General features: G+C 73.6%; 49 protein-coding genes (2 of these 49 running past the window's edge). 32 read left to right on the top strand and 17 right to left on the bottom strand.

Annotated features, from left to right (window positions below):
• Positions 1-27 carry the end of a hypothetical protein gene (locus tag AB0C22_RS04690; protein ID WP_357533495.1) on the top strand. Its footprint begins 1098 nt before the window's first position, so 27 of the gene's 1125 nt are visible here — the last part of the coding sequence; the start codon falls outside the window, past its left edge; its stop codon occupies positions 25-27.
• 48 nt (positions 28-75) lie between these two features.
• Entirely contained in the window at positions 76-3294 is a 3219-nt protein-coding gene (locus tag AB0C22_RS04685) for a BTAD domain-containing putative transcriptional regulator (RefSeq protein ID WP_357533493.1), read from the top strand.
• Here AB0C22_RS04685 and AB0C22_RS04680 read toward each other — a convergent pair.
• The 3 genes from AB0C22_RS04680 to AB0C22_RS04670 all read right to left on the bottom strand — a co-directional run bounded on the left by AB0C22_RS04680 (position 3254) and on the right by AB0C22_RS04670 (position 6838).
• Positions 3254-4081 (bottom strand): ABC transporter permease, encoded by an 828-nt coding sequence (locus tag AB0C22_RS04680; RefSeq protein WP_357533491.1) that lies wholly within the window; start codon positions 4079-4081, stop codon positions 3254-3256. The two genes, AB0C22_RS04685 and AB0C22_RS04680, sit on opposite strands and share 41 nt — an antisense overlap.
• Positions 4078-5055, bottom strand: coding sequence for an ATP-binding cassette domain-containing protein (locus AB0C22_RS04675; RefSeq protein WP_219461907.1), 978 nt, complete (start codon positions 5053-5055; stop codon positions 4078-4080). Before AB0C22_RS04675 ends, AB0C22_RS04680 begins: the two co-directional genes overlap by 4 nt.
• Before the next feature lie 172 nt (positions 5056-5227).
• Positions 5228-6838 carry an RICIN domain-containing protein gene (locus AB0C22_RS04670; RefSeq protein ID WP_357533488.1) on the bottom strand — a complete coding sequence of 537 codons (1611 nt, stop codon included), beginning with the start codon at positions 6836-6838 and terminating at the stop codon, positions 5228-5230.
• Positions 6839-7097: 259 nt separating this feature from the next.
• Here AB0C22_RS04670 and AB0C22_RS04665 point away from each other — a divergent pair, with 259 nt between their 5' ends.
• The gene (locus AB0C22_RS04665) at positions 7098-7745 is read left to right on the top strand and encodes a DUF2238 domain-containing protein (protein WP_219461912.1); all 648 of its coding nucleotides are present in this window, start codon (positions 7098-7100) and stop codon (positions 7743-7745) included.
• Between the two features lie 16 nt (positions 7746-7761).
• Here the strand turns inward: AB0C22_RS04665 and AB0C22_RS04660 are convergent, their stop codons facing one another.
• A complete protein-coding gene (locus AB0C22_RS04660; RefSeq protein ID WP_357533486.1) occupies positions 7762-8901 on the bottom strand; it encodes a CaiB/BaiF CoA-transferase family protein in 1140 nt (379 codons plus the stop codon).
• Positions 8891-10057 (bottom strand): acyl-CoA dehydrogenase family protein, encoded by a 1167-nt coding sequence (locus AB0C22_RS04655; RefSeq protein WP_357018595.1) that lies wholly within the window; start codon positions 10055-10057, stop codon positions 8891-8893. The genes AB0C22_RS04660 and AB0C22_RS04655 overlap by 11 nt, the downstream gene beginning before the upstream one ends.
• Before the next feature lie 191 nt (positions 10058-10248).
• Between AB0C22_RS04655 and AB0C22_RS04650 the strand changes: the two genes are divergently transcribed.
• Positions 10249-10947, top strand: coding sequence for a TetR/AcrR family transcriptional regulator (locus AB0C22_RS04650; protein ID WP_357533484.1), 699 nt, complete (start codon positions 10249-10251; stop codon positions 10945-10947).
• On the opposite strand, the gene AB0C22_RS04645 is transcribed toward AB0C22_RS04650, so the two are convergent.
• Positions 10878-11696: an IclR family transcriptional regulator C-terminal domain-containing protein gene (locus AB0C22_RS04645; protein WP_208565991.1), complete on the bottom strand. Its 819-nt coding sequence runs from the start codon at positions 11694-11696 to the stop codon at positions 10878-10880. The genes AB0C22_RS04650 and AB0C22_RS04645 overlap by 70 nt on opposite strands.
• Positions 11697-11757: 61 nt before the next feature.
• Positions 11758-13218 (bottom strand): amidohydrolase family protein, encoded by a 1461-nt coding sequence (locus AB0C22_RS04640; protein WP_219461925.1) that lies wholly within the window; start codon positions 13216-13218, stop codon positions 11758-11760.
• Between the two features lie 249 nt (positions 13219-13467).
• Between AB0C22_RS04640 and AB0C22_RS04635 the strand changes: the two genes are divergently transcribed.
• The 10 genes from AB0C22_RS04635 (at position 13468) to AB0C22_RS04590 (ending at position 26117) form a co-directional block, all read left to right on the top strand.
• Entirely contained in the window at positions 13468-14628 is a 1161-nt protein-coding gene (locus AB0C22_RS04635) for a CoA transferase (protein WP_219461928.1), read from the top strand.
• Entirely contained in the window at positions 14610-15407 is a 798-nt protein-coding gene (locus AB0C22_RS04630; protein ID WP_219461930.1) for a citryl-CoA lyase, read from the top strand. The genes AB0C22_RS04635 and AB0C22_RS04630 overlap by 19 nt, the downstream gene beginning before the upstream one ends.
• Before the next feature lie 32 nt (positions 15408-15439).
• Positions 15440-16303: an extradiol ring-cleavage dioxygenase gene (locus AB0C22_RS04625; protein WP_145920058.1), complete on the top strand. Its 864-nt coding sequence runs from the start codon at positions 15440-15442 to the stop codon at positions 16301-16303.
• Entirely contained in the window at positions 16300-16662 is a 363-nt protein-coding gene (locus AB0C22_RS04620; protein WP_208565987.1) for a hypothetical protein, read from the top strand. The genes AB0C22_RS04625 and AB0C22_RS04620 overlap by 4 nt, the downstream gene beginning before the upstream one ends.
• Positions 16662-17654 carry a zinc-binding dehydrogenase gene (locus AB0C22_RS04615; protein WP_357533481.1) on the top strand — a complete coding sequence of 331 codons (993 nt, stop codon included), beginning with the start codon at positions 16662-16664 and terminating at the stop codon, positions 17652-17654. The genes AB0C22_RS04620 and AB0C22_RS04615 overlap by 1 nt, the downstream gene beginning before the upstream one ends.
• A 136-nt stretch (positions 17655-17790) precedes the next feature.
• The gene (locus AB0C22_RS04610; protein ID WP_357533479.1) at positions 17791-18372 is read left to right on the top strand and encodes a hypothetical protein; all 582 of its coding nucleotides are present in this window, start codon (positions 17791-17793) and stop codon (positions 18370-18372) included.
• Positions 18369-21395: a M56 family metallopeptidase gene (locus tag AB0C22_RS04605; protein WP_357533477.1), complete on the top strand. Its 3027-nt coding sequence runs from the start codon at positions 18369-18371 to the stop codon at positions 21393-21395. The genes AB0C22_RS04610 and AB0C22_RS04605 overlap by 4 nt, the downstream gene beginning before the upstream one ends.
• 187 nt (positions 21396-21582) lie before the next feature.
• Positions 21583-22350, top strand: a complete 768-nt coding sequence (locus AB0C22_RS04600; RefSeq protein ID WP_357533475.1) for a lytic polysaccharide monooxygenase — start codon at positions 21583-21585, stop codon at positions 22348-22350.
• A gap of 36 nt (positions 22351-22386) precedes the next feature.
• Positions 22387-23040 carry a DUF305 domain-containing protein gene (locus AB0C22_RS04595; protein ID WP_357533473.1) on the top strand — a complete coding sequence of 218 codons (654 nt, stop codon included), beginning with the start codon at positions 22387-22389 and terminating at the stop codon, positions 23038-23040.
• A 197-nt stretch (positions 23041-23237) separates the two neighbouring features.
• On the top strand, positions 23238-26117 hold the full coding sequence (locus AB0C22_RS04590; RefSeq protein ID WP_357533471.1) for an AAA family ATPase: 2880 nt from the start codon (positions 23238-23240) through the stop codon (positions 26115-26117).
• Positions 26118-26163: 46 nt separating this feature from the next.
• On the opposite strand, the gene AB0C22_RS04585 is transcribed toward AB0C22_RS04590, so the two are convergent.
• The 3 genes from AB0C22_RS04585 to AB0C22_RS04575 form a co-directional block, all read right to left on the bottom strand.
• A complete protein-coding gene (locus AB0C22_RS04585) occupies positions 26164-26901 on the bottom strand; it encodes a MerR family transcriptional regulator (protein ID WP_219461946.1) in 738 nt (245 codons plus the stop codon).
• Between the two features lie 231 nt (positions 26902-27132).
• Positions 27133-28569: an ATP-binding protein gene (locus AB0C22_RS04580; protein WP_357018565.1), complete on the bottom strand. Its 1437-nt coding sequence runs from the start codon at positions 28567-28569 to the stop codon at positions 27133-27135.
• Complete coding sequence (locus AB0C22_RS04575; protein ID WP_219461950.1) at positions 28566-30224, bottom strand: FAD-dependent oxidoreductase; 1659 nt, start codon at positions 30222-30224, stop codon at positions 28566-28568. Before AB0C22_RS04575 ends, AB0C22_RS04580 begins: the two co-directional genes overlap by 4 nt.
• 412 nt (positions 30225-30636) lie before the next feature.
• Here AB0C22_RS04575 and AB0C22_RS04570 point away from each other — a divergent pair, with 412 nt between their 5' ends.
• Both AB0C22_RS04570 and AB0C22_RS04565 read left to right on the top strand, forming a co-directional pair.
• Positions 30637-30960: a TraR/DksA C4-type zinc finger protein gene (locus AB0C22_RS04570; RefSeq protein ID WP_091240169.1), complete on the top strand. Its 324-nt coding sequence runs from the start codon at positions 30637-30639 to the stop codon at positions 30958-30960.
• 401 nt (positions 30961-31361) lie between these two features.
• Positions 31362-32288 carry a diacylglycerol kinase family protein gene (locus AB0C22_RS04565; protein ID WP_091240171.1) on the top strand — a complete coding sequence of 309 codons (927 nt, stop codon included), beginning with the start codon at positions 31362-31364 and terminating at the stop codon, positions 32286-32288.
• Positions 32289-32350: 62 nt separating this feature from the next.
• On the opposite strand, the gene AB0C22_RS04560 is transcribed toward AB0C22_RS04565, so the two are convergent.
• Together AB0C22_RS04560 and AB0C22_RS04555 are read right to left on the bottom strand one after the other, a co-directional pair.
• Positions 32351-33220: an EamA family transporter gene (locus AB0C22_RS04560; protein ID WP_219461953.1), complete on the bottom strand. Its 870-nt coding sequence runs from the start codon at positions 33218-33220 to the stop codon at positions 32351-32353.
• Positions 33217-33906 carry an HAD-IA family hydrolase gene (locus tag AB0C22_RS04555; protein ID WP_219469974.1) on the bottom strand — a complete coding sequence of 230 codons (690 nt, stop codon included), beginning with the start codon at positions 33904-33906 and terminating at the stop codon, positions 33217-33219. Before AB0C22_RS04555 ends, AB0C22_RS04560 begins: the two co-directional genes overlap by 4 nt.
• A gap of 164 nt (positions 33907-34070) precedes the next feature.
• Between AB0C22_RS04555 and AB0C22_RS04550 the strand changes: the two genes are divergently transcribed.
• Together AB0C22_RS04550 and AB0C22_RS04545 are read left to right on the top strand one after the other, a co-directional pair.
• Positions 34071-36875, top strand: a complete 2805-nt coding sequence (locus AB0C22_RS04550) for a DEAD/DEAH box helicase (RefSeq protein ID WP_208565974.1) — start codon at positions 34071-34073, stop codon at positions 36873-36875.
• A gap of 167 nt (positions 36876-37042) precedes the next feature.
• Entirely contained in the window at positions 37043-37930 is an 888-nt protein-coding gene (locus AB0C22_RS04545; protein WP_219461955.1) for an MHYT domain-containing protein, read from the top strand.
• Positions 37931-38045: 115 nt separating this feature from the next.
• Here the strand turns inward: AB0C22_RS04545 and AB0C22_RS04540 are convergent, their stop codons facing one another.
• On the bottom strand, positions 38046-38966 hold the full coding sequence (locus AB0C22_RS04540) for a 5'-3' exonuclease (protein WP_308290738.1): 921 nt from the start codon (positions 38964-38966) through the stop codon (positions 38046-38048).
• A gap of 239 nt (positions 38967-39205) precedes the next feature.
• Here AB0C22_RS04540 and AB0C22_RS04535 point away from each other — a divergent pair, with 239 nt between their 5' ends.
• Positions 39206-40273 (top strand): DUF4037 domain-containing protein, encoded by a 1068-nt coding sequence (locus tag AB0C22_RS04535; protein WP_219461959.1) that lies wholly within the window; start codon positions 39206-39208, stop codon positions 40271-40273.
• A gap of 117 nt (positions 40274-40390) precedes the next feature.
• Here AB0C22_RS04535 and AB0C22_RS04530 read toward each other — a convergent pair whose 3' ends face one another.
• Positions 40391-41524, bottom strand: coding sequence for a glycoside hydrolase family 5 protein (locus AB0C22_RS04530; RefSeq protein WP_357533467.1), 1134 nt, complete (start codon positions 41522-41524; stop codon positions 40391-40393).
• 192 nt (positions 41525-41716) lie between these two features.
• Here AB0C22_RS04530 and AB0C22_RS04525 point away from each other — a divergent pair, with 192 nt between their 5' ends.
• The 3 genes from AB0C22_RS04525 to AB0C22_RS04515 are packed head-to-tail and all read left to right on the top strand — an operon-like array spanning position 41717 to position 43635.
• The gene (locus AB0C22_RS04525) at positions 41717-42859 is read left to right on the top strand and encodes an acyl-CoA dehydrogenase family protein (RefSeq protein ID WP_219461965.1); all 1143 of its coding nucleotides are present in this window, start codon (positions 41717-41719) and stop codon (positions 42857-42859) included.
• Between the two features lie 9 nt (positions 42860-42868).
• Entirely contained in the window at positions 42869-43084 is a 216-nt protein-coding gene (locus tag AB0C22_RS04520; RefSeq protein WP_208565968.1) for a DUF433 domain-containing protein, read from the top strand.
• A gap of 59 nt (positions 43085-43143) precedes the next feature.
• Positions 43144-43635, top strand: coding sequence for an Lrp/AsnC family transcriptional regulator (locus AB0C22_RS04515; protein WP_208565967.1), 492 nt, complete (start codon positions 43144-43146; stop codon positions 43633-43635).
• A 49-nt stretch (positions 43636-43684) separates the two neighbouring features.
• Here AB0C22_RS04515 and AB0C22_RS04510 read toward each other — a convergent pair whose 3' ends face one another.
• Positions 43685-44251 (bottom strand): histidine phosphatase family protein, encoded by a 567-nt coding sequence (locus AB0C22_RS04510; protein WP_357533466.1) that lies wholly within the window; start codon positions 44249-44251, stop codon positions 43685-43687.
• A 180-nt stretch (positions 44252-44431) separates the two neighbouring features.
• Entirely contained in the window at positions 44432-45124 is a 693-nt protein-coding gene (locus tag AB0C22_RS04505; RefSeq protein ID WP_219461968.1) for a TetR/AcrR family transcriptional regulator C-terminal domain-containing protein, read from the bottom strand.
• Positions 45125-45177: 53 nt separating this feature from the next.
• On the opposite strand from AB0C22_RS04505, the gene AB0C22_RS04500 reads away from it, so the two are divergent.
• The 3 genes from AB0C22_RS04500 (at position 45178) to AB0C22_RS04490 (ending at position 47066) form a co-directional block, all read left to right on the top strand.
• Positions 45178-46296: an NAD(P)/FAD-dependent oxidoreductase gene (locus tag AB0C22_RS04500; RefSeq protein ID WP_219461969.1), complete on the top strand. Its 1119-nt coding sequence runs from the start codon at positions 45178-45180 to the stop codon at positions 46294-46296.
• Positions 46297-46474: 178 nt separating this feature from the next.
• The gene (locus AB0C22_RS04495; protein WP_219461971.1) at positions 46475-46666 is read left to right on the top strand and encodes a CsbD family protein; all 192 of its coding nucleotides are present in this window, start codon (positions 46475-46477) and stop codon (positions 46664-46666) included.
• Between the two features lie 64 nt (positions 46667-46730).
• Positions 46731-47066: a YnfA family protein gene (locus AB0C22_RS04490; RefSeq protein ID WP_219461973.1), complete on the top strand. Its 336-nt coding sequence runs from the start codon at positions 46731-46733 to the stop codon at positions 47064-47066.
• Positions 47067-47127: 61 nt separating this feature from the next.
• Here AB0C22_RS04490 and AB0C22_RS04485 read toward each other — a convergent pair whose 3' ends face one another.
• Positions 47128-48516: a lysine 2,3-aminomutase gene (locus tag AB0C22_RS04485; protein ID WP_219469975.1), complete on the bottom strand. Its 1389-nt coding sequence runs from the start codon at positions 48514-48516 to the stop codon at positions 47128-47130.
• Positions 48517-48729: 213 nt separating this feature from the next.
• Between AB0C22_RS04485 and AB0C22_RS04480 the strand changes: the two genes are divergently transcribed.
• The 7 genes from AB0C22_RS04480 to lnt form a co-directional block, all read left to right on the top strand.
• A complete protein-coding gene (locus AB0C22_RS04480) occupies positions 48730-49779 on the top strand; it encodes a zinc-binding alcohol dehydrogenase (RefSeq protein ID WP_357534017.1) in 1050 nt (349 codons plus the stop codon).
• Positions 49780-49784: 5 nt separating this feature from the next.
• On the top strand, positions 49785-51350 hold the full coding sequence (locus AB0C22_RS04475) for an amidohydrolase family protein (RefSeq protein WP_357533465.1): 1566 nt from the start codon (positions 49785-49787) through the stop codon (positions 51348-51350).
• The gene (locus AB0C22_RS04470; RefSeq protein WP_307799036.1) at positions 51347-52942 is read left to right on the top strand and encodes a lysine 5,6-aminomutase subunit alpha; all 1596 of its coding nucleotides are present in this window, start codon (positions 51347-51349) and stop codon (positions 52940-52942) included. The genes AB0C22_RS04475 and AB0C22_RS04470 overlap by 4 nt, the downstream gene beginning before the upstream one ends.
• A gap of 92 nt (positions 52943-53034) precedes the next feature.
• Entirely contained in the window at positions 53035-53829 is a 795-nt protein-coding gene (locus tag AB0C22_RS04465; RefSeq protein WP_208566444.1) for an OAM dimerization domain-containing protein, read from the top strand.
• A complete protein-coding gene (locus AB0C22_RS04460) occupies positions 53826-54218 on the top strand; it encodes a hotdog domain-containing protein (protein WP_208565960.1) in 393 nt (130 codons plus the stop codon). The genes AB0C22_RS04465 and AB0C22_RS04460 overlap by 4 nt, the downstream gene beginning before the upstream one ends.
• Complete coding sequence (locus tag AB0C22_RS04455) at positions 54215-55561, top strand: glutamate mutase L (protein WP_219461977.1); 1347 nt, start codon at positions 54215-54217, stop codon at positions 55559-55561. Before AB0C22_RS04460 ends, AB0C22_RS04455 begins: the two co-directional genes overlap by 4 nt.
• Positions 55562-56167: 606 nt before the next feature.
• Positions 56168-57671, top strand: the 5' portion of a protein-coding gene (gene lnt / locus AB0C22_RS04450; RefSeq protein ID WP_308291095.1) for an apolipoprotein N-acyltransferase. It continues 56 nt past the right edge of the window; 1504 of the gene's 1560 nt are visible here — the first part of the coding sequence; its start codon is at positions 56168-56170; its stop codon lies beyond the right edge, outside the window.

The following is a 57671-nucleotide window of genomic DNA, read 5'->3' as shown; positions in this document are numbered from 1 at the left end:
GTCCGGGCGCGGCGGACCCGCCACTGAAGCGGGGGACGGCGACGGCCGGGTGTCCCGGTGAGGGATGCTGGACCCGTGCAGATCAGCATCCTCGGCCCGCTCGCCGTCGACGGCCGGCCGGTCCGGGGCGAACGGCTCGCCGCCGTGATCCGCACGCTGGTCGACGCGCGGGGCCGGGCGGTCTCCACCCCGTTGCTGGTGGACGCGGTGTGGGACGGCACGCCCCCGGACGACGCGACCGGCGCGGTACAGGCCCTGGTCTCCCGGGTACGCCGGCTCGGGCTGCCGGTGCTCGCGGTGCCGGGTGGCTACCGGTTGCCCGCCGAACAGGTCACCGTCGACGCGGTCCGGGCCCGGTCGCTGCTGGAGCGGGGCCGGGCCGCCCTGCGTGACGGTGCCGGGCCGGCCGCCCGGGACGCCGCCGACGCGGCCCGGGTGCTGTTCCCCGAGGTCCCGGCCTGGGACACCGAGGAGACCAGCCGGCTGTTCGCCGACGTCGTCGCGTTGCGCGCCGAGGCGGCGTTGACCGGCCCCGGCCCGTATGACGACAGTGACCTGCGGCGGCTCGTCGCGCGGACCCCGCCGGACGAGCCGTCGGCCGCCCTGCTGGTCCGGATGCTCGCCGCCCAGGGGCGCGACGCCGAGGCCCTGGAGGTGGTCGCGCGGTTGCGCACCGAACTGGCCGACCGCTACGGCACCGACCCGTCGCCGGTGATTAGCCAGGTCCACCTGGCGTTGCTGCGGGGTGAACTGACCGCCCCGACCGGCCCGGCGTCGCCGGTCACGTCGACCCGGACCGCCCTGCCGGCCGCGTGGCGGCGGCCGGCGACGGCGCTCGTCGGCCGGGAGCACGACGTCGAGGCGGTGGAGGTGGCGCTGACCGAGGCGGCGCTGGTGACCGTCGTGGCCACCGGTGGCGCGGGCAAGACCCGGCTCGCCGCCGAGGTGGTACGCCGGGCGGTGGCGGCCGGACGACCGGCCCGGGTGATCGAACTCGCCGGCCTGCGGGCCCCCGAGGAGGTGCTGCCCACCGTCCTGGCTGCTCTCGGCGGGGCGGACACCACGACGGCCGGCGGCCCCCTGGGTCTCGACCGGCGGGTGCTCACCCCGCAGGAGCGGCTGCGTGCCCTCGCGCCGGATCTCGACGGCCTGGTGGTGCTGGACAACTGTGAACATCTCCTGGATCCGGTGGCGGCCGTCGTCGCGGACCTGGTCGCGGTGTGCCCACCGGAGGTGACCGTGCTGGCGACCAGCCGGGCGCCGCTGGGTCTGGCCGGTGAACGGGTGCACCGCTTGGCCGTGCTGCCCGACGCCGATGCGGTGGCCCTGGTCGAGTCCCGGGCCCGCGCCGGTGGTGCGGTGCCCACCGGGGACACCGACCGCACGTTGGCGCTGTGTCACCGGCTGGACAACCTGCCGCTGGCCCTCGAACTGGCCGCGGCCCGGCTGCGGCACATGCCGATCGACGACGTGCTCGCCGGGCTGACCGACCGGTTCGCCCTGCTCGACGCCGCGCTGCGTGGCCTGCCGGAGCGGCACGCGAGCCTGTGGGCGATGGTCGACTGGAGCCGGGAACTCCTCGCCCCCGCCGACCGGGACCTGCTCCAGCGGGTCGCGGTGGTCCCCGCCCCGTTCACCGCCGACCTCGCCGCCGCCGTCGCCGGTGTCCCCGACGTCCGGCGTGGGCTGGCGCGGCTGGTCGAACAGTCCCTGCTGACCCTCGTCGAGGGCGACGGCCCACCCCGCTACCGGATGCTGGAGACCGTCCGCGAGTACGGCGAGGCCCGGCTCGACGCCGCCGGTGACCGCGCCACCGCCATGGCCGGCCTGGTCGGCTGGGCCCGGCGGCAGGCGACCGGGCTGCTCGACCGGTTCATCGGCCCCGACCAGCTCGACGCGTTCGCCAGGTGCGCCGCCGAGCAGGACAACCTCGTCGCCGGCCTGCGGTGGGCGCTCGGGCACGACGACGAACCGGCCGTGGTGGACATCGCCACCCCGCTGTTTCACCTGTGGGCGGTACGGGGCCTGCACCTGGAGGTCTCCGGCTGGTCCCGGGGCCTGCTGCACCTCGACGCCCCCGGGCGGCGACACGGCTCGGCGATCGTCTCCGGCCGCAGCGGCGGTCGGCCGTTGCCCGACGCCGACCGGCTGGCCTGGATGTGCCTGCTGGTGGTGGTCAACGCCGGCATCACCGGCCCGCTCCGGCTCGCCGTGCTCGCCCGCCGGGCCCTGCGCCGGCTGTTGACCGAGCGCCCCCGGGAGGTCTCCTCCCGGCACGCGGTGCTCGCCTCGGTGCTGCCGGCGTTCGACCATCTCGACCCGGAGTTGGCGCTGCCGGGCACCTTCACCCTGATCGAGCATCCCGACCCGTACGTGCAGGGCTTCGGCCTGTTCGCCCGCGCGGCGATCGGGGACAGCGGGGGTCTGCCGGCGGCCTCGGTGGCCGACGCCGAGCAGGCGTACCGTCGGTTCGAGACGGCCGGCGACCACTGGGGGATGGCGATGGCGGCGCAGGTCGTCGGGCACGGCCTGACTCCCACCGACGGCAGGTCCACCGAGTGGCTGGCGCGCGGCGTGCACCACATGGAGCTGATCGGCGCCACCCAGGACGTCCGCGCCGCCCAGGTGGTGCTGGACGTGCAGCTCGCGCTGCGCGGTGACCCGGCGGCCGAGCGGCGGTTGGTCGAGACGGCGACCCCCGGTCAGGGCGAGGAGGTGGAGACCGCGCAGGCGGGCCTGGGGTTGGCCCGCCTCGCCTGGCAGCGCGGGCGGCATGCCGAGGCGCTCGACCACGCCGACGCGGTGGTCCGCGCGCTGGCCGGCTGGACCGGCCCGCCACCGCAGCCCCGGGTCGTGCTGCGGGTCGCGGTGGCGGTGCTGCGCCTGCGGATCGCCGAGGTCTGGCCGGCCGCCCGGCGCGACGTCGACGCCCGCGCCACCGACCTGCTGGCCGCCGCCGGTGCGGAGGCGCTGTCGTCGCGGGACCTGCCGGTGATCGGGACCTGGGCGTTGGGTGGCGCCGAACTCGCCGCCTGGCGCGACGACGTCGGGACCGCCCGGGAGTTGTTCGCGCTCGGCACCCGGCTGGGCAGCAACTCGGCGGCGTTCTTCCCGTCGGGCATCGGGGAACGGCTCACCGCCGCCCTCGGTGACGAGGCGCGGCGGGAGCCGTTGCTGGCCGGGTGGCGGGCGCGGCCGGCCGCCGCGGCCGCCACCCGCATCGGCGAGCTGATGGACGACCTGCTCGGCCGGATCACACCCGCCGACGGTACGCCCGCAGCGCCAGTGGCATGAACACCGCCACGAAGCCGGCGCACCACAGCAGCGTCCACCACACGTGGTTGCCGACCGGGGTGCCGAGGAACAGTCCGCGCATCGCCGTCACCAGGTGGGTCAGCGGGTTCACCGTCACCACCGCCTGCATCCAGCCCGGCAGGGTGCCGGCGGCGACGAACACGTTGGACGCGAAGCTCAACGGCATGATCAGCGCGAACATCACCCCCTGCACCGCGCCCGGCGTGCGGACCTTCATCCCGACGTAGACCGGCAGCCAGCTCAGGCAGAGCGCGAACAGCACCGCGAGCAGGCACCCGGCGAGGGCCTGCACCGGGCCGGACTCGATCCGGAAGCCGAGCAGGTAGCCGATCGCCAGCGTCGACACGGTCACGATCACGTACCGCACCACGTCGCCGAACACCGCCCCGACCAGCGGTGCGGACCGGGGGACGGGCAGCGAACGGAACCGGTCGAAGATGCCCTTGGCGATGTCGGTGTTGAGGTTGACACCGATCGCGATGCACCCGGTGGCGATGGTCTGCGCCAGGATGCCCGGCAGCAGGTACTGGAGGTAGTCGTGGGTGGAGCCGGCGACCGCGCCACCGAAGACGTACACGAAGATGACCAGGAACAGCACCGGTTGCAGGGTGACGTCGATCAACGCCTCCGGGGTCCGCCAGGTCTTGATCAGGCTGCGTTTGGCCAGCGCCAGCGAGTGCCGCAGCAGGCGCAACGGCCGGGGCTGCGCCACGACCGTGGACAGCGTCGGCCCGGTGCGGGGCGGGGTGCCGGTCAGGGTGCTCATGCGGCGACCTCCGTACGGGTGGTGTCGTCGTCGGCCGCGGTGCGGCCGGTGAGGGTGAAGAAGACCTCGTCGAGGCTCGGCAGGTGCAGCGAGAGTTCGGTGACCGCGATGCCGGCGGCGGCCAGCCGGGCGACGCTCTCGGTCAGCGCGGAGTCGTCGGAGACCGGTACCGCGAGCACACCCCGGCGGATCTCGTCGGCGGGTGCGCCGGAGCCCACCCGGGACAGGATCGCCGCCGTCGGGGCCAGCTGTGCCGGGTCGGTCGGGCGTACCTCCAGGGTCTGTCCGCCGACGATCCGCTTGAGCCCGTCCGGGGTGTCGTGGGCGATGACGCGGCCGTGGTCGATCACCGTGATGGCGTCGGCCAGCGCGTCGGCCTCCTCCAGGTACTGCGTGGTGAGCAGCACGGTCGCCCCGTTGGTCACCAGCGACCGGACCACGTCCCACATGTCCTCGCGCTTGGCCGGGTCGAGGCCCGTCGTCGGCTCGTCCAGGAAGATCACGTCCGGTGAGCCGACCAGGCTGGCGGCCAGGTCCAGCCGGCGGCGCATCCCACCGGAGTAGGTCTTGGCCGGCCGGTTCGCGGCGGCGGTCAGGTCGAACCAGTCGAGCAGTTCGGCTGCCCGCCGTCGCGCGCCGGCCCGGCCGAGTTCCAGCAGCGTCCCGAACAGTTCCAGGTTCTGCCGCCCGGTCAGGTCCTCGTCGACCGAGGCGTACTGGCCGGTGAGGCCGATGGACTGCCGGACCCGCTCGGCCTGGCGTACCACGTCGAGGCCGTTGATCCGGGCGGTGCCGGCGTCCGGGGTCAGCAGCGTGGACAGGATGCGCACGGCGGTGGTCTTGCCGGCCCCGTTGGGGCCGAGCACCCCGAGCACGGTGCCCCGGGGCACGGCGAGGTCCACCCCCTGCAACGCCCGGGTGCGGCCGAAGGACTTGACCAGGCCCTCGGCCTCGATCATCAGTTCAGCTGTCATGCCGTGCAGCGTGCGCCGGTCGGCTGACACCGCGCCGACACGCCGCCGACACCGGCTGACATCCGCAGGCAGGGGGTGCTGCGGTGGCCCGGGGGATGCTGCGGTGGCCCGGGGGGATGGTGCGGTGGCCCCACCGCCGGCGGTGGGGCCGCGCGGTCGTCGGCGGGTCGGGTCAGCAGCGGACGATGGTCGAGTTGGTCAGGGTGATGTTGCTGATGGTCAGGTTGTCGGCGCAGGGGTTCTCCACGATCCGGTTGTTGACCAGGGTGAAGTTGCGCAGGGTGAGGTCCCGGTTGCCGGGGAACTCGGTGCGTTCGGCCAGCCGCACCTCGCCGCCGCCGCTGATGGTTCCGCCGTTGGTGGCCAGGCTCACCCCGTAGCAGTTCTCGATCAGCACGGCGTTGTTGCCGGTGTTGGCGATGTCGACCCGGTCGATCGTCGCCCCGCCGGACTCGGAGACGCAGAAGACGCCCCGGCCGCCGCCCCGGGCCCGGACGGTGCCGACCCGGATGTTGGTCGGGTAGCTGTCGCCGATGCGGCCGTTGCGGTTGGCCATCCGGAACGCGGCGTACCCGGTGCCGGTGCCGGCGTTCTCGGCGTCCACGGTGGACACGGTGGCGTTGATGGTCTGGTTGAGCAGCAGGCCGGACTCGCCGACGTTGCGGGCGGTGACGGTGCCCACGGTCAGCCCGTCCACCCCGTACGTCTCCACGGCGTGCGAGCTGGCGCCCGAGACGTACACGTTGTCGATGCGCACGTTGCGGGTCCACTGGCTGGTGTCGCCCCGGTTGTCGACGCGGACGCCGAGGCCGGCGGAGAGCCGCATGTCGAGCTGCCCCAGCACGACGTTGGTGACGTTGCGCAGGAAGACCCCGTAGAGCGGGGTGCCGGTGAGGGTGAGGTGCTGCACCTCGACCTGGGTGGTGCCCCGGGAGTAGACGGGGGCCTGGTCCCCCGAGCCGGTGCCGGTGACGTTGATCGTCCCGCACACGTCGAGGGTGGTGTAGCTGGGCAGCGAGATGCGGGAGTTGGCGCTCATCGTGCCCGAGCCGCGCACCACCACCCGCTGCTTGCTGGTCCGCCCGGCGGTGAGGCTGTTCACCGCGGCCTGCACGGCGGCCCGCAGGTCGGTGCCGGTGTGCACGGTCGTGCCACCGTTGCGGGCGGTCCAGGTGCCGCCGGCCAGCACCGCCTCGGCCTGGAACGCGCCGCTGCCGCAGTCGGCCGTGCCGCCCGGCCGGACGAGCTGCCACTGCTGGTTGGCCCCGTCGAGGTCCTGGTACTGGGAGATGGTCGCCCCGTCGGCGGTGGACCGTTCCCAAACGTCGAGGGCCTTGCCGGAGTGCCGGTTGAGCAGCCGGACGTAACCGCCCGTGGAGTCGACGAGCCGGAAGTGCTGCCGGGTGTTGCCGCTGGCGGCCGGGTTCTGCACCAGGGCGGTGCCGTCGAGGGCGTTGGGCAGTTCGAGGACCTTGCCGCTGTGCGCCGAGCGGATCTGGTGGTAGCCGCTGCCGACGTCGACGAAGCGCCACCGCTGCACGGCGAGGTCGTTGCGGGTGTACTGCTTGACCGGTGCGCCGTCGGCGGTGGCCCAGTCGTACAGGTCCATCGCCTTGCCACTGTTGCGGTTGACGAGCACGTAGTCCGCGCCGGGGTCGACGGTGGCCGCCGAGGCGGCCGGTGGGGCGACGGTGGTGGCGGTGGCGACCAGGGCGAGGACGGTGACGGCCAGCAGGCCGGGTCGCCGGGGGCGGGATCTCCGGGTGGGGGTGACGGGTGGCATGGGGCTCCTTCTGCGGGGGTGCGGTGCCGGGACGGGCGGCCTCCGGCTGTACCGTATCGACAGAGGTGGATTCGGGCAATTGCCCGCCGATCAGTGCCGATCCGGGCAGGCCAGGACACCGTCCCGTCGGCCGAACGGGGGCACCCGTGCGGCCGACGTGCCGACCGGCCCACCGGTGCCGGTGCGGTGCGGGGCGCTGTTATCGTCAGCGGCCGGGCGGCGACCGGGCCGCCCGCTCGTCTCCGGACAGGTGGTCGCCGTGACCCGGGCCCGTACGCTCGTCCCGCCCGTGCTGCTGGGCCTCGTCGTCGTGGCGCTGCTGCTGTCCGGCCTGCACCCTTACGACCGGCTCACCTGGCTGCTGGAGACGGTCTGGGTGATCGTCGGGGTGCCGGTGGTGCTACTGGTGTGGCGGCGGTTCCCGTTGACCACCCTGCTGTGCTGCCTGCTGGCGGCGCACGCGCTGATCCTCATCGTGGGCGGGCACTGGACCTACGCACGGGTCCCGTTGGGCGACTGGGTACGCGACGCGCTCGACCTCTCCCGCAACCCGTACGACCGGCTCGGGCACTTCGTGCAGGGCTTCGTCCCGGCGATCCTGGTCCGCGAGATCCTCGTCCGCCGGTCCCCGTTGCGGGGCAGCCGCTGGCTCGCCCCGCTGGTGGTCTGTGCCTGCCTGGCCTTCAGCGCCTTCTTCGAGATGATCGAGTGGTGGTCCTCGGTGGCCGGTGGCTCCGCCGCCGCCGACTTCCTCGGCACCCAGGGCGACGTCTGGGACACCCAGTGGGACATGTTCCTCGCGCTGGTCGGGGCGGTCACCTCGCTGACCCTGCTCAGCCGGTGGCACGACCGTCAGCTGCCGGCCGCGACGCCCGCCCGCCCGGCTCCTGCCGTCGCGGTGGGCTGACCGGCCGGGCGGCAGGTCACGGCCGGTCGGCCCAGTCGTCGAGGACGGTGGCGACGTCCAGCGGGTCCGCCGGGTCCGGTGCCGGTCGCGGCGCAGCGGCGGGCGTCCGGGCGAACCGGGGTGCCGGTGCCGGCTGCACCTCGCCGCCCACCGCGACGAAGGTGCCCCGGGCGGCGTTGTGCGGATGGCGGTGCGCCTCGGTGGGGGCGAGCACCGGCGCGACACAGGCGTCGAGGTCGGCGAAGACCGCCGTCCACTCGTCGCGGGTGCGTTCGGCGAACCGGGCGGTGAACCGGCGGCGCAGCTCCGGCCAGCCGTCCGGGTCGTGCTGGGCGGGCAGCGTCGGGTCGTCGGCCAGGCCCAGCCCGGTCAGCAGCGCGGCGTAGAACGCCGGCTCCAACGCGCCCACCGCCACGAACCGGTCGTCGGCGGTGCGGTAGGTGTCGTAGAACGGGGCGCCGCCGTCGAGCAGGTTGGCACCGCGGGGCGCGGACCACCGACCGTCGCCGAGCATCCCGTGCAGGAACGCGGTGAGCAGCGCCGACCCGTCGACCATCGCGGCGTCGACCACCTGCCCGAGGCCGGAGCGTTCCCGTTCCAGCAGCGCGGCCAGCACGCCGGTGGCGAGCAGCATCCCGCCCCCGGCGAAGTCGCCCAGCAGGTTCAGCGGGGCGTGCGGGCGTTCACCGGGACGGCCCAGCGGTTCCAGCGCGCCGGACAGCGCGATGTAGTCGATGTCGTGCCCGGCGCGGGCGGCCAGCGGACCGTCCTGACCCCAGCCGGTCAACCGGGCGTACACCAGGCGGGGGTTGCGGTCCCGGCAGGTCCGGGGCCCGAAACCGAGCCGCTCGGCCACCCCCGGCCGGTACGCCTCGACCAGCACGTCGGCCCGTTCGACCAGGCGCAGCAGGTCGGCCACCCCGGCGGGGGTCTTCAGGTCCAGGGTGGTGACCCGGCGGCCCCGGTGCAGCGGCCCGGTCGTCGGGGCGGCCAGTCGTCCCGGGGCGGGGCCGCCGGGCCGGTCGACGCGCACCACGTCCGCGCCGAGGTCGGCCAGCACCATGCAGCCGAACGGGGCCGGGGCCAGGCTCGCCAGCTCCACCACCCGCACCCCGGCCAGCGGCCCGGTGGCGTCGGGCCGGCGGTCAGAGGGCACGGGCGATCAGCTCCTTCATGATCTCGTTGGTGCCGCCGTAGATCTTCTGCACCCGGGCGTCGGCGTACATCCGGGCGATCGGGTACTCGGTGGTGTAGCCGTAGCCGCCGAACAGCTGCAGGCAACGGTCGACGACCTCGCACTGCCCCTCGGTGAGCCAGGCCTTCGCCATCGCCGCGGTGGCCACGTCCAGCTCGCCCCGGTCGTGCCGGGCGATGCAGTCGTCGAGGAAGACCCGGCTGACCCGGGTGCGGGTGGCGCACTCGGCCAGCACCATCCGGGTGTTCTGGTGGCCGATCAGCGGTTTGCCGAAGGCGGTGCGTTCCTTGACGTACGCGGTGGTCAGCTCCACCGCCCGCTGCATCGCCGCGACCGCCCCGATGCCGATGACCAGGCGTTCCTGGGGCAGTTGCCGCATCATCTGGCCGAAGCCGAGCCCTTCGGCCCCGCCGAGCAGGTGCGTCGTCGGCACCCGCAGGTCGTCGAAGAACAGCTCGGCGGTGTCGTTGCCGTGCAGCCCGATCTTGGACAGCAGCCGGCCCCGCCGGAACCCGGCCCGGTCGTCGGCGACCTCGCAGACCAGCAGGGAGATGCCGGCGGCCCGTTGCGTCGGGTCGGTCTTGACGGCCAGGATGAGCAGGTCCGCGAGGCCGCCGTTGCTGATGAACGTCTTGGCCCCGGTGACCAGGTAGTCGTCGCCGTCGCGGACGGCCCGGGTCCGCATCGCCTGCAGGTCGGAGCCGCCGTCGGGTTCGGTCATCGCGATCGCCCCGACCAGTTCGCCGCGGCACAGGCCGGGCAGCCAGCGGCGCTTCTGTTCGGCACTGCCGTAGGCGACCAGGTAACCGGTGACGATGCCGCTGTGCACGCCGAGGCCGAGGGTGCTCTCCCCGACGTGCGCCTGCTCGTGCAGCAGGACCGCCTCGTGGGTGAAACCGCCGCCTCCGCCGCCGTACTCCTCGGGCACGGACAGGCCGAGCAGGCCCAGCTCGCCGGCACGCCGGTAGTGGTCGCGGTCCGGGTGGCCCTGCGCCAGCAGCCGTTCGGTGTGCGGCAGCACCTCCCGGGTGAAGAAGTCACGGGCCAGGTCGGCGAGGTCGTCGTGCTCGGGCGCGCGCCACGGTGGGGAGTAGTCGTGGAGTCCAGGCGTCGGCATGGATACACCCTCACGCCCTGTTGGCGGCGTGTCAACAATTCCTGATCATCGTCCGGTGGCCCGCCCGGTCTGCCCGAGCGGACCGGTGCCGCACCGGGTCGGGGAGACCGGCGCAGCCGCCGCCGCCCGGCTGACGGGACCCGTCGTCGGCCCGGGGTGTGTCGCGCCGACCTGCCGATAGGGTGCGGCGGGTGAGCGTTGACACGGAATCACGGCGACGGCGGCTGGAGCCCGACGCCCGGCGCGGGCAGATCCTCGCCTGCGCGGTGAGGCTGTTCGGCGCGCGCCCCTACGCCGACGTGTCCACCACCGACGTCGCCCGCGAGGCCGGGGTGGCCCGGGGCCTGATCAACCACTACTTCGGCACCAAGAAGCAGCTCTACCTGGAGGTCGTCCGGGTGATGGTGACCGTGCCCGGGGTGGCCGTCGAGCGACTACCCGCCGGTGACCTGCGCACCCGGGTCGACGCCAGCGTCACCTGGTTCCTCGACGTGGTGTCCCGGCACCGCGATTCCTGGCTGGCCGCGGTGACCGCCGGGGGGATGGGCCACGACGCCGACGTCGCCCGGGTGCTCACCGAGGCCGAGGAGGTCGCGGCGGACAGCGTCCTGGTGGCGGTGGGGCTGGCCGACGTGACCGTCCGCCGGGCCGAACTGCGCGCCATGATCCGGGCGTACGGCGGGCTGGCCACCGCGACCGCCCGGGAGTGGCTCCAGCGGGGCGCGTTGGACCGTGACCAGGTGCACCTGCTGCTGACCGCCACCCTGCTGACCATCGTGGAGCAGGTCTATCCGGCGGTCGTCGGCCCGGCCGGGGCCTCTCAGGCGGGTGGAGCCGGATCGGGCCGTTGCACCGCCATCGGCACGGTGTCGAGCCGGGCCCAGTCCTGACTGATCCCGGCGGCGGTGCGCAGCAGGCGGGGCAGGTGCTCGTCGGTGAGCCGTTCCAGTGAGGTCTCGGCGGCGTGCACCGTGACGTTGAGCGCGGCCACCACCCGGCCGTCGCCGTCGCGTACCCCGGTGGCGATCGACCGGATGCCGGCGGCCAGGTCCTGGTCGGCCAGGGCCCAGCCGCGTGCCCGCACCTCACGCAGCTCCCGGTCCAGCTCGTCGCGGTCCGGCCGCCAGCGGGCGGTGATGCCGGAACGGCCGGGCACGGCCAGTACGGCGGTGAGTTCCGCCGGGGTGAGGGCGGCCAGCAGCACCTTGCCCATCGAGGTGGCCACGGCCGGGAACCGGGTGCCGATGGTCACCGCGAGCGTGACGATCTTGGGCACCGCGACCCGGGACACGTAGACGATGTCGCTGCCGTCGAGCTGGGCCAGCGACGTCGACTCGTCGGTCTCGGTCACCAGCTGTCGCATGTGCGGGCGGGCCACGTCCCAGATGCTCAACGAGTTGACGTATGCCACGCCCAGCTCCAGCACCCGGGGGGTGAGCGCGAAGCCCCGGTCGGCGGTGCGGACGTAGCCCAACTCCTCCAGGGTGAGCAGGATGCGCCGCACGGTGGGGCGGGCCAGCCCGGTCACCGCCGCGATCTCGCTGAGGGTCATCGTCGGCTGGCCCGGACGGAAGCAGCGCAGCACGTCGAGGCCGCGCGCCAGCGCCTCGATGAAGTCGGTTCCGGCCTCGCGCCCCATGGAGTCCCTTCGCTGGCTGCCCCGCGCCCGGCGGGTGGTCACCGCCGGGCGCGTCGGATGGCTATTGTTTCCACTGCGCCGAGCCGGCGTCCCACTGGGTGTAGGTGTACGGGTTGTCCAGCACCGCGGTCTCGGGGACGTCCGGGTTCATCCCCTTCTCCCACGCGTCGGCGCCCATGGTGTCGGTGAGGTGTTCGACGGTGCGTCCGACGGCGGCGCGGGCGGCGGCGAGGTCGACGCCGACCAGCCGGTGCTCGTGCTTGACCAGCCGGCCGTCGATCAGCACGGTGTGCACGTCGCCGCGCTGGGCCTGGAACACCACGTGGCCGTAGGGGTGCAGGATCGGGAACATCACCGGGGAGTTGTCGTTCTTGATCAGCACCACGTCCGCCTTGCGGCCCGGGGTGAGGGCGCCGACGAGGTGGTCGAGGCCCAGGGCCCGGGCACCGCCCCGGGTGGCCCACTCCACCACCTGCTCGGCGCGCAGGTGGCAGTGGGTGACGGTCTCCTGTCGACCGTGCGCCTCGAGGTGTTCCCGGGACCGGTCGGCGCTCAGCGTGGCGCGCATCGCGGAGAACAGGTCCCCGCTCCACCAGACGCTCGTGTCCATGGACAGCGAGACCGGGATGTCGTGGTGCCGTAGCTGCCAGGTGGGCGGGTAGCCCTGGCCTGCGCTCTGCTCGCTCTCGGTGGACACCGAGACCGAGCCGCCGGTTGCCGCGATCCGGTGGTACGAGTCGCGGTTGAGGGTGGCGGCGTGCACGTAGACCGTCGAGTCGGTCATGAACCCGTGCTCGTGCATCAGCCGGATGCCGTCGTCGTTGGTGGCCCCCCACACCCCGGCGTGGGTGGTGACCGGCACCCCGAGGTCCCGGGCCACCTCGAAGGCGGCCCGCTCGGGGAAGGCCGGGTCGCCGGTGACGTCGAAGGCCATCTGGAAGCCGAGCCGGTCGCCGCGGCCGTGGATGCGGCGGGTGACGAAGTCGCGGAACTCGGGGGTGGTGGCCCACTCCCACGGACCCTGTTGCAGGTTGCCGTAGGCGAGCACGAACCGGCCCGGCACCGCCTCCAGGGCGTCGACGGCGGCATCGGCGTGCTGCGGGGTCTGCAGGCCGTGTGACCAGTCCACGGTGGTGGTGACGCCGGCGTCGACCGCTTCGATGGCGGCGAGCAGGTTGCCGGCGTAGACGTCCTCGGGGCGGAACAGCTTGCCGGACTCCAGGTAGTACCAGACGAAATACTGGGTCAGCGTCCAGTCGGCACCGTAGCCGCGCATCGCGGTCTGCCACATGTGCCGGTGGGTGTCGATCATGCCGGGCATGACGATGCCGCCGGCCGCGTCGATCTCCCAGGTGCCCTCCGGCACGGCCAGTTCCGCGCCGACGGCGGCGATCCGGTCGTCGATCACCAGCACGTCGGCGCGGGGGAGCACCGTGTGGGTGTCGTCCATGGTCAGCACCAGGCCGTTGCGGAAGACCACCGGCTGGCCTGCCGCCGGTGTCCGCCCCTCGTTCGCACTCATCGCCGCCACTTCCGTTCCGGGGTGCCTGCGGACGCTTGTCCGCTCTACGGTCAGATCAGGGTTTCGCCAGTGTGTTCCCGGTCGCCGACCATGTCAAGAGCACGTTACCGTCGTGTCTCCGGTTGCTTTCTAACGCGTGGACCTGGGAGTTTCCCGAGAATTTAGTCGAGGTGTTGACGTCTCATGGAGTCATCGGGAAACTGATCGAGCGGACACTCGTCCGTCTAGCGGTCAACGAGAGGGTGGATCATGGCGGAGGAGACACCGGGCCGGACCGGCCCGCTGCACGGCGTCGTGGTGGCCGACTTCTCCCGCATCCTCGCCGGGCCGTACGCCACCATGCTGCTGGCCGACCTCGGCGCCGAAGTGATCAAGGTGGAGGGGCCCGGCGGCGACGACACCCGCACGTGGATGCCCCCGGTCCGCGACGACGTCTCCACCTACTACCTGGGCATCAACCGCAACAAGCGGTCCATCGCCCTCGACCTGAAGGACCCCGACGACCTGGCCGTGGCCCACCGGCTGGCCGCCCGGGCCGACGTCCTGATCGAGAACTTCAAGCCCGGCGGGCTGCGCCGCTTCGCCCTCGACTACGACACCGTGGCCGCCGGCAACCCCCGGGTGGTCTACGCCTCGATCAGCGGGTTCGGCACCGGCGCGGGCGCGGGCTACCCCGGATACGACCTGATGGTGCAGGCGATCTCCGGGCTGATGAGCCTCACCGGCGACCCGGACGGCTCGCCCTACCGGGCCGGCATCTCCGTGTTCGACGTGATGGCCGGGCTGCACGCGTCGATCGGCATCCTGGCCGCCCTGCACCACCGCCACGACTCGGGGCGCGGCCAGCACGTCGAGGTCAACCTGCTCTCCTCCGCGCTGTCCGGGCTGGTCAACCACAGCAGCGGCTACGTCGCGGGCGGAGTGGTGCCCTTCCGGATGGGCAACGCCCACCCCAGCCTCTTCCCGTACGAGCCGTTGCCCGTCGCCGACGGCGAGCTGATCGTGATCGCCGGCAACGACGGGCAGTTCCGCCGGCTCTGCCAGGTGCTCGACCTGCCGGAACTGGTCGACGACCCCCGGTTCACCCGCAACCAGGACCGCACCGCCAACCGGGAGGAACTACGTCCGCTGCTGGTCGAGCGGCTGCGCCGGCGCACCCGCGACGAGTGGTTCACCGACCTGATGGCCGCCGGGGTGCCCTGCGCCCCGATCAACACCATCGACGGCGGGGTCGCGTTCGCCGAACGCCTCGGGCTGGACCCGGTGGTCACCGTCGGCGAGGGCGCCGCCGCGGTCCCCGGCATCCGGCACCCGATCACCCTTTCGGACACCCCCGCGCGGTACGGCACCCCGCCGCCCGCGCTCGACGAACACGGCGAGGAGATCCGCGCGTGGCTGACCGGCAGCTAGACTTCCCGACCTCGATCGGCACCTCCGACCCGACCACCATCCGGCTACTCGGTCAGGACCTGGCCGGTGACCTGATGGGTCGGGTGGGCTTCGGTGAACTGGCCTTCTGGCTGGTCGCCGGGCGTCGCCCCGGCCCCGGCGAGGTCCGCGTCTTCGAGACCGTCCTGGTGGCCCTGGCCGACCACGGCTTCACCCCCACCGCGATCGCCGCCCGGCTGACGTACCTCAGCGCGCCGGAGGCGTTGCAGGGCGCGATCGCCGCCGGCCTGCTCGGCGGCGGCTCCCGCTTCCTCGGCGTCACCGAAGACTGCGGCCGGTTCCTCGCCGACACCCTCGCCGGTCTCACCGAGCCACCCACCGACGACGCCGGCTGGGACGCCGTCGCCCTGGACGCGGTCCGCGCCGCCCGCGCCGCCAAGCGCCTGGTGCCGGGGCTCGGCCACCCGGTGCACAAGGAGACCGACCCGCGCACCCCGGTGCTGATCGCGATCGCCGAGCAGGAGGGGCTGCGCGGGCCGCACCTGCGGCTGTTCGAGGCGATCGGCCGGGTCCACCCGCAGGTGCTCGGCCGCACCCTGCCGCTCAACGGCGCGGGGGTGTGTGGCGCGGCCCTGGCCGACCTCGGCCTGCCCATCGACCTGCTGCGCGGCTTCGCGCTGCTGGCCCGCACCGCCGGCCTGCTCGGCCACCTCGCCGAGGAACGCCGCCGCCCGCTCGGCATGGACATCTACCGCACCGTCGACCGCAACGCCCGGTACGTGCCGGACGACGCCGACTGATCCCCACCCCACCGTCTGCGAGAGGAGCGGCCATGGCCCAGGTCGTCGCGGTCATCGCCTCCACCCACCACCCGTTCTACTACCGCGCCACCACCGCCACCGGCGAGGACCGGCCCCCGTTCGCCGACGAGTGGGCCCGCAAGATCCTCGCGTTCCGGGAGACCCTCACCCGGGCCAGGCCGGACGTGCTGGTGATGGTCGGCTCGGACCACTTCCACCAGCTCTGGCTGGACAACATGCCGCAGTTCCTGGTCGGCAAGGCCCCGTTCTACGACGCCAACTGGTACAACGAGGAACGCGAGTTCGGGCTGCCCCGGATGCTGCTGCGCGGCCAGGAGGACCTGTCGGCCCACGTGCTGCGGGCCGGCCTGGACGCCGGTTTCGACCTGGCATTCAGCAACGAGCTGCGCATCGACCACAGCATCACCTGCCCGATCATCACGCTGCGGCCCGAGGCGGACCTGCCGATCGTGCCGATCTACACCAACATCTTCGCCCCGCCGCTGCCGCAGCCGAAACGGTTCGTGCAGCTCGGCGCGGCCATCCGGGAGATCGTCGAGAGCTGGCCGAGCCACCTGCGGGTGGCCGTCATCGGCACCGGCCACCTGTCGTTGGAGCTGGGCGGGCCCCGCCAGTTCGGCCCGCAGGGCCCGGACCCGGAGTTCGACCGCCGGGCGGTGGAGTGGATCGCCAACGGCGACCTCGACGGCTGCCTGTCCGAGGTGACCCTGGACAGCCTGCACGCCCCCGGCAACGCCACCCACGGTTTCATGGACTTCATGCTGATGATGGGGGTGGCCGGCGCGGGCGCCAAGGCCGACCACGTGGACACCCTGGACCTGTTCCACACCATGGAGGCGTACTTCACCTGGTATCCGAACGGAGCGCCGGCATGAGCCGCTACCTGGTCGACAAGTTCCTCTACACCGTCGACCGCGATCCGGAGCTGGTCGAGCGCTACCGCACCGACCCGCACGCCACGGTGGCCTGGTGGGAGGCCGAACGCGCCAATGCCGTGCTGAACTGCACCACCGGTGAGGCGAGCACCTGGCTGCGGTTCACCGACGAGGAACGCGACGCGTTGGCCAGCCACGACCACGTCCGGCTCTTCGCTCTCGGCGCCCACCCGTTCCTGACGTTGACCCTGTTCATCGCCATGTTCGAGCGGGACCACGACGAGCCGATGGCCTACCAGAAGCAGTACGGCCTGCGGTTGGCCCACTTCTCGCTGCCCTACCCGGACATCGCCACCTGATGACCGCCGGACCCGACGCCGCGTCGATGCCCGCCGTCGTCGTCACCGGTCACGGCGAGCCACCCGAGGTGGTCACCCGCCCCCGCCCGGTGCCGGCCGAGGGTGAGGTGCGGGTACGGGTCACCGCCGCCCCGCTGACCCCGCTGGACCTGCTCTGCGCCTCGGGCACCTCCTACCTGGGCGCCCCGGCGCTGCCGTACGTCCCGGGGGTGCAGGGCGTGGGCACCCTCGACGACGGCACCCCGGTCTGGTTCCCGACCCGGGCGGGACTGGCCCCCGGTGACGGCAGCCTGGCCGGGTACGCGGTGGTCCCCGCCGCCGACCCGGTCGTGCTGCCGGACGACGCCGACCACTGCCTGGTGGCTGCCCTCGGGCTCTCGGCGGTCGCCGCCTGGGCGGCGTTGACCCTGCGGGGCGGCCTGCGCCCCGGGGAGGTGGTGCTGGTGCTGGCCGCCGGTGGCACGGTCGGTCAGGCCGCGGTGCAACTCGCCCGGCTCGCCGGGGCGGGCCGGGTGGTCGCGGCCTGCCGGTCCGACGCCGCCGTCTACTCCGCCCGCCGCTGCGGCGCGGACGCGGTGGTCCGGCTCGCCGACACCGACGATCCGGAGACCCTCGCCCGGCGGTTCCGGCAGGCCGCCGCCGGCCCGGTGGACCTGGTGCTGGACCCCCTGTTCGGGGTGCCCGCCGCGGCGGCCCTGCGCGCCCTGGCCCCGGGCGGCCGGCTGGTCAACCTCGGCGGCTCGGCCGCACCGACCACGACGATCGACTCGGCGACCCTGCGCGGCGGGTCGTTGCGGATCCTGGGCTACACCAACAACGAGCTGACCGCCGCCGAACGCGCCACGGCGATCGCCCTGGTCGCCGGGCACGCCGCCGCCGGTCGGTTGACCGTCACCCACCAGGTACGGCCGCTGGCCGAGGCGGCGCAGGCCTGGGCCGACCAGCGCGCCGGCACCACCGCCGGCCGGTTCGTGCTGGTGCCCCCGGGCTGACCGTCCGCTCCGTGCAGCCCGTCGGCGACAGCGTCGGCCGACCGGCGATGCCGTCGTCTGCGGGCGGGAGCAGGTCGGCTGACCGATTCCCGACCGCCGCTGCCGTCGGGTTGCCCGCCGGCGCGAGGATGAGGCGGTGCTCGAGCTATCACCGCAGGTCGCCGTCCTCGTCGTCGATGCCGCCCGTACGGCCGTCACCCGCTACGCCCCGGAGGAGCTGGAGGTCTTCGACGCGGTCGCCGCCGACTGGCGGGCCGGCACCGGGCGACCCGCCCGGACGTCGGGGGCACCGGGCAGCGCCGTCGGCTTCGGCATCGACACGTCACTGGTCGGCGAGCTGTTCCTGCAGGCGGTCGCCGCCGCCACCAGCGAGGTGCTCGTCCTGGGTGCGACCGGGATCGGCACCGGGATCCTGGCCGGCTGGCGTCGCCGCCGTCGCCCGTCCGAACCGTCCCCGGGCACCGAACCGTCGTCGACCCCGCCAGCCGGGGACCGGGACGGCACGTCGGCCGACCCTCGACCGGCCGCCTGCGCGTCCGCCGCCCCGCTTCCCGGCACACCGGCACAGCAGGACCGGCTGGAGCTGACCGCCGAGCAGGCGGTCCTGCTGCGGGCGGCCTGCCGGCGGCACGCGCTCGCGCTGGGCCTGCCTCCGGAGGCGGCCGACCTGCTCGCCGATGCCACGATCGGCGCGACGGTCACCCCGGACGACCGGTGACCGGACCCGCCACCGGTCCGCCCGGTCCGGTCGACGCGGCCGGACCGGGCGCCACCCGTCCCGCCGGTGGGCCCGCCTCGGCGTCGAGCGCCGGTGGGCCCGGCCCTCGGCAACCCGTCGGGGCGGTCGGCGCGCGATCCGGTCCCGCACCGGACCGGCTGGGCTGGTGGTACCTGCTCGTGGTGGCGGCGCTCGGCGCGGTGGGCGTCGGTGCGGGAGACCTGTACTTCCTCGCCGACCGGTCGCTCAGCCTGCCCTGGGCGGTGGCGTTCGACGCCTGCGAGCGGGCGTTCGGGGCGACCACCGTCGACCCGGTGCCACCCGGGTTCACCGACTGCCTGGCCGAGCCGACCCGACAGCGGGCCCTGGTGCTGCTCGTCGCGGTCGCCGTCGTGCTGGGCTGCGCGGCGGTGCTGCTGGTGGCGGTGCCGGCGGTCGACCTGTGGCGGCTACGTCGGCGCCGGCGTTTCACCGTCGGCGCGGCGGCGCAGCGGTTCGCGGTGCTCTGCGCCGCCGAGGGACTGACCGGCCGGGATCGACCGCGCCTGCTGATCGCCGGTCCACCGGTGCGGCAGGCGTTCACCGTGGGGGTCGTCGGTCGACGGCCGATCGTCGTCCTCCCGGTCGGGCTCGCCCTGGCCCACCGGGACCCGCGACGGTTCGACCCGGTGGTGCGCCACGAGCTGGCCCACGTCCGGGCCCGGGACGTGGTGTGGGTGGCCGCCGTCCGCGCCCTGGTCTGGTTGCCCCTGCCGGCCGTCGCCGTCGGTGGGCTGCTGGAGGTCGGCGTGTTCGGACCGAACCGGACCGTCGCCGGGGCGTTCCTGCGGGCCGGGCTGCTGGCCACCCTGGTCGCGGTGCTGTCGGCGGCGTTGCTGCGGGCGCGTGAACGGGCGGCGGACCGGCAGGCGGCCCGGGACGACCAGGCCGGGGCACTGACCGCCCTGCTGCGCGCCGACGGCGCACGGGCGCGCGCCGACGGCGGCGGACGGGTGCGCGGCGGGCCGGCGCGGGCAGCGCTGCGGACGGTGTTCGCCCGGCACCCGACTCCTGAGCAACGGATCAGGTCGCTGCGGGAGTCGTCGGACCGGCGCGGCGGTGAGGTCACCCAGGGGATGGCGGTCGGCGCGGTGACGGTGGTGAGCATGGCCGCCGTCCACGAACTCGTCGCGAACGCGCACTACCCGGCGCTGGGCTGGCTGCCCCGGCTGGTCGACGTCTGGGTCGCCGCCGTGCTGCTCGTCGGCGGGCTGTTTCCGTCGCTGCTGCGGCGGGCGACCACCGCCCACCGGTCCGCGACCGCGCCCGGCTGGTGGCGTCCGGTCGCCGGTACGGGCCTGGGTCTGTTCGGCGCGACCCTGGTCGTCGCCGTGCTGCCACTGCCCGGCAGCGCGGGACTCTTCCTCGCCGAAGGGGCGGTCGCCGGTCTGGTCTTCGCCGCGGTGACCGGCGTGCTCGGCGCGGGCGCGGTGGCGCTCTGCGTGCTCGTCGCGTCGGCGCTGGCCGACCTGGCCCGACCTCGCACCGGCAGCTGGCGGTACGCCGGGCACGCCACCGCCCTCGCGGTGACGGTCGCGGTGCTCTGGCCGGTGCCGGGGCTGCCACCGCTCTGGTCCGACCCGGAGCTGGTGCGGATCTGGCTGGCCTACGACCTGCCCGACACCGGTTGGCTGCTGCTCGCCCTCGGGCTGCCGGTACTGCTGGGCGTGCGCTTCCTGGTGACCGCCCGACGCGCCGACCGGCACCACGGCGGCTCCCTGGCCCGCCGGATGGTCGACTCGACCCGGGTCCGGGTGGTCGCGGTGGCCGTGCTGGTCGGCGCCGGTGGTGCGGTCGGGCAGCTGCGGTTCGCCCCGCCGGGCACCCTCGACGAGGCGGTCGGCGACGCACAGGCCCGTGGGCTGCTCACCGGGCTCGTCGGCGTCGTCGTCCTGGTGATCACCGCAGCCGGGTCCGACCCCGGTCCGACGAGCGACCCCGGTCCCGCGTCCCCGTCGGACCCCGGGGCCGGTCATTCACCCGCCCCGGGCCGTCGGGGCGGGGTCGCGGACCGGCTCGGTGGGGCGTTGCTCGCCGCGACCGCGGCGACCCTCGGGTCGGCGCTGGTGCAGTACCTGGACGCGGTCCTGGCCGGGCGGTCCGCCGACGGGTCGGCGTTGCGGCTGACCGTGGGCAACCCGCTGGTCTGGCTGCTGTATCTGGCGGCCCTCGTCGTGCCGGTGCTGCTGCCCCGGGCCGTACCCCGCCGGATGGTGCTGCCGACCCGGCTGGTGCTGCCGGCGGCGGTGTCGATCGTGCTGACGGTGACCGTGCTGGTGCTCGGGCCGGGGGTGCCCGGCGTCCGGGTCCCGGTGCCGACGGCCGGCACCTCGTCCGCCTCCCGCGCAGCCCCTGACGCGCCGACCCCGTCGGCACGGGTGGTCCCCGACCCGCCGCCCGCTGCCGGGCGACGACTCACCGCTGCCGAGGCGCGGGTCGCCGTCGATGCCGTCCGGTCGGCGCTACCGACGTCTTGGGAGTCCCGACCGGTCACCGCCGCCGGCAACGATCGGATCGAGCCTACCGAGTGTGTCCCGCTGGCCCGCGACAGCTACCTCGACCGGCTCAGACCGGGGGAGCGGGCCCGGGCGGCGGCGCGGTACGCCACCCCACGCGGCAGACTCGGCATCGCCTCGACCACGGTGGAGGTCGGTGTCACCTCGTACGTCGGGCCGGTGGGCGGGGGCGTGTTCGCCGCCGCCGAGACCGCCCGGGCCGCCTGTCGGCGGTTCGTCAGCGGTGGCGTGCGGTTCACCGTCGGGGGCCGTCCCGCCCCGGCCCTGGGTGAGCAGTCCTGGCGGGTCGACTATGCGCTGGCCGTCGGTAGCGGGCGGAGCCGGATCACCGGTGCGACGGCATTCGTCCTGGTGCGGGTGGGACACAACCTGGTCGCCGTGTCCATGGTCGTGACGGCACAGCCGTTGGACGAGCGGCTGCTCACCGCTGTGGTGACCACCGTGGTCGGTGCACTCGGTCCGCCCTGACCGTCCACGACCCACACCGGGCGGCCGATCGGACGGCGTCCCGCCCGACGCGGAACCGTCTGCCACTTTACTGTTAACAAACTTTAAATTACCGTGGGGGCAGTCACCGGGTTCGATCCGAGCGGCGCGTCGTAGGGCCGTCCGGCGCCCGCCGTCGACCGCACGTCCCGCCCCGAGGAGGGTCCCCATGCGTCGAACCGTCACCGTCCCCCTGCTGGCGACGGGTGCCGTCGTCACCTCCCTGGGTCTCGCCGCGCCCGCCCAGGCCCACGGCTACGTCTCCGCCCCGCCCAGCCGCCAGGCCCTCTGCGCCCAGGGGAAAGTGCCCGACTGCGGTCAGATCCGGTACGAGCCGCAGAGCGTCGAGGGCCGCAAGGGGCTGCGCAGTTGCAGCGCCGGGATCACCGGGTTCGCCGTCCTCGACGACGACAACCGGGGCTGGCCGGCCACCCCGGTCGGCAGCACACTCACCTTCACCTGGGTGAACACCGCCCGGCACGCCACCAGCAACTGGGAGTACTTCGTCGGCGACACCCGGGTCGGTGTCGTCGACGGCGGCGGCCGGCAACCCGAGGCCACCGTCTCGCACACCGTCAACCTGGGCGGCCTCACCGGCCGGCAGAAGATCCTCGCCGTCTGGAACATCGCCGACACCGCCAACGCCTTCTACTCCTGTGTGGACGTGCAACTCGGCGGCGGTGGCCCGACCCCCACCCCGACCCGTACCCCGACTCCCACCCCCACCCCCACCCCCACCCCCACCCGTACGGTCACCCCGCCCCCGACCACTCCCGGGCCCTCGCCGACCGCCGGCGGCACCTGGACGGCCGGCCGCAGCTACCAGGTCGGCGACCTCGTCACCTACCAGGGGGCGAGCTACCGGTGCCGGCAGGCGCACACCGCGCTCCCGGGCTGGGAGCCGCCGTACGTGCCCGCCCTGTGGACCCGGGTCTGACCGGCGTCGACCGTGCCCGTCCACCGAATCCGGGCCGTGCCCGTACCCCGGCAGGCGGATGGCGTAGCGCCACCGTCCACCATCGACCGCACCCGGTCCGACCGCCGCCGTCCCGGCCTGCGCCGGCTGGGTGTGGTGGTCGGCGCGGTCGTGCTGCTCACCGGGTGCGCGCCCGCCGTGTCCCCGGCCACCCCGGGGCCGCCCCCGTCGAGCGGGTCCGGCCCGCCGCCCGTGATCGGCGGATCCGACCTGGTGTTCCTGCACACCATGACGGCCCACCAGGAGCGCACCCTGGTCATCGTCCGGGTCGCGCCGCAGCGGATCCGCCACCCGCGACTGCGTACCCTGGTCGCCGCCATAGACGCGACCGAGACCGACGAGGTCGCCCAGGCCCGCGAGTGGCTGCGCGCCGCCGGGGCGGAGCCCGGCGGGCACCGGCACGAGCATCCCGCCCCGGGCGGCGCACCCGACCCGGTGTCCCGGCTGCGGGACACCCCCGTCACCGGGTACGACGCCGCCCTGGTGGCGGTGCTGGTGGTGCAGCAACGGCAGGCGGCCGGGCTGGCCCGGGCCCACCGGGCGTCGGCGGTCTCCCCGATCGTGCGCGACCTGGCCCGGCGCATCGACGAGTCCCGTACCGCGCAGGTCCGGCTGCTCACCGAGCTGCCGGTGGCCCGGGTCGCGCCCTGACCGGGCGGGCAGCTGTCGGCGGACGACCGGCCCCGCCAGCCGACGTCAGCAGTACGGTGGGGTGCCGGAGCCATAGCGCAAGCGGCTGAAATAACCACCCGTACGGTCAGCGGGTGGGAGTCGTTCGGCCACCCCGACGGAATCGATGTTCCTCGTCTTCCTTGGTCCCCGGTATAGTCCCGTCAATCCTCATTGGAGTGTCGCAGGGAAAGCACGTGATCTGCGTGATGGCAGCTGGGCTGGAGAACGCGGTGGCCGGCCCACCATTCGTCGGGCGGCACCCGGAGATCGCGCGTCTGCGCGCCGCGCACGTCGACCGCGTACGCACCGCGACGCAGGTGGTCTGCGAGGTGGTGGGCGACCCCGGCATCGGCAAGACCCGCTTCGTGCACGCGGCGTTGGACCGCTGCGCCCCGGCCCTGCCCCTCGTCGTCGGCACCGGCGCGGAGGCCGAACAGGGCATCCCGTTCCACGTCTTCCGGCACGCCTTCGGCACCGCCCGGCCACCCCGGGCCGACCCACGGCGACCTCCCACCGGTGGGGCCGAACCCGACGGCGCGCTGCTGCCCCGCTTCGCCGGCCCGGTCGACGTGCGGCTGTTCCGCACCTATCAACTGGCCCGCCGGCTGCTCGCCCTGGCCGCCCGGGACGGGCTGACCCTCGTCCTGGACGACCTGCACTGGGCCGACACCGCCTCCATCGGGCTCGTCACCCACCTGCTGCGTTACCCGGTGCCCGCGCCGCTGCTGCTGATCCTGGCCTACCGGCCCCGGCAGATGGCCACCGCGATGCCGTTCGGCCCACCGGCCACCGGCGTCCCGGCGGGTCGGTGCCGGGAACGCATCGAGCTGGAGCCGCTCAGCCTCGCCGAGACCGTCGAACTCTACCCGGACGACGACCCGGATGAGCTGGACGAACGCCACGAGTGGGCCGCCGGTGTCCCCGGCCACCTCACCGCACTGGCCGGCGTCGTGCCGACCGGTGACCGTGACGCCCCGTCGACCGGCCCGCCCCGGCTCACCGACCGGGCGGTGGCCACCCTGCGTGCCGAGTGGGCCGGCCTGCCCCCGGCCGACACGGCGTGCCTACGCGCCGCCGCAGTGCTGGACACGCCGTGCGCGGTGGAACTGCTCGCCGAGGTGGCCGGCCTGCCCCCACCGCTGGTCAACGAGTCCGCGTGGCGCCTGGTCCGCCGCGACCTGTTGCGGGTCGTCCCGGCGACCTCGCGGTTCACCTTCCGACATCCGCTGCTGCGCTCGGCGGTCCGTCAGGACACCGACCCGGCCTGGCGGGCCGAGGCCCACCACCGAGCGCTGACCGCGTTGCTCGCCGGGGACGCGCCTCCGGCGGAACGGGTGGCGCAGGCCGAACAGCTGCTCGGCCTGCCCCACGACCGGCCGGTCGAACCGTACGTCGAGGTGCTCTGCCGGGCCGCGAGGGAGATCCGCCGCGAGGCCCCGGAACTGGCCGTCCGTTGGCTGCGGGCGGCGTTGCGCGCGTTACGCCCACCGGCCGGTTCCCCCGACAGCCGGCACGACGTCACCCTGCTGTTGGCCCGGATCACCGGGGAGGCGGGCGACCTCGCCGAGAGCCGGACGTTGCTGCGGGAGGTCGTCCCGGAGCTGCCCGCCGACCCGGCGGGTCGGCGGGCAGCCGCCGTCGCCCAGTGGGTGCGGGTGGAACGGCTGTTGGGCAACTACGCGGAGGCCGCCGCGATCAGCCGCCGGGAGCTGATCAGGATGCCGACGCCGAGCGCCGGGGCGTACCAGCTCGCCACCGAACTCGGTGCCGTCGGCATCCTGTCCGGCCACCCCGCGCCGGTGCCCGGCGGCGCACCCGACGGAGACGCCAGCGGCATCGACCGGGCCGGTCTGCTCGCGGTACGGGTACTCGCCGCCGCCCACGACGGTGACGTCGCCATCGCCCGGGACCTGCTCGCCACCGCGACGCCGATCGTCGACGCGCTGCCCGACCGGGACCTGCGCGACCACCCCGACTGTCTGCTGGCCCTGGGCCTGGCCGAGCTGTTCCTGGAACGCCCCGCCGACGCCAGCCGGCACCTGGACCGCGGCATCGCCCTGGTCCGTGACGCCCACCGCGACGACGGCCTGTGCCAACTGCTGCTCGGCCGCAGCCAGGTGGCCTACCACCGGGGGCAGCTCGGCACGGTGATCGCGCTGGCCACCGAAGCCGGGACCGTCGCCCGCCGGATCGGCAGCCGTTCCCTGCTCAGCTTCGCCCTCGCGTTCGAGGCGCAGGGCACCGCCTGGCGGGGCGGCCCCCGCGACGACGAACGCGCGGTGGCGCTGGCCCGCGGCGCGGTGGAGTACGCCAGTGACCTGGACAGCTGGTCCGGGCGCACCGCGGCGACCGCGTTGGCCACCGCGACCCTGCTCGCCGGTGACCCGGTCACCTGCCGGGAGATGCTCACCGACGCCGGTGGGGACAGCCGACTGACCCGCCTCCAGGCATCCCTGCGTCCGATGTGGCACGAGCTGCTCTGCGCTGCGGCGCTGGCCGCCGGGGAACTGCCCGAGGCGCAGCGCCGGGCCGAGGCCGCGTTGGTGGCCGCCGACCTGATCGACCTGCCCGGGCAGCGCGCCTTCGCCGAGTCGGCGTACGGGGAGGTGCTGCTCGCCCGCGGGGAGGTGGCGGCGGCCATGCCCTACCTGCGTGCCGCGGCGGACCGGTTCCGGGCCGCCGGCATGGTGTTGCGGCACAGCCTGGCCCTGGTCTCGATCGCCCGCGCGGCGGACGTGGTGGACCAGGGCGGTCCCACCGCCGCCCGGGCCCGCCACCGGGCGTTGGAACTGGCGGCCCGGTGCGGCACCGACCGGGTCGGCCTGCGGCTGGCCCGACCGCTGCGGGCGCTCGCCGAGACCGCGCTGACCGACCGGGAGTGGCACATCGCCCGGCTGGCCACCACCGGTGTCACCAACCGGCTGATCGGCCGTCAGCTCCACATCAGCCCCCGCACCGTGGAGGCGCACCTGACCCGGATCTACCGCAAGGCGGGGGTGGAGTCCCGGTCCGGTCTGGTCGCCTGGGTGTCCCGCTTCGACGACACGGACCGCTGACCGGCCCCGCGACGCAGGAGCGGCCCACGGGTCGGTCACGACCCGGTCAGCCGTTGTCGACGGGCCGCTGCGGGCCGGGCGGATTCTCCAGCAGGTCCGCGACGTAGGCCTCCGCCTGGTCCTCCACCGCCAGCCGGAACGCCTCGGTGAGCACGTTGACCACCCCCTGGGTCAGCAGGATCGTCTCCCGGTCCACGTCGGACCACGACGGACGGTCACCGGTGCCACCCAGTTCGGGGGCGAGGGCCAACATCCGGGCGGTGACGGCCGCGACCAGTTCGTCGGCGAGGGGCCGGACGCTGTCCAGCACCTCGCTGAGCGCCTGCAACGCCGGCACCGTGCCCATCCGTACCCGGTGCAGGTCCAGCGCGGCGCGCAGCGGCCGGGGCCGCACCGTGCGGACCGTGCCGTCGGGGGCACGTCCGAGCACCCCGTGCCGGGTCAGCGCGTGGGTGAGCGCGGGCCGTTCGGTGGCCAGCCGTTGCAGCATCGCGGTCAGGCCGTCGGGTGCCTCGTCGCCGCTGCGCACGCCGAGCATCGCCTCGATGGAGACCAGGTTGAAGCCCTGCCGTTGCAGGGTCAGGATGGCCTCGAGGCGGCGGACGTGGGAGTCGTCGTAGAGCGCTACCCGACCCCGGCGCACCGGTGGGGCCAGCAGCCGGCGGGCCTGGTGGGCGCGGATGTTGCGCGCCGACATCCCCACCTTACGGGCTAGCTCCTCCACGGTGTATCCGACCGCGGTGCCGGCGGTAGCCGGCCCGGTCGTCACCCGGTCGATGGTCACGGTGGCCTCCGCAGGCGTCGGGGACGGGGTACGGCGACCTGCCGGCCGGTTGCGGCGGACGGCGGGACTCCCCGGGGCCGAGCGTATGACCGGGTAACTGCCGGGCGACAGGAGGGGAACCACTACTTGTCCCCGTCGGCGATCAACCATTATCCTCCGTGAGCGCGCGATCACTGTCCCGTATCGCCCGGTCTCTCCACTCCTGTCCCACCGGTCAGCCTGTCCCAGCGGTCAGCCGGCGCGGGCGGGCGCGGTGAACGGCAGCAGCACCCGGAACACGGTCGCCCCCGGCACGCTGTCCACCCGGATGTCGCCGTGGTGCTTGTTGACCACGATCCGGTACGAGATGTCCAACCCCAGACCGGTGCCCTCACCGACGCCCTTGGTCGTGAAGAAAGGCTCGAAGATGCGCGGCCGTACCGCCTCGGGAATGCCGGGTCCGGTGTCGGCCACCTCGACCGTCAACAGGTCGCCGGCCCGCCCGGTGCGCAGTGTCAGCACGCCCTGCGCGCCCATCGCCGACAGGGCGTTGTCGATCAGGTTCGTCCACACCTGGTTCAGCTCAGCCGCGTACGCCGGCAGGGGCGGCAGGTCCCGGTCGTAGTCGCGGACCACCCGTACCCCCGGCGGGATCTTGGCCTTGAACATCACCAGGGTGGCGTCGAGCAGGTCGTGCACGTCCACCACCTGGTGCGGGGCCCGGTCCAGCTGCGAGTACTGCTTGGCCGCGCCGACCAGGGTGGAGATCCGGGTGACCGCGTCGTCGATCTCGGCCATCAACTGCTCGGTGTCCAACGTGTACGCAAGCCACCGCACCGCCGACTCCAGGTCCTGCGGGCCGACCACCTCGCGGACCTGCTCCAGCCAGGCGACGTCCAAGCCGGCGGCGACCAGTGTCGGCGCCAGGTCCCAGCCGGCGGTGAGCCGCTGCCCGTCCAGCCAGTCAGCCAGCTCGTCCTCGGCGTCGCTGACGGCCATCGGGGACAGTTGCGGGGCGCGGGCGGCCCGCTTCACCGCCTCCTCCTGCAACTCCACCAGGGCGTGCAGCCGGCTGCCGTCGAGCCGGCCGTCGGCGATCATCGCCAGTTTGTGCCGCATCCCGGCGACCCGGTCCCGCAACGCCGAGGTGGCCCGTACGGCCGCGCCGGCCGGGTTGTTCAGCTCGTGGGTGAGCCCGGCCGACAACGAACCGAGGGCGAGCAGCCGTTCCCGCTCGCCGACGATGCTCTGGGTGTCGCGCATCCCGAAGAACAGCCCCTCCAGCAGGTGCATCGCCATCGGGAACCAGGTCCGCACCGCGTGGGCGAACGTCTCGGAGGGCAGCACCAGGAACTCGGCGTCGGTGACCGCCCGCAGGGTGTTCAGGTAGACCTGGTCGACCTGCCCGCCCAGGTACGCCTGGGTGGCCCCGCCGTACACCCCGCGCTGGTCGGTGCGGTTGACCTCCAGGTCGTCCCCGTGCACCCGCCGGCTCATCGACACGGTGCCGGACAGCAGGGTGAAGAAGCAGGTCGCCGGCTCGCCCTCGGCGTAGACGACGGTCCCGGCGGCCCGCTGCTCGACCCGGCCGTGCTCGGCCAGCCAGTCGAGCTGCCCGGCGTCGAGGGCGGCGAACAGGAACAGCTCCCGCAGCTGGTCCGGGGTGAGTCGTTCGTCGGAGTCGCTCACTGTGCCTCCAGATAACGGTGTACCAGCGAGACGGCCATCGCGCCCTCACCGACCGCCGAGGCGACGCGCTTGACCGACGAGGCCCGCACGTCCCCGGCGGCGAACACCCCCGGCAGGCTCGACTCGAGGTGGTACGGGTCGCGGGCCAGGGTCCAGCCGGGTGGTCGCCGGCCGCCTGCGGTCAGGTCCGGGCCGGCGACGATGAAGCCCCGCTCGTCGCGGACCAGCACCCCGTCCAGCCACTCGGTGCGTGGTTCCGCGCCGATGAAGATGAACAGCCAACTGGCGTCCATCTCGCGGACGTCGCCGCTGCGGGTGTCGCGCAGCCGCAGTCGTTCCAGGTGCCCGTCACCGTCGCCACCGACCACCTCGGTGTGCGGGTGCACGACGATCCGGTCGTTGCGTTCCAGCTGCTGGATCAGGTACGACGACATCGAGGCGGTCAGGTCGGCGCCCCGGATCAGCAGGTGCACCTGGCTGGCGTACCGGGAGAAGTACACCGCCGCCTGGCCGGCCGAGTTGGCCCCGCCGACGATCCACACGTCCTGGTCGACGCAGCTCGGGGCCTCGGTCGACGCCGCGCCGTAGAACACCCCCAGCCCGGTCAGGTCGGCCAGGCCGGGCGCGTCGAGCACCCGGTAGGACACCCCGGTGGCCAGCACCACCGTGTGGGCGGCGATGGTGCTGCCGTCGCCGAAGTGCAGCAGCCGGGCCGCTCCGGCGCTCTCCAGCCCCACCACCTCGCGGGTGCTGAGCAGTTCCGCGCCGAACTTCAACGCCTGCCGGCGGGCCCGGTCGGTGAGCTGGGCGCCGGAGACCCCGTCGGGGAAACCGAGGTAGTTCTCGATCCGGCTGCTCTGTCCGGCCTGGCCGCCGGTGGCCCGCCGCTCCACCAGCACGGTGCGCAGCCCTTCCGACGCCCCGTAGACGGCCGCGCCGAGTCCGGCCGGGCCGCCACCGACCACCACCAGGTCGTAGAAGTCGGCGGACGGGGCGACGGTGAGCCCGGCCACCGCCGCCAACTCCGCCTCCGTCGGGGCGATCAGCGCCTTGCCGTCCGGGGTGACCACCAGCGGTACGTCGGTGGCGTCGGCCCCGGCGGCGGCGAGCAGCCGGCCACCCTCCGGGTCGTCGGTGAGCAGCCAGCGGTAGGGCACCAGGTTGCGGGCGAGGAAGTCCCGGACCGCGAACGACGGGGCCGACCAGCGGTGCCCGACCACCCGGATCTCGTCGCTGGCCTGGTCGGGGCTGGCCGCCCAGGCCTCCAGCAGGGTGTCCACCACCGGGTAGAGCTTCTCCTCCGGCGGGTGCCACGGCTTGAGCAGGTAGTGGTCCAGGTCGACCACGTTGATCGCGTCGATCGCCGCCTCGGTGTCGGCGTACGCGGTCAGCAGCACCCGGCGGGCGGCCGGGAAGAGGTCCATCGCGGCCTCCAGGAACTGGATTCCGTTCATCTCGGGCATCCGGTAGTCGGCCAGCAGCACCGCCACCCGTTCGCCGCGCAGCTTGATCTCCCGCAGCGCGTCCAGCCCGCCGGAGCCGGAGTCGGCCCGGACCACCCGGTACCGGTCGCCGTACCGGCGGCGGATGTCCCGGGCCACGGCCCGGGAGACGGCGGGGTCGTCGTCGATGGTGAGGATCACCGGCTGTGCCATGGTGCCCATGTAAGCACAGCGGGCGGTCCGGGCCGCCGCGCCGCCGGGGCGGTCCGGCGGCGGGTGTCCGTGGCGTTATCCGTTGGCTTTCGTCGGGGCGCGGCCTATGGTGGGCCTCATGTCCCTGGCCGTTCGACTGCGCCGTCCCACCGCCACCGGTTCTCCGGTGACGGCGGTCGTGGTCGGCCGGTTCGAGGCGGTGGCGCCCGGTGCGGCACAGTCCGCCGTCGTGCCCACCCAGGGGCGGCCGAGCCCGATCCCCGCCGGGCGTGGCCCACCCGGAGAAACGCTCCTCCTCCGGATCGGCCACCAGGGCGAAGCCATTTCGGCTTCGGCCCTTTTTCTGTTTCCGTCCCTTTTTCTGCCCGTCGTTCCCCGCTTCCCGAAGCGCGGTGCCCCGAAAGGACACGCCATGAGCACCGACCTGCACCACCAGGCCGAGCAGCACCGGCTGACCATGCTCCGCCAGGCCCTCACCGATCAGTTCGCGACGCAGACGGCCCGGTTGACCGAGCTGACCGCCGACACCGGCGACCCGGCCGAGGCGCACACCCGGGGCGCGTTGATCGCGGCCACCAGGCAGAGCCTGGACCACCTGGCCGCAGCGCTGCGACGGCTGGCCGAGGGCGGCTACGGCCGCTGCGAACGCTGCGAGGCGGCGATCCCGGCGGAACGGTTGGAGGTGCTGCCGCAGGCCCGATTCTGCGTTCCCTGCCAGCAGAAGGCGCACGGCTGACCGGCCGTCCGTAGCCGGCGGTGGGGCGGGATGGGGTCGGGGACCCCATCCGCTGATTGCCCTTTCCGGTCGATGGCCTCGCCGGTGGCCGGCCTTTCTGATTGATGGCCTCGCTGGTGTCGGGCCGGCCGCCAGCGGGGCGGTCGCCCCGGCGGGCGGATTCTCCCCGGCCTCCCGGCAACGGTGTCCTGCCGGGAGGCCGGGGAAGCTCGGAACCCCGTTCCGCCCCGCCATGATGCCGGGGAACCCACCCACCGGGCCGCCGGCCCCGACGACCGCCCCATCAACCACCTAGCTACCTAGGATGCCTTACGCGAGCTGACCCCCGGCGTCACCATCGACCAGGCGCCCAATCAGGACGCCGCAGTCAGGGGAGCCGGAGCGTGGTACGAACCGGTACGGTGCTCGCCGTGACCGCAGACGATCACCGGGCGGCCGGCCCGGTCGCCGTGCTCGCCAATCCCACCGCCGGCCGGGGCCGCCATCGGGGTCTGCTGCCCCGGGTGCTCGACGGCCTCGCCACGGCCGGTCGGCCGGTGGAACTGCTCACCGCGCACACCCCGGCCGAAGCGGAGGCGGCCTGCCGCGCGGCGGTCGCCGCCGGAGCGTCCGCGCTGGTCGCGGTCGGCGGTGACGGCACCGTCCACCAGGCCCTCCAGGTGGTCGCCGGCACGGCCGTGCCGTTCGGCCCGGTGCCGGCGGGCACCGGCAACGACTTCGCCGCCGACACCGGGTTCCCGGCCGACCCGCTCGCCGCCGTCGAGGTGATCGCCGCCGCGCTGCGCGCCGGTCGCACCCACCCGGTCGACCTGGCCCGGATGTCCACCGCCGGTGGTGCCGACCGCTGGTACGGCGCGGTTCTCGCCGCCGGATTCGACGCGATCGTCAACGAGCGCGCCAACCGGATGCGCTGGCCGCGCGGCCCCCGCCGGTACGACCTGGCGATCCTGGTCGAGTTGGCCCGGTTGCGCCCGCGTCGCTACACGCTGCGCCTCGACGGCACGGAACACCACGTGGACGCCGTGCTGATCGCCGTGGGCAACTGCGCCAGCTACGGTGGTGGGATGCGGATCTGCCCCGCCGCCGACCCCACCGACGGGCTGCTGGACGTGGTGGTCGGCGGCCGGTTCGACCGGCGCACCCTGATCCGGGTCAAGCCGCGCATCTACGCCGGCACCCACGTGGCGCATCCGCTGGTGCGCAGCTACCGGGCCCGTACCGTCGAGGTGGCCGCCGAGGGCATCACCACGTACGCCGACGGCGAGCGGTCCCTGGACCTGCCGGTGCGGATCACCGCGGTGCCCGGGGCGGTGCGGCTGCTGCGCTGAGCGGCCCCTGCGGCGGCGGCACCGGTGTGGGCAGGGCAGGACCGCCCCCACCCGCCGGCCACCTACCCGCCGGGAGGGGCGGCGACGCGCGGGGCGGCGACCCGGACCGCGCCGATGCTGGCGACGACCACCAGGCCGATCGCCAGCACCTCGACCGGGTGCAGGTCCTGGCCGAGGATCAGCCAGCCGGCGAGCGCGGCGAGCGCCGGCCCGAGACTCATCAGCACCGCGAAGGTCGAGGTGGCCAGCCGGCGCAGGGCCAGCAGTTCCAGGGTGTAGGGCAGCACCGAGGCGAGCAGGGCCAGCCCGGTGCCGAGGGCCAGCACCCCCGGATGCCACAGTCGCGCCCCGGCGTCGGCCAGACCGAACGGCAGGGTGAGCACGGCGGCGAGGGCGAGGGCGAGGGCCAGGCCGTCGGCGCGGGGGAACCGGCCGCCGACCCGGGCGGAGCAGACGATGTACGCCGCCCACAGCGCGCCCGCCCCGAGTGCGAGGGCGGCGCCGACCGGGTGCAGCCGGTCGAATCCGCCCTGGCCCAGTAGGGCCACCCCGGCGAGCGCGAGCCCGGCCCAGCACCAGGCCGTCCACCGGCGGGCGGTCAGCACCGACAGGGTGAGCGGCCCGAGCACCTCCAGGGTCACCGCCGGGCCGAGCGGAATGCGTTCGATGGCCTGGTAGAAGACCGAGTTCATGCCGGCCAGGGCGAGGCCGAAGGTGCCGACGGCCAGCCAGTCCGCCCGGTCGTGCCCGCGCCACCGGGGACGGCACACCAGCAGCATCAGCAGCGCCCCGATGGCCAGCCGCAGGGTGACCGTGCCGGCCACCCCGACCCGGGGGAAGAGCAGCGCGGCGACGGCGGAGCCGAAGTGCACCGACAGCGCCCCGCCGAGCACCAGTCCGACCGCCGCCGCCCGGCCGGAAGTGTCGATCATGGGGAGGGCAGGGCCAGGTCGAGCACGGCGCCGAGGCCGTTGGGGCGGCCGGGGCCGGCGGCCGGCAGCACCAGCGCGCCGCACCCGGCGGCGACCGCCCCGGCGTCGGCGGGGGTGTCGCCGACCATCAGGGTCCGCTCGGGGTCCACCCGCAGCATCCCGCAGGCCCGCAGGAAGATGCCCGGGTCCGGTTTGCACCGGCCCACCTCGTACGACAGCGCGTACGCGTCGACGAGGTCGGCCAGCCCCCAGGCGGCGAAGAACGGCCGCAGGTCGAAGCCGATGTTGCTCACCACCGCCACCGGAATCCCGGCGGCCCGCAGTGCGGTCAGCACCGGCGCGGTGTCCGGGTAGGGCACCCAGCCCTGCGGCACCAGCACCCGTTCGTAGAGCGCCTCGGCGAAGCCCTCGATCCCGGTGTCGACCGTCTCGGCCAGCCCGGTGTACGCGGCCCGGTGGGCGTGCTCGTAGAGATCCCGGTCGGCCCACAGCTCGGCCAGTCGGGGTGGCACCCGGGCCGGCAGCGGTCCACCGGCCCGGCCCGCGGTGAGCAGCCGGTCGGCCAGCGCGGTGGCCCGCATCCGCTCCAGGCTCACCCCGCACGTCGCCGCGGCGGCGACCACCCAGTCGTGGGCGGGTTCGACCTGGGCGAGGGTGCCGTGGAAGTCGAAGAGCACGGCCTGCACGGGGCGGCGGGACGCGTCGGTTCGGGGGGTGTCCCCGACGCCGTTCGTGGCTTCGGGCGGTTCGACGTGATCCGGCACGTCGTGCACCCTACCGACCCGCCCCGACCCCGCTGCCGGACGGCCTTGGCGGGTGGCCGTCGGGGGTACCGATTAATCTTGCTGACATGTCGAGCCCCGCCGAGCGGTACGCCGAGGCACGCCGCCGGGCTGCCCAGGCCGCCCAGTTCCCGGCCCTGGAAGAGTTCGCCCTCGACCTGGGGTTCGATCTCGACGATTTCCAGCGCGAGGCGTGCCAGTCGTTGGAGCGGGGCAGCGGGGTGCTGGTCTGCGCCCCGACCGGGGCGGGCAAGACGGTGGTGGGTGAGTTCGCCGTCCACCTGGCGTTGCGGGGCACGCCTGCGGCGGTGTCGGCGGCGGCCGACGAGCCGGCGACGCCACCGGTGCGGCGCAAGTGTTTCTACACCACGCCGATCAAGGCGCTGTCCAACCAGAAATACCACGACCTGGTGCAGCGTTACGGGGCCGCGCAGGTCGGCCTGCTCACCGGCGACAACGCGATCAACGGGGACGCCCCGGTGGTGGTGATGACCACCGAGGTGCTGCGCAACATGCTCTACGCCGGGTCGACCACCCTGGCCGGCCTGGCCTACGTGGTGATGGACGAGGTGCACTACCTCGCCGACCGGTTCCGGGGCGGGGTCTGGGAAGAGGTGATCATCCACCTGCCCTCCTCGGTGACCCTGGTGTCGCTGTCGGCGACGGTCTCCAACGCCGAGGAGTTCGCCGACTGGCTGGTCACCGTGCGCGGTGAGACGGCGGTGGTGGTCAGCGAGCACCGGCCGGTGCCGCTGTGGCAGCACATGCTCGTCGGCAAGCGGATGTTCGACCTCTTCCACGACGCCGACGCGGCCCGCAAGCACGACGTGCACCCCGAGCTGCTGCGCTACACCCGGGAGCAGACCCGGCGGCTGGAGCTGGGGGAGGGGCGCAGCGCCGGCCCCGGCGGCGGGCGGCGTGGCCCGCGCTGGCGGGGCCCGATGCGCCCCGACATCGTCGACCGGCTGGACCGGGAGGGGCTGCTCCCGGCGATCCTGTTCATCTTCAGCCGGGCCGGCTGCGCCGCCGCCGTGCAGCAGTGCCTGGCGGCCGGCCTGCGGTTGACCTCGGCGGAGGAACGCGCCGAGATCCGCCGGGTGGTGGAGTCGCGGGTCACCGCGATCCCCGGTGAGGATCTCAGCGTCCTGGGCTACTGGGAGTGGCTCGACGGGTTGGAGCGTGGTCTGGCCGCCCACCACGCCGGGATGCTGCCGGTGTTCAAGGAGGTCGTCGAGGAGCTGTTCGTCCGGGGCCTGGTCAAGGCGGTCTTCGCCACCGAGACCCTGGCGTTGGGCATCAACATGCCGGCCCGGTGCGTGGTGCTGGAGCGGCTGGTCAAGTTCAACGGCGAGGCCCACGTCGATCTGACCCCGGGGGAGTACACCCAGCTCACCGGGCGGGCCGGTCGACGGGGCATCGACGTCGAGGGGCACGCGGTGGTGGTCTGGTCGCCGGAGACCGACCCCCGGCACGTGGCGGGCCTGGCCTCCACCCGCACCTATCCGCTGCGGTCGAGCTTCCGGCCGTCGTACAACATGGCGGTGAACCTGGTCGGCAGCGTCGGCGTCGAGCCGGCCCGTGCGTTGCTGGAGTCGTCGTTCGCGCAGTTCCAGGCGGACCGGTCGGTGGTCGGGCTGGCCCGCCAGGTGCAGCGCAACACCGAGACCATCGAGGCGTACGGCGCGGAGGCGGTCTGCCACCAGGGTGACTTCGACGAGTATTTCGCGTTGCGGGTGGCCATCGCCGACCGGGAGCGGGCCATCGCCCGGCAGGGGCAGACCCAGCGTAAGGCCGCCGCGGTGGCGGCGTTGGAGCGGTTGCGGGTCGGTGACGTGATCCGGGTGCCGTCCGGGCGGCGGGCCGGGCTCGCGGTCGTCCTCGACCCGGCGACCGGGGGGTTCGGGGAGCCCCGGCCGCTGGTGCTCACCCAGGACCGTTGGGCGGGGCGGATCAGTCCCGGCGACTTCACCACCCCGGCCGAGGTGCTCGCCCGCATCCGGGTGCCCAAGCACTTCAACCACCGCTCACCGGCCGCCCGGCGGGATCTCGCGGCCGAGGTGAGCAGCACCGGGCTGGACCGGCACGGCGGCCGGCGGGGCGGGCGTTCCCGGCAGGCCGCCGGTGAGGACCACCGGCTCAGCCAGCTCCGCACCGAGCTGCGTCGGCACCCCTGCCACGCCTGCCCGGAACGGGAGGACCACGCCCGTTGGGCGGAGCGGCGACGCCGGTTGGAGAACGACACGGAGGAGCTGCGGCAGAGGGTGTCGGGGCGGACCGGCTCGCTGGCCCGGACCTTCGACCGGATCGTCGCGTTGTTGACCGCCCGGGGCTACCTGTCCGCCGACGGGCGGGTGACCGACGCCGGGCGGATGCTCGGCCGGATCTGGACCGAGGCGGACCTGCTGGTCGCCGAGTGCCTGCGGCGGGGCGTCTGGGACGGGCTGTCCCCGGCGGAGTTGGCCGCCGCCGTGTCGGTGGTGGTCTTCGAGGCCCGCCGGGACGTCGACGAGCGGGCGTCGCTGCCGCGCGGGCCGGTCGCCGACGCGGTCGACGAGACGCTCAAGTTGTGGAGCGAGATCGAGGCCGACGAGGCGCAGCGGGGGTTGACCGTGACCCGGGAACCGGATTTCGGGTTCGCCTGGCCGATCTACCGCTGGGCGCGGGGGGAGACCCTGGCCAAGGTGCTCGCCAGCGGGCACCAGATCGACGGTGAGATGCCCGCCGGGGACTTCGTCCGGTGGGCCCGGCAGGTCGCCGACCTGCTCGGTCAGCTATCCGACTCCGGTGGGGCGTCGATCGAGCTGCGGGCCACCGCGCGGCAGGCGATCGCGGCCGTGAACCGGGGCGTACTTGCCCATTACACCTCCGCCTGATCATCACTTTCGGTCACCGACGGGCGGTGAATCGACGCATCGCACGGTCACCGTGACGGCACCGGCCAGGAAACCGGGGGGCCGATGTTGCGCCTGCTCGGAGCCTCCCCGATCATTGCTCGGGCGCGGTCTCCTACGCGCCGGTAATGAGTGGGGGGAAGGCCGCCGTGGCGGAGATCAATCACTTTGAGTACGGGTGGATCACACCCGCGTTGAGTTACGCACTGTCCGTGCTCGGTTCGTTCCTCGGTCTGGTCTGCGTCGGGCGGATCCGTACCGCCACCAGCTCCGGGCAGCGCTTCTGGTGGGGTCTGCTGGCGGCCTGGGCGATCGGCGGCACGGCGATCTGGGCGATGCACTTCATGGCCATGCTCGGCTTCGCGGTCACCGGCACCCGGATCCGCTACGACGTTCCGCTCACCGTCGCCAGTACGGTGATCGCCGTCACCGCCGTCGGGATCGGCCTGGCCATCGTCGGCACCGGTCGGCTGGGTGCCGCGAAGGTCCTCGGCGGTGGCCTGTTCACCGGCATCGGTGTCGCCGCCATGCACTACACGGGGATGGCGGCGATGCGGCTCAACGGCGACCTGAGCTACGACGCCACCCGGGTCGGGCTGTCGGTGGCCATCGCCGTCGTCGCGGCCACCGTGGCGCTGTGGCTGGCGATGACCGTTCGCCGGGGGCTGGCGATCGCCGGGTCGGCCCTGGTCATGGGGGTCGCCGTCAACGGTATGCACTTCACCGGGATGAGTGCCCTGTCGGTGCACCTGCACGAGCGGCGCGGGGAGCTGACCGGCGCGGGGGTGAGCACGCTGCTGGTGCCGATCGTCCTCGCGGTGATCCTCGTGGTGGTCGGGCTGGTCTACGCGTTGCTCGCCGCCCCCACCGACGACGACCGGGCCGCCGCCGCCTACCTGCACGCCCGGCAGGCCAACGCGCCGGTGGTCGAACCGGAGACCGCCCCGGACCCGGTGGGACTGCGTAGCCGGTCGGCCACCCTGGGTCGGCCGGGCACCCCGTTCCCGTCCCGCCGGGACGTCCCGCCCCCGCGCTGACCGGGCCCGTGCCGGGACTGTCCCCGCCGCGCTTACCGGGCGTGCGTCGCGCGCACCGGGCCCGGCCCGGCCGGGACGTCCACCGGCCGGGCCCGCACAGCCGTGGCCGGCCGGGTCAGGGCTGCGCGGCGAGGGCGTCGACCAGCCGCCGGCAGGAGCCGGCCAGGTTCCACCGTTGGGCCAGCTCCAACAGCCGGTCGGGATCGGCGGGCGCGGTGGGTAGCGTGGTGACCAGCGTCGGCAGCGGCACGTCGGTGGCGACCCGGACCACCTTCGGGGCCACCGCCAGATAGTCGCGGGCGCCGTCGAGCTTGGCCCGCAGCCCCGGGGCGAAGCCGGAGCCCGGGTCGTCGAGCGCGGCGAGGATGCCGGGCAGGCCGCCGTAGCGGTCGATCAGCCGGGCGGCGGTCTTCTCGCCGACCCCGGGCACCCCGGGCAGCCCGTCGCTCGGGTCGCCGCGCAGCGCGGCGAAGTCGGCGTACCGGTCGGCGGGGACACCGTAGCGGGCCCGGACGGCGGCGGCGTCGCAGTCGTCGAGCTTGGCCACCCCGCGACCGACGTAGAGCAACCGGACCCGGCGGGCGTCGTCGATGAGCTGGAACAGGTCCCGGTCGCCGGAGACCACCTCCACCGGGCCGGGTTGGGTGACCGACAGGGTGCCCAGCACGTCGTCGGCCTCGTAGCCGGTGGCCCCGGCGGCGGTGATGCCGATCGCGGCCAGCACGTCGAGGATCACCGGCACCTGCGGGGAGAGGGTGTCCGGCACCTCCTCACCTCCCTCGGGGGCGACCCGGTGCGCCTTGTACGACGGCAGCAGCTCCACCCGCCAGGCGGGCCGCCAGTCGTGGTCGAGCGCGCAGACCATCCGGTCGGGCCGGCGGGTGCGGACCAGGTGGGCGAGCATGTCGAGGAACCCGCGCACGGCGTTGACCGGCTGGCCGTCGTCGGTCCGCGCCGCCGACTCGGGCACCCCGAAGTAGGCCCGGAAGTAGAGGCTGGGGGCGTCGATCAGCAGGATCGGGGGTTGGTCTGCCACGCCCGACAGCCTGGCACACCCCACCGACGGGATGGGGGACGGCACGACGGTCGACCCGGGCCGCAGCTCGGGCCGGCCGGTGACGCGGTGGTCTCCCGCACCCGTCGGGTCACCAGCGCACCGGCACGGTGACCACGATGAGGGTGTCCCGGCCATACCGGACCCGGAGCCGGTCGAGTAACCGGTGGTGGCGGGAAACCGGCGTGACACCCACCGGCCGGCGGGGCGAGACTGCGGGCATGGAGTTCGTGCCCGGTCTGGTGCTGTGCCGCCGCTTCCACGACGAGGTCCTCGCGCCGCTGCTGGCGAGCCGACTGCCGGGCCTGCGGTACTCGGCGGGGTTGCTCGACGGCGGTTCGGAGCTGCTGGGTCTGGACACCGAGCGCTCCACCGACCACGACTGGGGCCCCCGGGCGCAGATCTTTCTGGCCGAGCCGGCCGACCTGGCGTCGGTGCGGGCGGCGTTGGTCGACCTGCCGACCCGGTTCCTGGGCCGACCGACCCGGTTCCTCAGCTGGCCGACCGCCCGGCTGGGGGTGCCCGACGCCGCCGGGGACCGTAGCGGGGTCGAGGTGGCGGGCTGGCGGGACTGGCTGCGGGGCCGGCTCGGTTTCGACCCCACCGTCGCGGTCACCACCGACGACTGGCTCGCCACCCCGACCCAGCGGCTGGCCGAACTGACCGCGGGTGCGGTCTTCCACGACGGGCTCGGCGGCGCGGTCGGCGCGGTCCGCGCCCGCCTGGCCTGGTATCCGGACGACGTGTGGCGGCACGTGCTGGCCGCCGGGTGGACCCGGGTGGGGCAGGCCGAGCATCTCGTCGGCCGGTGTGCCGAGGTGGGCGACGCGTTGGGCAGCCGCCTGCTGGCCGCCCGGGTGGCCCACGACCTGATGCGTCTCGGTCTGCTGCTGCACCGGCGCTGGCCGCCGTACGACAAGTGGCTCGGCACCGCGTTCGCCGCGCTGCCGGATGCCGGGCCGGTGGTGGCGGCGCTGGCGGACACCCTCGGGCCGGGCGACTGGCCGCACCGGCAGGCGGGCCTGGTGCGGGCGCTGGAGACGGTCGGTGAGTGGACCAACGCCACCGGGCTGGCCGCGCCGGTCGTCACCACGGCCCGCCCCTTCCACGGGCGGCCCTTCCTGGTGCTCGACGCGCCCCGCCTCGCCGCCGCGCTGCGGGCCGCGGTCGTGGACCCGGCACTGCGGGACCGGCCGCTGCTCGGGGCCGTGGACCAGTACGTCGACAGCGTGGACGTGCTGACCCACCCCGATCGTGCGCGCCGGGTCTGCGCCGTCGTCGCCGGCTGACGGTATCGCCGGGGGGACGTGGCGTCGCCGGGCGGCGGTCTCCGTCGGGGTGGGTCGCGGCCACCGACGGTCGGCCCCGCCGCGTGCGGCGACGCCGACCGTCGGTGGCCAGCCGGGTCAGCCCCGGATCCGGCTGCGGATGAACTCCCCCGACTCGGTCAGCACGGCGGTGCCGGTGAAATCGGTGCCGGCGCAGGTGCCCCGCCGGAACACCGAGTTGCTCTCCGGCCCGTCGGAGAAGCTCCACATCGCATAGCTGATCTTCAGGCTCTTGAGCAGGTCCAGCCAGGTGGTGGCGCTGTCGAGGTCGTTGGGGCCGTCGCCGGTGAAGGTCTGGGTGCCGAACTCGCTGACGAACAGCGGCAGGCTCCGGGCGGCACGGGCCACCGTGGCCCGTTGCAGGTCCCGGTGGGACGCGGCGTAGAAGTGGAAGGTGTACATGATGTTGGCGGCGTCGACCGGGTCGTCCATCACCTCGGTCTCGTCGGCGCCCTCGGAGACGCCGAGCGAGGAGAATCCCCGGGTGCCGACCAGCACCACGCTGTCCGGGTCGGAGGCCCGGATCACCGGGATGACCTGCTCGGCGTAGCTCTTGATGTCGGCCCAGCCGACCCCGTTGGGCTCGTTGGCGATCTCCCAGAGCACGTTGGTCCGGTCGGCGTGCCGGGCGGCGACCTCGGCGAAGAACGACGTGGCCCGGTCCAGGTTGAACCGGGGGTCGCCGGGGGTCAGGATGTGGAAGTCGACCACCACGTAGAGGCCGAGCGCGCTGGCGGTCGCCACGGCCTCGTCGACCTTGCGGGTGAAGCCGGCCGGGTCGGTCTCGAAGCCGCCCTCCTGGACGTACATGGCCACCCGGACGAAGTCGGCCCGCCAGTCGGTGCGCAGCGCGGCCAGCGAGTCCGGGTTGAGGCAGTTCGGGAAGAACTGGAGGCCGTGGCTGCTCATCCCGCGCAGTTGGATCGGCTCGCCGGCCTCGTCGCACAGGTTCACCCCGCACACCCGCAGCCGGCCGTGCACGGCCACCGGGGACCCGGCGGGCGCGCTGGCCGGGCCCGCGGTGGGCCCGTCGGTGGCGGTGGCCGGGGGAGCGGTGGTGCCGGTGGTCGGGTCGGTGGCGACGGGGCCGGCCGTGGCCGGTGGCGCGGGCTCGGTGTCGGCACTCGCGGTGGGGACGGCCAGGGCCGCCCAGCCGGCGACCAGGGCGGCGAGGGCCACCCCGGTCCAGGTCAGTGCTGCGCGTCGGTGCATCGGAATCTCCGGTCGGGCTCGTCGGGACCCGGGGAAGGCATCCGGTGGTACGAGATCGACGCGGCCACGGTTCACCCCGGGACGTGGTCGCGTCCCGACCGCCGGACTGGGCCCTGGCCCAAACGACCGTTAAGCTGACGGGGTGGCGCCCGACGACGGGCAACGGCTCACCACCCTGGAGTTCATCGCGCTATGACTGTCGACCGGATCCTGCCCACCGACGAGGCCCACGACCTGCTCGACCTCGCCACCGAACTCGCCGACCGGGAGCTCGCGCCGAGGGCCGCCGGCTTCGAGGAGCGCGCCGAGTTCCCCCGGGACGTGCTGCGCACCCTGGGCCGGGCGGGCCTGCTGGGCCTGCCCTACGCCGAGGAGCACGGCGGTGCCGCCCAGCCGTACGAGGTGTACCTCCAGGTGCTGGAGATCCTGGCCGGGCGCTGGCTCGCGGTCGCCGAGGCGGTCAGCGTGCACACCCTGTCCTGCTACCCGCTGGCCGAGTTCGGCACCGACGCCCAACGCAAACTGCTGCCGGACCTGGTGGGCGGGGAACTGCTCGGGGCGTACTGCCTCTCCGAGCCGCAGGGGGGCTCGGACGCGGCGTCGCTGACCACCAGGGCGGTCCGCGACGGCGACGACTACCGGGTCACCGGGGTCAAGGCGTGGATCACGCACGCCCGGGTGGCGGACTTCTACAACGTCTTCTGCCGCACCGGCGAGCCGGGCCCGAAGGGCATCTCCTGCCTGTTGGCCGACCGGGACACGCCGGGCATCGTGCCGCAGGCGGCCGAGCGGACCATGGGGCTGCGCTCCTCGCCGGTGGCTCAGGTCGCCTTCGACGACGCCCGGGTGCCGGCCGACCGGCTGATCGGCGGCGAGGGGGCGGGGTTCACCATCGCGATGTCCGCGCTGGACTCGGGGCGGCTCGGCATCGCCGCCTGCGCGGTGGGCCTGGCCCAGGCGGCGCTGGACTACGCCGTCGGTTACGCCCGGGAACGGCAGCAGTTCGGCCGGTCGATCATCGACTTCCAGGGGCTGGGCTTCCTGCTGGCCGACGCGGCCACCCAGATCTCCGCCGCCCGGGCGCTCACCCTGGCCGCCGCCCGGCTGCGCGACGCCGGCCGGCCGTACTCGATCGAGGCGGCCAAGGCGAAGCTGTTCGCCACCGACGTGGCGATGCGGGTGACCACCGACGCGGTGCAGGTGCTCGGCGGGGCCGGTTACGTGTCCGACCATCCGGTCGAGCGGTACATGCGCGAGGCGAAGGTGCTCCAGATCGTCGAGGGCACCAACCAGATCCAACGGCTGGTGATCTCCCGGGCGTTGGCGAGGGACTAGCCTGTGCCGGTGACCTTTCCCCGGATCACCATCGACCCCGAGGTGATGGGTGGCGCACCCTGCGTGCGGCAGTCCCGGATCCCGGTGGCGACCCTGCTGGCGATGATGGCGGAGGGGATGTCGGTGACGGACATCCTCACCGATCTGCCCTTCCTCGACGAGGACGATCTGGCCGAGGTGTTGAACTTCGCCGCGGACGCGGTGCGCGACCGGGCGGCCCGCTGAGCGTCATCTCCGGCGGGACGTCGTCGCCAGGGGAGCGCTCCACCGGGTAGGTTGCACGCGTGGAGGAGATCGACCGTGCCATCGTCGCCGCGCTGACCGCCGACGGCCGTCTGTCGTACACGGATCTGGCGGAGCGGGTCGGCCTGTCGGTCTCGGCCGTGCACCAGCGGGTCCGCCGGCTGGAACAGCGCGGCGTGATCAACGGGTACACCGCCCGGGTGTCGTTCGAGGCGCTGGACCTGCCGATGACGGCGTTCGTGGCGATCCGGCCGTTCGACCCGTCCCAACCGGACGACGCGCCGGAGCGGCTGGCCCACCTGCCCGAGATCGACTCCTGCTACTCGGTGGCGGGGGAGGACTTCTACCTGCTGCTGGTGCGGGTGGCCGGGCCGGCCGACCTGGAACGGGTGCTCCAGGAGATCCGCACCGCGGCGAACGTCACCACCCGCACGACGGTGGTGCTGTCGACGCCGTACGAGGGGCGACCGCCGAAGATCACCGTCGGCGAGTTGCGGCCCCGGGCCCGGGGTGGCGCGGAGGCGTCGGCCTGACACCCTCCGGTGGGTGCGCCGTCGGTGGGTGGCGTGACGCGGGGCCCGCTCAGCGGCCGTTCCAGCGCAGGAGCACCGGTCGGCCGTGTTCGTGGCCGAGCGCGCTGACGGTGGCGGTGTCCAGGCGGAGTTTGCCGCCGCCGGATGGGGGCAGCCCGATCCACCGGGCGCCGACCACCCGCAGCTGGTGGGCGTGCCCGACCAGGCCCACGTTGCCCCGCTCCAGCAGGGGAGTGAGCCGGGCGAGCAGCCGGTCGACCCGGGCGCCGATCTCGTCGGGGGCCTCCCCGTCGGGGCAGCCGTCGGTCCAGATGTCCCAGTCCGGCCGGTCGGTGTGGATGTCGGCGGTGGTGCGGCCCTCGTACCGGCCGTAGTTCCACTCCACGAGGTCGTCGTCGGTGTGGTCGACGGTGAGGCCGGCGAGCTGCGCGGTGCGCAGCGCCCGCCGCCGGGGGCTGGCGAGCACGGTGGCGAGGCGCTGGCCGGTCAGCACCCCGGCCAGCGCGCGGGCCTGCCGCTCGCCGTCGGGGGTCAGCTCCAGGTCGGTGTACGAGGTGTGCCGCCGGCTGGCGCTCCACGTCGTCTCGCCGTGCCGGATCAGGATGATCTCGCTCATCCCCCCAGTCAACCAGCATTCGCCGGGCCCGGCCCGGCTCCGCCCGCAGTTCCCGGCGCGGAGACACCGGTCCGTTTGCCGGTTTCCGCCACCGCCACCGCCACCGGGGCCGCCACCGGGACCGGGACCGGGACCGTGCCGTCGTTCTGCGGGGTTCCCACCTGCGGCGGGAGTGGATCGTCACCCCGCCGGTCGGGTGAGTCTGGCGGCGACGGCGTCGAGGACCCAGTCCAGGCCGGTGGCGAAGGAGACCTCGGCGGCCACCTCGGTGCCGTCGTGCACGGCCCTGCTCAGCGCCGGGAAACGGCCGGTGGCCAACATCTTCGTCACGTGCGGGCCGCAGGCACGCTGCCACTCGCGCTTGGACAGGCCGGTGGCGCGTTCGGCCCGCAGGTCGGCGACCTCGCGCCTGATCGCGCCGGTGAAGTAGGCGCTGACCGTCTCCACGGCGCGCATGACGGTGTCGACGTCGGCGAGGCCGTCGAGGGCGGCCAGCGTGGCTTCGGTGACGGCGAGGCCGTTCGGGCCCAGGGCCGGGCGGCCGCCGAGCAGGTCCGCCAGCCATTCGTGCCGCAGCGCGGCCTGTCTGGTGCGGTGGGCGAGGCCGCGCAACGCCTCCCGCCAGTCACCGGGTCGCTCCCCGGGGAGGATCTCGGCGTACACCTCGTCCACCATGAGGTCGAACAGTTGGTCCTTGGTGGAGATGTGGCCGTACAGCCGCATCGGGCCGGCGTTCAGTCGGGCGGCGACCTTACGCACCGACACCGCCGCCAGCCCGCCCTCGTCGGCCAGCGCGATGGCGGCGGCGATGATCTGCCCCCGGTCGAGCGGTACGGGGGGGTTCGGCGGGGCGGGCCGGTCCCAGACACTCATGATCACTCCCTGTCGTTGCGCTGAATTGTAGGGGAGCTATACGGTGTATCGCCATGAGACATCGTATTGCTGTGGTCGGGGGTGGCCCGGCGGGTCTGACCTTCGCCCGGGTCCTGCACCGCCACGGCCACCCCGTCGCCGTCCTCGAACGTGATCCCTCGCCCGACTCCCGCCCTCCGGGCGGCACGCTGGACCTGCACGAGGGGCTGGGGCAGCGGGCCCTGGACAAGGCGGGGTTGCTGGCGGAGTTCGAGGCGCTGTCCCGTCCCGAAGGACAGGCCATGCGCATCCTGGACGCCGCGGGGACCGTGCTGCGGGACTGGAAACCCGCCCCGGACGAGCGGGCCAATCCGGAGATCGACCGCGGGCAACTCCGCGATCTGCTGCTCGGCTCTCTGGACGTGCGGTGGGGGCGGGAGGTGACGCGGGTGGTGCCGGGGGCGGGGGAGGGCGTCCTGGTGCATTTCGCGGACGGGCCGCCGGAGGCGTTCGATCTCGTGGTGGGCGCCGACGGCGCCTGGTCCCGGGTCCGTCCGGCGGTCTCGTCGGTGACGCCGCAGTACACCGGCGTCACCTCGGTCGAGACCTCCCTCGACGACGTCGACACCCGCCACCCTGACCTCGCCCGGCTCATCGGTGAGGGTTCGGTGTCCGTGTACGGCGTGAACCGGTCTCTCGTCGCCCAACGCAACAGCGGCGGTCACGTCAAGGTGTACGCCAGGCTCCGCGCGCCGCTGGACTGGCACGCGCACCTGGACCTGGCCGATGTCGAGGCCACCCGGTCGGGTCTGCTGGCGCTGTTCGACGGCTGGGCCGCTCCCGTGCGCGACCTGCTCGGCCACGGCACCGCCTTCGCCCACCGACCCGTGTACGTCCTACCCGCGTCCCACACCTGGGACCATGTCCGGGGGGTGACGCTACTGGGCGACGCCGCCCACCTGATGCCACCGTTGGGGGCGGGCGCGAACCTCGCGATGCTGGACGGTGCCGAGCTCGCGGAGGCCATCGCCGCCGACCCGGAGAATCTGGACGAGGCGGTCCGCGCCTTCGAGGAACGGATGTGGGCCCGGGCCGCCACCTGGTCGAGGATCACGACGGCCGGTCTGGAACGCCTGGTGAGCCCGGACCCCGCCGAAGCCCTCGCCCTCTTCGACCAGGTCCAGCCCTCCTGACCACCGGCAGCAGACCACCGCTTGCCGCCTATTGTCCTAGGATGGCCTACCGGTGGTGTGCCCCGGCACACCACGAACATCAGCGCCCACGGCGCAAATCCGTTTCGAGCCGGACAGAGCGGGGACGCCACGGGTGCGGGGCATCGGCCCCGTGACCGCCGGAGCGACAGGAGGCGACATGAGCTTCACCGACAAGGCGAAGAACAAGGCCCAGGAGCTGACCGGCGCCGCGAAGGAACGGATCGGCGACGTCACCGACAACGAGCGGATGCGCGCCGAGGGTGCCACCGAGCAGAGCGAGGCGCGCGCCCGGCAGGCCGGTGAGCACGTCAAGGACGCCGGTCGCGACGCCCGGGACGCCATGCGCTGAGCGGATCACCATCCGGACAGCCCCCTGAGCATGCTCAGGGGGCTGTCCGGGTTAGCGTGCGGGCATGGTGGTCGCCCGGTCGTTGGTGTTGTTCGTCCTGGCCGCGCTCGCCGAGATCGGTGGGGCGTGGCTGATCTGGCAGGGCTGGCGGGAGCACCGGGGGCTGTGGTGGATCGCCGCCGGGGTGCTCGCGTTGGGCGTGTACGGCTTCGTGGCGACCTTCCAGCCGGATGCGAACTTCGGCCGGATCCTGGCCGCGTACGGCGGGGTGTTCGTGGCGGGATCGCTGGCGTGGGGGGTGCTGGTGGACGGTTTCCGGCCGGACCGGTGGGACCTGACGGGCGCGGCGATCTGCCTGCTCGGCGTCGCTGTGATCATGTACGCCCCGCGCGGGGTGTGACGCGCGCCGCCCCCGGGACCGGTCGGGTCGTCGGGGGCGGCGGGGTGGGTGTGTCGTGGGGTCAGTCGTCGCGGTGTGCGGCCCACCACTGCTGGCCGGCCTCGGGGAGGGTGTCGATCGGGTCGTAGTAGGCGTAGCGCTTGTTGAGCGCCTCCAGGTCGGCCGACTCGATGGAGGTGCGGTAGTTCTTCGTCCAGTAGGAGATGCCGCGTTCCCGGTCGTACTCGGTGAGCATGTGCACCCAGCGCTTGCCGACGAAGGGCACGTCGCAGACGATCCGGGGGGTGGCGTAGCCGGGCAGGTAGCCCATGATGTCGTGTTGGAGCTGCTGGGCGTGCCAGACCGGGACCCGCCAGTGTTCGGCGTTGGGGATCATGTCGCACATGTAGAAGTAGTACGGCAGGATGCCGGCCTCGCCCTGCAGGGCGAAGCACAGGTCGAGCAGGTCGGGGGTGGTGGCGTTGACGCCGCGCATGAGTACGCCCTGGTTGCGCACGTCGCGGACGCCGACGTCGAGGGCGGTCTGGGTGGCCTTCGCGACCAGCGGGGTGATCGACTGGGCGTGGTTGACGTGGGTGTGGATGGCCAGGTTGACGCCGCGGCGGGCGGCGGTGCGGGCGACCCGTTCCAGGCCCTCGACGACGTCGTTCTGGAGCCAGTGCTGGGGCAGGCCCATGAGGGCCTTGGTGGCGAGCCGGATGTCGCGGACGGTTTCGAGTTCGAGCAGCCGCATGAGGTACGACTCAAGGTTGCGCCACGGGACGTTGGCCACGTCGCCGCCGGAGACGACCACGTCGCGGACGCCGGGGTGGGCCTTGAGGTAGCTGATGTGGGCGTCGTAGCGGTCGACGGGCTTGAGGGTGAGCTTGAGTTTGTCGACGGCGGGGGTGGAGTTGCCGACCAGGTCCATCCGGGTGCAGTGTCCGCAGTACTGGGGGCAGGTGGAGAGCAGTTCGGCGAGGACCTTGGTGGGGTAGCGGTGGGTGAGACCCTCGGCGACCCACATGTCGTGTTCGTGCAGTGAGTCACGGCTGGCGTAGGGGTGTGACGGCCAGTCGGTGCGCCGGTCGGCGGCGACGGGGATCATGTAGCGGCGGATCGGGTCGGCGCGGAACGCCTCGGTGGTCATCGGGGCGAACGGCACCATCGTGTTGATCATCTGGGGTGGCACCAGCATCGACATGGTGGCCAGGGCCTGCTGGTCGGCGGCGAGGTCGGTGTAGAAGGTCTCGTCGACGGTGTCGCCGAGGACGGCGCGCAGCTGCTTGATGTTCTTGACGCAGTTGACGCGTTGCCACTGGGCGTTCTCCCACTGCTCGCGGGTGACGTGACGCCAGCCGGGGAAGCGGGTCCAGTCGGGCTCGACCAGGGGGCTGCGGCGGTATTCGTAGGGCTGGCCGGCGGTCGGTGCGGCGACCGGGGCGGGGCGGGGCCCAGGGATGGTCGCCATCGGTTGGGTCTGGGTCACGGCCCCTCCTCGTGGTGTGCGTGGCCGGGGTGGCCGGCGGGTGCGAGCCGGGTGGCCGGCGGTTGATGATCGGTAGATCCGAAGGCTACTGGAAAATATCCGGCGAAGAAATTAGTCTGCCGTAAGTTTTCCCGCGATGCGAGTCCTGGTCGGGGCTTCGGGCGGTTGAGGGGGGAGGTTGGTGTGACGTCACCGGTGGGCCTGCACCGTGTCGTGGAGCCGGCGGGGGTGCTGCCGCAGGCGGCCTGGCGGCTGGACGCCGACCCCCGGATCGCCCCGAACGAGGTGCGCATCCGGGTCGAGCGGTTGAATCTCGACGCGGCGAGTTTCCGGCAGTTGGCGCAGAAGCACGACGGGGACGGGGAGAAGATCCGCGCCGAGGTGCTGGAGATCGTGTCGACCCGGGGCAAGATGCAGAATCCGGTGACCGGGTCGGGCGGGATGCTGATCGGCACCGTGGAGGAGGTCGGCCGTCGGTCGCCGTTGGGGTTGGCGGTGGGTGACCGGGTGGCGACGCTGGTGTCGTTGACGTTGACGCCGTTGACGATCCTCGACGGGTTGGCCCGCTGGGACGGGCGCAGCGAGCAGGTGCCGTGTGACGGGTACGCGATCCTGTTCGCCCGGTCGATCGCGGCGGTGCTGCCGGGGGACCTGCATCCGGAGTTGGCGTTGGCGGTGCTGGACGTGTGTGGGGCGCCGGCGTTGACGGCCCGGGTGGTCGCTGAGCAGGTGGCGCGGCGGGAACGCGCCGGTGACGGGTCGGCGGTGACGGTGGCGGTGATCGGTGGGGGCGGTAAGAGCGGGTCGTTGTCGTTGGCGGCGGCGCGGCGGGCGGGTGCGGGTCGTACCGTGGGGGTGGTGCCGGTGGCGGCGGAGCGGGATGCGCTGGTGGCGGCTGGTCTGGCGTCGGTGGTGGCGTTGGCTGATGCCCGGGATCCGGTGGGGTTGTCGTCGGCGGTGACGACGGCGTTGGGTGGGCCGGCGGACGTGACGGTGGTGTGCGTGGACGTGCCGGGGTGTGAGCACGGTGCGGTGTTGGCCACGGCGGACGGCGGCACGGTGGTCTTCTTCTCGATGGCGACGAGTTTCGCGGCGGCGGCGTTGGGTGCGGAGGGGTTGGCGGCGGACGTGACGATGCTGGTGGGTAACGGGTTCGTGCCGGGGCACGCGGATCTGGCGTTGGGGTTGTTGCGGTCGGAGCCGGGGGTACGTGGTCTCTTCGAGTCCCGGTTGGCGGCAGACTGAGTGCCATGACGAACCCCTCGACGTTGTATCGCGGTGGAGTGCTGCACTGTCCGGCGGAGCCGAGCGCGACGGCGCTGTTGGTGCGGGACGGGCGGATCGCCTGGTTGGGTGGTGCGGCGGATGCGCCGGCCGCCGATCGGGTGGTGGAGCTGGACGGGGCGTTGGTGACGCCGGCGTTCGTGGACGCGCACGTGCACGCGACGGATACCGGGCTGGTGTTGTCGGGTCTGGAGCTGTCGTCGGTGCGGTCGGCGGGGGAGTTGCTGGCGGCGGTGTCGGCGTTCGCGGCGGGTCTGCCGGGTGACGCGGTGGTGTTGGGACACGGTTGGGACGAGTCGGCGTGGGGGGATCCGCGGCTGCCGGATGCGGTGGAGCTGGATCGGGCGGCGGGTGGCCGGCGGGTGTACCTGTCGCAGGCGTCGATCCATTCGGCGTTGGTGTCGCAGGCGTTGCTGGCGGCGTGTCCGCAGGCGGCGGTGGTGCCGGGTTTCGATGCGTCGGGGTGGTTGCGGCGCGACGCGCACCATGTGGTGCGGGCGGCGGCGCTGGGTTCGGTGGGTCGGGCGCAGCGGGTGGCGGCGCAGCGGGTGGCGTTGGCGCATGCGGCGTCGTTGGGGATCGCGGCGGTGCACGAGTGTGGTGGTCCGCAGATTTCCGACGAGGAGGACTTCACCGGGTTGTTGGCGTTGTCGGGGGCGGGGTTGCCGGAGGTGTACGGGTACTGGGGTGAGTTGTCGGGGGCGGCGCGGGCGCGGGAGTTGGGTGCGGTGGGTGCGGGTGGTGATCTGTTCGCGGACGGGGCGTTGGGGTCGCGGACGGCGCACGTGTCGCGGGATTACCTCGACGGTGAGGGTTGCGGTCACGGTTATCTGAGTGCCGGTCAGGTTCGTGATCATTTGGTGGATTGTGCGGCGCACGGGATGCAGGGCGGGTTCCATGCGATCGGTGATGCGGCGATCTCGACGGTGTTGGAGGGGTTCGCGGGGGCGGCGGCGGTGTTGGGCACGGACCGGGTGCGGGCGGCGCGGCACCGGGTGGAGCATGCGGAGATCATGAGCAAGCGGTTGATCGCGGGGTTCGTGGAGTACGGGGTGGTGGCGAGTATGCAGCCGGCGTTCGACCGGTTGTGGGGTGGTGCGGGTCGGATGTATGAGTCGCGGTTGGGTCTGGCCCGGTCGTTGGAGTCGAATCCGATGGGGGCGATGCACGCGGTGGGGGTGGCGTTGGCGTTCGGGTCGGATTCGCCGGTGACGCCGTTGGATCCGTGGGGTTCGGTGCGGGCGGCGGCGGCGCATCACAGTGCGTCGCAGCGGATGAGTGTGCGGGCGGCGTTCGCGGCGCACACCCGGGGCGGGTGGCGGGCGGTGCATCTGGACAACGAGGGGGTGATCGCGTTGGGTGCGCCGGCGACGTTCGCGGTGTGGTCGAGTCCGGCGGGGGTGGAGCGGGGGTTGCCGGTGGTGCAGGCCGAGGATCCTGAGTTGCGGGGTCCGGCGGATCCGACGCCGTTGCCGGTGTGTCGGCGCACGGTGTTGCGTGGTGAGGTCATCTATGAGGAAGGCGTTTCGTGAGCGAGCGATCCATCGGTACGGCGCGGCAGGGCGGGTCGGGCAAGCTTGGTCTTGATCCGGTGTTGGTGGGTCGGGCGCGGGAGTTGGCGCGTCGGGCCGGGCAGCCGGTGGTGGATCTGGCGCGGAGTCACACGACGGTGTCGGTGGAGCGGGCGGTGTTGCGGCTGGCGGGGGTGTCGGGGGCGGATCCGGACGGTATTCCGTGGGTGAACCGGTTGGTCGATGCGGTGGTGGCGGATGTGGGGCTGGGGCACGGGGTGGCGTTGCCGGTGTTCGACGCGTTGGCGCGGGAGGGTGTCGACGATGTGACGGTGTTGGCGCAGGAGGCGGCAGCGGGGTCGGTGCGGTTCGTGGTGCCGTCGGGGAGGGCGGCGACGGCGGCGCGGCGGGTGTCGCGGCGGGCGGTGGCGGCGGGGGTGCGGCGGGTTGATCGGCGGCGGGTGGAGCGGGAGCGTCTGGTCAGGCGGTACGGGGATCCGGTGCGGCGGCCGTGGATCTATCTGATCGTGGCGACCGGGGACATCTATGAGGACATTCCGCAGGCGCAGGCGGCGGCGCGGGCGGGTGCGGATGTGATCGCGGTGATCCGGTCGACGGGGCAGTCGTTGTTGGACTATGTGCCGGAGGGGGCGACCCGGGAGGGTTTCGCGGGGACGTATGCGACGCAGGAGAACTTCCGGTTGATGCGGGCGGCGTTGGATGAGACGTCGAAGGAGTTGGGTCGGTATGTGCGGTTGACGAATTATGCGTCTGGTTTGTGTATGCCGGAGATGGCGACGTTGGCGGGTCTGGAACGGCTGGACATGATGCTCAACGATTCGATGTACGGGATTTTGTTCCGGGACATCAATCCGATCCGGACGTTCGTGGACCAGCGGTTTTCGCGGCAGGTGCACGCGCGGGCGGGGATCATCATCAACACCGGTGAGGACAACTATCTGACCACGGCGGATGCGGTGGACGAGGCGCACACGGTGACGGTGTCGCAGTTGCTCAACGAGTTCTTCGCGCATGAGGCGGGGTTGGCGGACTGGCAGTTGGGGTTGGGGCACGCGTTCGAGATCAATCCGGATGTGCCGGAGTCGTTCCGGTTGGAGTTGGCGCATGCGTTGTTGGCGCGGGAGTTGTTTCCGGATGCGCCGTTGAAGTGGATGCCGCCGACGAAGCACATGACGGGTGACGTGTTCCGGGGGAACCTGTTGGACGGGTTCTTCAATCTGGTGGGCACGATGACGGGGCAGGGGATCCTGTTGGTGGGGATGATGACGGAGGCGGTGGTGACGCCGTGGTTGTCGGATCGGGACATCGCGTTGCAGAACGTGCGGTACGTGTTGGGTGCGGCGGGTGGGTTGCACGAGGATTTCGTGCCGGCGCCGGGTGGGTTCATCCAGCAGCGGGCGAACCGGGTGTTGGGTGAGGCGGTGCAGTTGTTGGAGCGGATCGGGGACCAGTCGTTGTTGACGGCGATCGCCGAGGGCACGTTCGGCATCATGAAGCGCCCGGCGGACCGGGGTAAGGGGTTGGCGGGGGTGGCGCGGCACGAGGCCGGCTACTACAACCCGGCGACGGAGATCCTGGAGCAGCCGGCATGAGTGAGCGCACCGAACGCAGTGCGGGCCGCGAGAGCATGCCCAGCGGGAACGGCATGAGTGAGCGCACCGAACGCAGTGAGGGCCGCGAGAGCATGCCCGGCGGGAACGGCACGGGTGTCGTGGGGGCTGGCGCGGTCGCCGGGAAGCGGGTCGTGCGGCCGTACGGGGACACCACCGGTGACGGGATGGTGCAGGTGTCGTTCACGTTGCCGGTGCCGCACGACAAGCGGGCCGAGGGTGCGGCGGTGCAGTTGGCGAACCGGATGGGTATCGATCCGGCGATGCTGGTGCACGCGAAGCCGATGAGTGACGGGTTCACGTTCTTCGTGGTGTACGGGCGGGTGAACCACCTGGTGGATCTGGATCAGGTGCAGGTGGTGGAGCGGGACTTTCCGTTGCTGGGCGCCAAGGAGGTCAACGCGGTGGTGAAGCAGCGGTTGCGTCGGAAGTTGTCGGTGGTGGGGGCGTGTATCGGCACGGATGCGCACACGGTGGGTATCGACGCGATCCTGAATGTGAAGGGTATCGCCGGGGAGAAGGGGCTGGAGTATTACCGGGAGTTGAAGGTGACCAATCTGGGTGCGCAGGTGAGTGTGCCGGAGTTGGTGGAGGCGGCGCGGCGGGAGCGGGCGGATGCGGTGTTGGTGTCGCAGGTGGTGACGCAGCGGGATGCGCATCTGCACAACACGCGGGAGATGTCGGCGGCGTTCCGGGAGGCGTTGCCGGCGGGTAAGCGGCCGTTGCTGATCGTGGGTGGGCCGCGGTTCGACGAGACGATGACCGCGGAGTTGGGGGTGGACCGGATCTTCGGTCGGGGCACCACGCCGGGTGAGGTGGCGTCGTATCTGGTGCACGCGTTGGTGACGAGCAGGAAGGCGGGGGCATGAGCGATTCGCGGGTCGGGTTGACGGTGACGCATCGGCGGTATGTGCCGTATTCGCACGCCCATTACGCGGGGAACCTGGTGGACGGGGCGTACACGTTGGGGTTGTTCGGGGACGTGGCGACGGAGGTGTGTATCCGTACCGATGGTGACGAGGGGTTGTTCGCGTCGTACGCGGATGTGCAGTTCCTGGCGGCGGTGCGGGCGGGTGACGTGCTGGAGGTGACGGCGACGGTGGTGCGGGTGGGTACCCGCAGCCGGACGGTCGATTTCGTGGCGCGGGTGGTGTGTCGGGGGCGGCCGGAGCGGGGTGGGTCGGCGGCGGAGGTGTTGGCGGAGCCGGTCGTGGCGGTGACGGCGACGGGCACCGTGGTCGTTCCCGGGGCGGCGTGAGTCTGGCGGTCTGCGCCGACGTCGGGTCGACCTGGACGAAGGCGGCGGTGGTGGACCTGGCCGTGGGGCGGTTGGTGGGGGCGGCGTCGGCGCCGACGACGGTCGGTACGGACGTGCTGCACGGGTTGGACGCGGCGGTGGGTGCGGCGGTCGACGGGGCCGGCGCGGGGCGTGCGGGTGCTCTGCCGTGGTACGTGTGTTCGTCGGCGGGTGGTGGGTTGCGGTTGGCGGTGGTGGGTTACGAGCCGTTGGTGACGGCGCAGGCGGGTCGGCGGGTGGGGTTGTCGGCGGGGGCGAACGTGGTGCACGTGGCGGCGGGCCGGTTGGCGGCGGCGGAGCTGGCGGCGGTGCGGGCGGCCCGGCCGGATGTGGTGTTGCTGGTCGGTGGCACCGACGGTGGGGACGTCGACACGGTGACGCACAACGCGACGCGGTTGGCGCGGGCCCGGTGGCGGGTGCCGGTGGTGTTGGCCGGCAACGTGGACGTGCGGGAGGGGTTGCGGGAGGTGTTGGCGGCGGCGGGGGTGCCGGTGACGGTGGCGGACAACGTGTTGCCCCGGATCGGGGTGTTGGCGCCGGCGTCGGCGCGGGCGGCGATCCGGGAGGTGTTCCTGCGGCACGTCATCGGGGGTAAGCGGTTGTCGCGGGGGTCCCGGTTCGCCCGGTTGGTGCGGGCGGCGACCCCGGATGCGGTGTTGACCGGGGTGGAGGTCCTCGCCGACGTGGTGGGGGGTGATCTGGCGGTGGTGGACGTGGGTGGGGCGACGACCGACGTGTATTCGGTGTTGACGCCGGACGAGCGGGCCGGTGGGCCGGGTCGGGAGGTGGCTGGGGCGTTGTGGCGGGCCCGCACCGTGGAGGGTGACCTGGGGATGCGGTGGAGCGCGCCGGGGGTGGTCCGGGCGGCGGTGCAGGAACGGTTGCTCGATGCGGTCGGGCAGGAGGAGTTGGCGGCGGCGGCGGCGGTGCGGGCGGCTGATCCGGGGTTCCTGCCGGTTGATGCGGCGGGTCGGGCGGTGGACGGGCGGATCGCGGTGTTGGCGGCGACGGTGGCGTTGCGGCGGCATGCCCGGGGTGCGGCGACGGGGGAGCGGGCGGGTCGGGATCTGCGGGATGTGCGGCTGCTGGTGGGTTCCGGTGGTGTGCTGCGTCACGCGTCGGCCGGTGCCGGGGTGGGGGTGTTGGCGCAGGTGCTCGTGGATCGTGCGGGTGGGTGGCCGTTGCCGCGGGCGGCGCGGCCGGTGGTGGATGTGGATTATGTGCTGGCCGCCGGGGGGTTGTTGGCGGGGGAGCATCCGGTGGCGGCGGCGGCTTTGTTGCGTCGGCATCTCGGTGGGGATTGAGACCCGCCGACGCGACACGCCGGGTTGGTGGACGTGACTGGCCGGTGGTGGGTTGACAGCGGCGGGGGTGTAGGCCGTACCGTCTTTGAGTCCTACTACGGGAAGCGGCTGTTGTTCGCTTCGTCCCTTCGTCCGCTGGCCGAGCGACATTGTTGGTGCGTATTTGTCGCGGCGGCCAGGTCCAGCGGGCGGGGGTCGGCGGGGCGGCGCGAACCGGCCGCGGTTACCGGTGTACGGGCAGGGTGAGTGGTACGGCCAGTAGACAACGGCCGGGCGGGGGCAGCCAGTCCACCGTCGGGTCGGTCCGAAGGTCGGCGTCGCTCATTTTGTCCCACCGGCCGGGAAGGGCCTGGGAGCATCGGGGCGCGGCTGAGGCCGCGCCCCGATTTCGTGTCCGCCCGCTGCGGGGGTCGGTGTCACCGGTGTTCCCCGGGGCGGGCCGACCGGCGTCGCGTTGTCCGGGGCGGGGCGGGTCGGCGTCGGGTGGGCTCGGGCCTGCGGCTCGGTGGTTCGGGGGTGCCGGGGTGGGGCGGGTAGCCTTCGGCCCGTGATCGTGGTGAGGTGCCGGTGACGACGCTCGACCGGGATGAGACGCGTACCCCGGTGGTGGTACGACCGACCAGGGGGCCGGTGCCGTTGCGGGTGGCGGTGCCGGTGGCGGTGGCGGCCGGGTTGGCGCTGCTGGTGGCGTTCCCGCCGTACGGGTGGTGGCCGTTGGCGCCGGTGGGGGTGGCCGGGTTGGCGGTGGCGGTGCACCGGCGGCGGTTGCGGGCCGGCGCGGGGTTGGGGTTCCTGACGGGGGTGGCGTTGTTCGCCCCGTTGTTGGCGTGGACGAATCTGCATACCGGGCTGCTGCCGTGGGTGTTGTTGTCGTTGTTGCAGGCCGGCTATGTGGCGTTGCTGGGGGCGGCGTCGGCGTGGGTGTCGCCGGTGGTGGACCGGTGGCGGTGGGCGTGGCCGGTGGTGACCGGGGTGTTGTGGGTGGGGCAGGAGGCGCTGCGCGACCGGACGCCGTTCGGGGGGTTCCCGTGGGGGCGGTTGGCGTTCAGCCAGGACGCGTCGCCGCTGCTGGGGTGGGCGTGGCTCGGTGGGGCCCCACTGGTCACCGGGGTCGTGGCGGTGGCCGGCGGGTTGCTGGTGGTGGGGTCGTGGCGGCGGTGGCCGGGCCCGGACGGGGTGTGGCGGCCGGTGGCCGGGGTCGCGGTCGGGTTGTTGCTGCTGGTGGGGGTGGGGTTGGCGGTGCCCACGGGTGCCGGCGGTGGCCGGTCGGTGCGGGTGGCGATCGTGCAGGGCAACGTGCCGCGGTTGGGGTTGGATTTCAACGCCCAGCGGCAGGCGGTGCTCAACAATCACGCCGATGCGACGGTGGAGTTGGCCGGGCGGGTCGCCGCCGGTGCGGTGCCGCGTCCGGACCTGGTGGTGTGGCCGGAGAACTCCTCGGACATCGACCCGTTGCGCAATGCCGCCGCCGGGGCGCGGATCTCCGCGGCTGCGGACGCGATCGGTGCGCCGATCCTGGTCGGTGCGGTGCTTGCCGGTCCGGGTGACGGTGAGGTGCGCAACGCCGGCATCCTGTGGCGGCCGGGCACCGGCCCGGACATGGCCCAGTTGTACACCAAGCGGCATCCGGTGCCGTTCGCCGAGTACGTGCCGATGCGGTCGTTGGCGCGGAAGGTGTCGTCGCAGGTCGACCGGGTGCGGGCGGATTTCGTGCCGGGGTCGACCCCGGGGGTGGTGGACGTGGGCCCGGTGGTCCTCGGTGACGTGATCTGTTTCGAGGTGGCCTACGACGGTCTGGTGCGCGACACCGTCGACGGTGGGGCGCAGTTGCTGGTGGTGCAGACGAACAACGCCACCTTCGACGTGGCGGAGGCCCGGCAGCAGTTGGCGATGGTGCGGTTGCGGGCGGTGGAGCACGGTCGGGCGGCGTTGATGGCCTCGACGGTCGGGGTGTCCGGGTTCGTCGCCCCGGACGGGCGGGTAAGCGACGCCACCGGGTTCAACACCCGGGCGGTGGTGGTGCGGCAGGTGACGCTCTCCGACGGGCGTACCCCGGCCACCCGGGCCGGGCGGTGGCCGGAGTCGACGCTGGCGGGTCTGGCGGTGGCGG

It is taken from the genome of Micromonospora sp. NPDC048894 (genome assembly GCF_040649765.1).
Classification (GTDB): domain Bacteria; phylum Actinomycetota; class Actinomycetes; order Mycobacteriales; family Micromonosporaceae; genus Micromonospora; species Micromonospora antibiotica.
Note: the sequence above shows the minus strand (reverse complement) of the source record. Positions and strands in the feature narration are given on the sequence as shown.

Bases quoted from the DNA above. Each gene is read 5' to 3' on its own strand.
- AB0C22_RS04640 (WP_219461925.1), bottom strand. From the start codon at position 13,218: ATGAGTGCGAACGAGGGGCGGACACCGGCGGCAGGCCAGCCGGTGGTC.
- AB0C22_RS04645 (WP_208565991.1), bottom strand. From the start codon at position 11,696: ATGGGGCGCGAGGCCGGAACCGACTTCATCGAGGCGCTGGCGCGCGGC.
- AB0C22_RS04560 (WP_219461953.1), bottom strand. From the start codon at position 33,220: ATGATCGACACTTCCGGCCGGGCGGCGGCGGTCGGACTGGTGCTCGGC.
- AB0C22_RS04495 (WP_219461971.1), top strand. From the start codon at position 46,475: ATGAGCTTCACCGACAAGGCGAAGAACAAGGCCCAGGAGCTGACCGGC.
- AB0C22_RS04615 (WP_357533481.1), top strand. From the start codon at position 16,662: ATGACCGCCGGACCCGACGCCGCGTCGATGCCCGCCGTCGTCGTCACC.
- AB0C22_RS04570 (WP_091240169.1), top strand. From the start codon at position 30,637: ATGAGCACCGACCTGCACCACCAGGCCGAGCAGCACCGGCTGACCATG.
- AB0C22_RS04550 (WP_208565974.1), top strand. From the start codon at position 34,071: ATGTCGAGCCCCGCCGAGCGGTACGCCGAGGCACGCCGCCGGGCTGCC.
- AB0C22_RS04620 (WP_208565987.1), top strand. From the start codon at position 16,300: ATGAGCCGCTACCTGGTCGACAAGTTCCTCTACACCGTCGACCGCGAT.
- AB0C22_RS04575 (WP_219461950.1), bottom strand. From the start codon at position 30,224: ATGGCACAGCCGGTGATCCTCACCATCGACGACGACCCCGCCGTCTCC.
- AB0C22_RS04490 (WP_219461973.1), top strand. From the start codon at position 46,731: ATGGTGGTCGCCCGGTCGTTGGTGTTGTTCGTCCTGGCCGCGCTCGCC.
- AB0C22_RS04525 (WP_219461965.1), top strand. From the start codon at position 41,717: ATGACTGTCGACCGGATCCTGCCCACCGACGAGGCCCACGACCTGCTC.
- AB0C22_RS04530 (WP_357533467.1), bottom strand. From the start codon at position 41,524: ATGCACCGACGCGCAGCACTGACCTGGACCGGGGTGGCCCTCGCCGCC.
- AB0C22_RS04500 (WP_219461969.1), top strand. From the start codon at position 45,178: ATGAGACATCGTATTGCTGTGGTCGGGGGTGGCCCGGCGGGTCTGACC.
- AB0C22_RS04635 (WP_219461928.1), top strand. From the start codon at position 13,468: ATGGCGGAGGAGACACCGGGCCGGACCGGCCCGCTGCACGGCGTCGTG.
- AB0C22_RS04475 (WP_357533465.1), top strand. From the start codon at position 49,785: ATGACGAACCCCTCGACGTTGTATCGCGGTGGAGTGCTGCACTGTCCG.
- AB0C22_RS04535 (WP_219461959.1), top strand. From the start codon at position 39,206: ATGGAGTTCGTGCCCGGTCTGGTGCTGTGCCGCCGCTTCCACGACGAG.
- AB0C22_RS04625 (WP_145920058.1), top strand. From the start codon at position 15,440: ATGGCCCAGGTCGTCGCGGTCATCGCCTCCACCCACCACCCGTTCTAC.
- AB0C22_RS04655 (WP_357018595.1), bottom strand. From the start codon at position 10,057: ATGCCGACGCCTGGACTCCACGACTACTCCCCACCGTGGCGCGCGCCC.
- AB0C22_RS04680 (WP_357533491.1), bottom strand. From the start codon at position 4,081: ATGAGCACCCTGACCGGCACCCCGCCCCGCACCGGGCCGACGCTGTCC.
- AB0C22_RS04670 (WP_357533488.1), bottom strand. From the start codon at position 6,838: ATGCCACCCGTCACCCCCACCCGGAGATCCCGCCCCCGGCGACCCGGC.
- AB0C22_RS04485 (WP_219469975.1), bottom strand. From the start codon at position 48,516: ATGGCGACCATCCCTGGGCCCCGCCCCGCCCCGGTCGCCGCACCGACC.
- AB0C22_RS04510 (WP_357533466.1), bottom strand. From the start codon at position 44,251: ATGAGCGAGATCATCCTGATCCGGCACGGCGAGACGACGTGGAGCGCC.
- AB0C22_RS04600 (WP_357533475.1), top strand. From the start codon at position 21,583: ATGCGTCGAACCGTCACCGTCCCCCTGCTGGCGACGGGTGCCGTCGTC.
- AB0C22_RS04675 (WP_219461907.1), bottom strand. From the start codon at position 5,055: ATGACAGCTGAACTGATGATCGAGGCCGAGGGCCTGGTCAAGTCCTTC.
- AB0C22_RS04460 (WP_208565960.1), top strand. From the start codon at position 53,826: ATGAGCGATTCGCGGGTCGGGTTGACGGTGACGCATCGGCGGTATGTG.
- AB0C22_RS04505 (WP_219461968.1), bottom strand. From the start codon at position 45,124: ATGAGTGTCTGGGACCGGCCCGCCCCGCCGAACCCCCCCGTACCGCTC.
- AB0C22_RS04465 (WP_208566444.1), top strand. From the start codon at position 53,035: ATGCCCGGCGGGAACGGCACGGGTGTCGTGGGGGCTGGCGCGGTCGCC.